Raw genomic sequence first — 57,671 nt, forward strand, 5'->3', positions numbered from 1 at the left:
CCAATATATGCAAGTTACTGATGATAGAAGCTGCGGCTATTTTTCCAATGCCAGTCATGCTTTGTAGTATTTCATTTTTAACTTTATATTCAGGACAACTCTCAATCAGCTTTGCTATTTTTTCTTCTATTTTAATAATTTGGTTTTTGAACAAAGTGAGAGTAGGTTTAATCGTCATGGCTAATGCTTTAGGCATAATTTGTAAGCGATTCTTTTCCATGGTTTGCATAGTTAATAATTGATTTCTACGCGTTACTAAATCGCTCATAGCTTGCATTTTTTCTGGTTTTAGCTGTGATAATTTAGGCTTAATTGCTTTGCTATAATGCGCAATCAGTTGAGCGTCTAATTTATCTGTTTTTGCACGTTGTCCTTTCTGAGTATCTAATTAAATTAATAACTGGAATACAAAAAGTTAAGCTATGCAAACAGTTTTCTCTCAACACTGACTAAAGTTATTCTATATCATTTAAACTTTAATTTGTGCGAACAAACATTTGACTGAAAAAAGTCGAAGAGTATATTTTAACCTACTTATTAAATCATTTTTTAACGAAGTACATACTATGAGCAATTCTAAAGTTTATTTAAACGGATTAGGATTAGGTTCCTTATCAGCTGCAGTTTACTTAGTGCAGAAAGTTGGTTTCGCCCCAGAAAACATTCATATTTTTGAAAAAAACACTGAAACTGATTTAGTCGGTGGGTCAATGGATGCATCTTTTAAAATGATTGATGGCAAGCCTGTTTACATAATGCGAGGCAGCCGTATGTACGAAGATAAAGTATATTGCTGCACTAAAGAATTTTGGTCATTAATACCTTATGACGAACTTGGATCTTGCCTAGACGACTATGAAGCTAATGCTAAAGAATGCAATATGGACACTGTGGTTAGGCTATTACATGCAAACGGAGAGAAAGATACTGGGCACGATCTTGGATTAGGTGCTACTGAAGCTCTTCAAATGGCTCGATTAATAGAAATACCAGAATCTAAGATCCCAGCAGATGCTAAAATTACTGATTATTTTAGTGACGATTTTTTCAAGAGTAATTATTGGTATATGTGGCGTGCTCTTTTTGCTTTTCAGCCATGGCACTCTGCGATAGAGATGAAGCGTTACATGAAACTATTTTATCACCGTATGTCTGATATGGAAAAAATGACCTCTTTAGAACGTACACGTTACACAAACTACCACTCGTTCATTCTACCGGCTATTAAACTCATAACAAAAAAAGGCGTTCAAATACATTATAATACTTGTATTACGGATGTTGATTTTAAAGATAGTGATGATAAACGCTGGGTAGAACGCTTACATTTAAAAAATGCAGAAGATAAAATCTTAGATTCAATAGAAGTTAGACCACAAGACAAAGCATTCTTGACAATCGGCTCAATTGTTTCTAATCATTCTTATGGCTCCCACGATGAGCCAGTATCTACAAAACCTGCAGAAAAACCAGGCGAAGCTTATCAATTATGGCAAAACATAGTATCAAAACAAGCAGACTTAGGTAGACCAGAGCGTTATTTACGTGACGTTTCACTTTCTAGAATGATGCACTTTACCGTTACGTTTAGAGGAAATCTTTTTGAAAGAAAATTCCAATGGTTAGTTGAGCGACCAATGGGAGTACAAAGCCCATTACCTTTAACACAATCTCCATGGATAATGCATTTACACACCTATCGCCAGCCTTTTTTCCCGGGTCAAGCTGCAGATACTTGTGTAATTTGGGTTTCAGCATTAGGTGAAGATAATATTGGTCAATTTGTAAAAAAACCTATGTATAAATGTACTGGGAAAGAAATTTTAGAAGAGCTTTTAGGACATTTATGGGGTGATCTAACCGAAGACGAAAAAACAGAACTTCTTGAAACATCTTACTGTGTACCTTGTAGATTACCTTACGGAATTTCTCAATTTTTACCTAGAACCGAAGGTGACCGACCTTCTGTTGTACCTAAAGGCTCGCAAAACTTTGCGCTGTTAGGACAATTTGTTGAAATACCAGATGGGATAGTTTTCACGACCGAATATAGTGTTCGTGGGGCTATATTAGCCATTAACAAATTAATAGACCCATCAATAAAGCCACCTGAAATGTACTTTGGTCAACACCATCTATGGGATAACTTAAAAAATGCAAAAGCAATTTTAAGTTAATCTATTACGAATGCTCGTTTGTAACGAGTGCCATCAGTACCAATTAACAGTGACACCACCCTAAATTTTGCACTTTTTGAAGTTAGAGGCTCGCCTTTATTTAGTGCAAAAAATAAGCAGGGTATCTTATGGCAATCGCAAGAAAGCGTTAAGTAAATCAATTAACAGTCAATTAACAGTGACACCCATCCTAACTATTACGAAAAAAGCCAACAAAACCGCTACTGCACTTTGCAGGCCAGTCTCACAAGAGGGTTATTGTGAAAGCTTAAACCGAAAACGGCGAGCGAATATCAGTAACTGCGAAAAGCTGCTCGCATAAAATTTTAACACTTCAGTAAAAAGTTAAAACTGCATCATGCCGTTATTTTCGTGCTCATAATTCAGATCTAATGGGGTTAATGACTAATTTTATGGATGAAAATAACCTAGCGATAAAAGATAAGTTCTTAACCTAAAAAGTAAATCTAATAATACAGCTTTGCTTGTTAAATTAGATTAGCTATCAGGTTTAGTCGTGCTAACCAGAGTATGTGTAATGCATTGCTGGTAACAGCTGCTATATTTTAAGCTGGCTAGAAATAATTTAGCTTACATTTAGCATACTTTTAATTTACTAGACGGAGAGACTTCGATGCGTGTAAGGAAAAATGTCAGTGAAATAACTGACGATACACTACTTTGGTATTCAAGAGCAGTAGAAGCAATGAAGAAAAAAGATATTACTGACCCAACAAGTTGGTGGTATCAAGGTGCTATTCATGGTTATGGATTAGATAAAAGTGCTAACTTAGCTCCAAGCGAAAGTTGGAGTGAGCTTAGCATTTGGCAGCAAGCCCAAGGCTTCCCACCATCTAATTCGCTTGTTCACAGCCAATTTTGGCAACAATGTCAGCATGGTACATGGTATTTTTTACCTTGGCATAGAATGTATCTGCAATTTTTTGAAGCGATTGTGGCAAAAACGGTTACAGAGTTAGGTGGACCTGAAAATTGGACTTTACCTTACTGGAACTACTGTGATGCAAATAACCCTGCGCTCAATGATGATCAGCAACTGCAAGCGTTAAATTTACCTACCGAATTTGGCACAAAACAGCCAACCTTTGACTTTACCGGATTATGGATGGAAGAAAGAGCGCAGTATACGCTCAGCTCTAAACAGGATGCGAGTTGTGAAGTGGCTCTTGGACTGGAGCACTTCACAACTGCGCAACCTTCACAAAGTTTTGGAGGTGTTAAAACTGGGTTTAGTCACGATTCAGGCACTTTTGGTAAATTAGAGAATAACCCGCACAACTTAATCCATGTTGATATTGGTGGAGCGATGGGTGACCCAAATACAGCTGCTTTAGATCCTATTTTTTGGTTACATCACGCAAACATTGACCGCTTATGGCAGAGCTGGATTGACCGAGGTCGAGAGAACACTAGCGATTCTAGTTGGCTTGATCAAGCATTTGATTTTCATAATGCTAAAGCGAATCCTGTAAGTGTTAAAGTTAAGGATGTATTATCTACAGAGGCGCTTGGGTACACCTATAGCGAGAATTATCCTGATATGAAGTCGCGTGATGGTAATAAGGTATCTGCATTTATTTCATTGGAAGGAAGCGAAATGTTTGACACTATTGCTGCAACAACAAAGTCTTTCTCGTTGAATTCGAAATCGACGTCTGCAAAACTCGAGTTCCTACCAGAAAAGCAACAGGTTGCTAAAGTATCTGCATTGGCCACTTCAACTACTCAAAGGTCGAGCCAAGTTATTATCGCTCTTGATAACATTACAGGTTCGGGTGTAGTTGGGCCTGTTAACGTGTTTGTGAAAATGTCAGCAAGTCCCGAGCGTGTTTTCGTAGGTAAAATAGGGTTGTTTGGTTTAACACAGGCTTCTACAGCAAGTGTACGTCATGCGGGAACTGGTCTTAATGTCGAGCTTGATGCTACCGAAGCGCTTGAACAACTTCGTAAGCAATCGGGTTGGAAAATTGAAGACTTACGTATTGAAATTGAGCCGAATAGGGAGCTTGGTGAGGCCAACGTAATAGTAGGTCGAGTAAGTATTAAGGCTGAGGTTTGATAATTCGCTATGCTTACCTCATCTAGAAGAAGGGTTAGCTACTTAAAAGCAGCTAACCCACATTGGTTTGTACTTGTATTTGCTGCTTTGCTTTGGGTTTATTATGTATGGCAGCAATTGAGTATAGGGAATGCACCTCATCATCACCAGCACCATGGTATGCATGCAAATACAAAGTTTTCTTTGTTGAAACTGGCATTCGATTGGATGGTTATGGTTTATGCAATGATGCTTCCAATGACTAGCGGTACAATCCGCTCGATAGTAAATCGAATACCATTGACAAGACAATCAAGAAGTTTAGCTTTGTTCATTTTTGGCTACTCTCTTATTTGGTTTATATTTGGTTTAGTGCTGTTGTATTTAACAGCGTTGTTGGCTGATTCATCTTTGACAATGATGTTTGAAGGTTTGCCTGTTGCTGCGATTGCATACGCACTTGCTGGTTTGTTGTGCAATGCAAAGTTTAGGGTTCGATTGCTCACAGCTTGCGGTAGTATTTGGGCTCCTAGGATAACTGGTCTAAAAGCCGATATAGATATTCTGAAAATAGGTTTTGATGAGGGTGTAAAATGTGTTCAAACCTGTGCGCATATTATGATTGCAATGCATATTGCGGGGCATAGCCTGTTGCAAATGGCAATTTTAACTATAGCGCTATTTTACGAAAAGCATCTTTATAGAAATAAAAAGAACTTGTTGAGAAATACCTGTATGTTACTTTCCGTTTGGGAGCTAATCATGTTTTATTAGCAGCAAAATTCACTGTTGATAGGAGGATTATCAAAAAGGTAATCTTTATGCTTTCTTGAATTCAAATTAATTAGCCTTTTTTACAAATTTAGCAGTTACCATCATTTCACCAATGCCATCTACTTTGCAATCTAGCTCGTGATCTTTTTTATCAAGTACACGTCTAACGACCGCTTTGGTGCCAATTTTAATTACTTGCGAGCTGCCTTTAATTTTTAAATCTTTGGCTACTGTCACTTTGTCGCCATCATTTAGCACAGTGCCGTTGGCATCTTTAACTAAAATAGCGTCTTCGTCGCTTGTATTATTTGGGTTCCACTCATGAGCGCACTCGGGGCAAACAAGCAGTTGTTGGTCTTCGTAAACGTATTCACATTGGAATTTTGGGCAAGCAGGTAGCGACATTTTTAAACTCTTATAAAGTACTGTTTTGCGTATTTTAATCTGCATTAAGTGGAAAATATAGTTAATCAATATTTTTCATCTTCACGCTAAAAATATCTCGTTTGTGCGTTTTAAAAAAAGGGCATATAAAGCACATGTCGCTTAAGCAATTTAAGCGCTAACTCGTACAGTAGGTACCTGTTAAAGCACCCATCGTATTAAGTGATTCGCGCAATGCCCACTTAGTACGATGGGTGTTTCTATTTATAATGCTTAGTAATGTTACTTAAGCATGCTTTTTATATTTTGACTTAACTAGGAAAAGTCGTGTTTAAAACCTTAATTGTGGTTGATAACAACGAGCAAACGCTTGCTCAATCGTTCGAAAATGTAATTACCTTTAATACTTATTTACGTGATTACCCAAAACAAAATGAACCCAAAACACGCATTATTAATCTGTGCGACTCAAGCCAATACTTGAGCAAAGGTTACTATTGCTCGTTACTTGCTGAGGCGCGCAAGCACCAAGTTTTGCCAAGTGTAAAAACAATAAACGCACTTCGTAGTGGCCAAGCCCCTATGTTAAGTGTGGGCCAAATAGATGGCACACTTTACTTTGGTAATGCACTAAACGATTTACAATCAAAAGCGGCAAAGTCGGTATTTAAACAATACCCAGCGCCTATTTTATTTGTTGATGAGCAAGGCTTACTACAGCAAGGATCGTTATCGTCTTTAAATGAGCAGCAGTACAGCGACTTTGTTGCCAAGCTAGATAACTTTACTAAAACGCAGTGGCGTATTGGTGCGGTGCAACGTCGTTTTAGATGGGACATGGCAATACTTGTTGATCATAACGAAAAAGTACCGCCGAGCGATAAAGACGCCATTGCACGTTTTATTAAAGCCGCCGCTAAACACGGGATTAATGCACAAGCATTAAGCTTTGACGAAATTGATAATATTGCTCAGTTTGATGCGTTATTTATTCGCCAAACTACAGCGATTGACCACCCAACGTATCGCCTTGCGAGCAAAGCGCAAAGCCTTGGTTTAGTGGTTATTGACGATGCTGAGTCTATTTTACGTTGTTGTAATAAAGTGTATTTACACGATGCATTTAATTATCAAAAAGTGCCAAGTTTAAAAACAGTTGTAGTGGCTGATCAATCAAATGAAACGCTTACTCAATTAGAAGAAGCCTTTACGTATCCGCTTGTTTTAAAAATGCCTGAAGGGTCTTTCTCAAAAGGTGTTTATAAAGTTTCAAACCGTGATGAGCTTGAAGCTAAGCTTACAGAGTTGTTTGAATTTAGCGCATTAGTGCTCGCGCAAGAGTATATGTATACCGAATACGATTGGCGAGTGGGTGTGTTAAACGGTCGTGCTATTTATGCATGTCGTTATTTAATGGCGCGTAACCATTGGCAAATTTATAACCACGACGCTAAACGGTTTTTCTCTGGTGGCTTTGAAACATTGCCAACTTTTGAGTTACCAAAAGCCGTGTTAGATGCCGCATTAAAAGCATGTAAAACAGTGGGTAGGGGTTTATATGGCGTTGATGTTAAAGAGCATCAAGGCAAAGCATACGTGCTTGAAGTAAACGACAACCCAAGTATTGATCACAAAGTAGAAGACGGCTATTTAGGCGACGAGCTATACATGATCATTATGGATGAGTTTAAGCAACGTTTAGAAGCACGAGGCCGTGGGTAATAACATGAGCAACCTTGTTATTCGAAAGGCGCTTGGTAGCGATTTAAACGCATTGATTGACGTTGAAAACGCCTGCTTTAATAACGACAAATTGAGCCCGCGCAGTTTAAAGCGTTGGCTAAGTGCTAAGCACGGTATTTTACTTGTTGCAGAAAATGACGAGCAACTATGTGGTTATGGGCTTGTGTGGTGCCATAAAGGTACGCGTTTAGCGCGTTTATATTCGCTTGCTGTTTTGCCAACAATGCAAGGTAGAGGTATTGCAAAAGCACTGCTTACTAACCTTGAAAAAGAAACGTGTGAGCGGGCTCGTATTTATCTTCGCTTAGAAGTGGCTGTAAATAACGACAGTGCGATAGGGCTTTATAAAAGCTTAGGCTACAGAGTGTTTGGTCAATACAGCGATTATTACGACGACCACAGTGACGCACTACGAATGCAAAAAAACATTCGACAAACGAGTGAGACAAACGTAGCACGTTTAACGCCGTGGTATCAGCAAACTACCGAGTTTACGTGCGGACCTGCTGCGCTATTAATGGCAATGGGTGCACTTGAGCCAACTACAGAGCTTACTCAATCACATGAGTTAGCACTTTGGCGTGAAGGTACCACTATTTTTATGACATCGGGTCATGGTGGTTGCCATCCGTTTGGTTTGGCACTTGCCGCTAACAAGCGGGGTTTTAAAAGCGAGGTAATGGTTAATACCACAGAGCCTTTGTTTTTAGATGGAGTACGTAACGAAAACAAAAAAGTGGTACTTGCCACCGTGCATCAGCAATTTGTAGATGGTATAGCGCAAGCAAATATACCGCTTACGCATAAAGATGTAGAGCTTGAACATATTGAGCAGTGGTTAAGTAAAGGCTTTAGTGTGCTGTTATTAATTAGTACATACAGCTTTGATGGTAAAAAATCGCCACATTGGGTGTGTGTTACGCACCTTGATGAGCATTGCGTGTATGTTCACGATCCGTTTTGTGAGCCCGGTAACGATAAACAACTCGCAATAGATTGCCAATATGTGCCTATTGCACGAAGTGATTTTAGTAAAATGTCAGCATTTGGTAGCCAGCGTTTACGAACGGCGGTGGCTATCGCTAATAAAAGATAGGTTAACAGTGACTTTTTTAGATTTAATTGATGTAGCCCCGTATTCGTGGGCAGCTATTGGTACGGCCGCTTTTTGCGGTGCTATTATTGGTATAGAGCGCCAATTGCGCGGCAAGCCTGTTGGTATTCGTACCTCAGCGTTAATAACGCTGGGTACGTATTTGTTTTTATCCACTGCGTTTAATTTACAAGGGGATGTAATTGATCATTCTCGTGTAGTGGGGCAAATAATTACAGGTATTGGCTTTTTAGGTGCAGGCGTTATGCTCGCAAAAGATGGTGCAGTGGTTGGAGTTACATCAGCTGCAACCATTTGGGTGCTAGCATCAATAGGCGTTATGATAGCCACTGAAAACCTTGGCGCTGCTATTAAACTCTCAGTGCTGGTGGTCGGTATTTTATATGGTGTAGACGTACTCGAAGCTAAATTTAAAAGCTTAAGTAAAGGCGTACACACTAAAGTAAAAAACTATCAAAAGCGCTATTATCGAAAAGAGTTTAACGACACAGAACGCCACTAAAAGTGGCGTTTTTATTAGAGCGTAATTGTTTGATATTGAATAGCATCTTCAAGCGGAGCTGGGCGCCCAATAAAATAGCCTTGTACGTTATCAACGCCTAGCTTTCTCAGGGTGCTTAATTCTTCTTGATTTTCTATCCCCTCTGCAACTATTGAGCAATTAATTGCTTTGGCAAATCCGCATAGTGCTTTAGCTAATAAAAACTTTCTACGATCCGTATTTATATTTTGAGTAAGGCTTATGTCTAACTTAATGATATCTGCCTCTAATTCTAAAATATGCTGAAAAGATGAAAATCCAGCACCTACGTCATCAATAGCGAGTTTTACACCCCTGTTTCTTAATGGTTGAAGTGCGGTTCGCATCGCTTGGTAGTCTACAATAGGTGAATGTTCAGTTACTTCTAAAATTATTCTATTACAATTAATGCTTTGTAATACTTTCTCTATTGAGCCCGATAAAATATGCTGAGGTGAAGTGTTGATAGTGATATAAGTTTTTTCATCAAATTTGTCCAAGCAATGTAATGTATTTTGTATAGCAAGTATTTCTAATGCTTCTCCTAAACCTAGTTTTGCAGCATCTTTAAACCAAATGTCAGGTGTTTTATAAGGTTCAATAAAAAAGCGTGACAGAGACTCATAACCCGAAAGTTGATTGGTTGATAAATTAAATATGGGCTGAAAATAAATCGTAATATCGTTTGTTTTTATAATATTTTCGATAAGCGATTTTGACTCATTATTTAAAATGTTAGATTGCACATTTTTTTCGATTAACTCCGTAGCTATTTCAGAAATTAACCTAAGGAATGACAAATCTTTGTCGTTCAAGGTATTATCTAATATGGTTTTATAACAGCAAAAAGTCCCATAAACTTTACCTGTAGATAACACAATAGGTACACCTATATAAGAGCCAATATTTAGCTTTTCTGTAACTGGCATTTTACGGGTTATAGGGTGTTCAAGAGTATTAGGGATTATTTTTTCTAGCTCGTTATCGGATATTTTTTTACAATAAGTTTCGCAAATTGGGTCTGAATTACCCACTGATACGCAGGTATTTGTTGTTTGGTTATCTACCACTTTAAAAACACGATCAGTATTGGTGAATTCTGAAATAAACGCGACTTCCATACTCAAATGTTTTCGTACGAGTGAAAGTAACTTTAATAACTTTGATTCAATAGAAGCATCGCTTTGCGGATCAAAAAGATGCTTACTAAGTTTATCTTTCATGCAGTTACCTTGGTATGGGGTAAATTATGTTATTGATAAGAGTATAATTAATGTATAAAAAAATGCCACATTTAGAAAATGTCATTAGTTAACCAAATAACTTTCGTCTTACTACTTTTCTGTAACCACTGGGCGTTTGGCTTAATACCTTTTTAAACACACGCGTTAAATGTCCTTGGTCGTTATATCCCACTTCTAAAGCTACTTCTTGAATTGATAGATTTGATGATGCTAGTAACTCCTTCGCACCTTCTACGCGTAATTGTTGCCAATACTCAATAGGGCTTTGATTGGTTGCAGCTCTAAAGCGACGAGTAAAAGTACGGTAGCTCAAGCTAAATTGGGCAGCGACTTCTTGCAGGTTTAACTCGGTGGCTAAATTTGTTTTTAGCCAAAACTGAATTTGCGCAATTAGCTCGTCGGGGTGGCGGTCAACTGCGCCCTCGCGGTAGCGTTGATCTTCGTAGGGTTTTCGTATTTCGTGCGAAAAGTTTCGCTCTACATGTTGAGCAGCGGCTTTTCCATAGTACTGACTAATAATATGTACGATCACATCGGCAAGGGCATTAAGGCTTGCTACGGTATACATGCGTTCTGACTGAGTTATAAAAAAGTCGGGTTTTAAACGCACTAACGGGTAGTCGTGGCTAAATTGATTGGCGTAGTGCCAATGGGTGGTAGCAGGGCGCCCATCAAGTAAGCCAGCCTCAGCTAATAAGCAGTTGCCAGTGCCTACACCAATTATATGGCTGCCTGCGCTAAAGCTCTCGCTTAGCCAGTCAACTACGTCTTGATTTGTACGCACCACTGGGCGCGGATTGCGCCAAATACCAGGCACTATAATTAAATCACTATAGGGCGCACTAGTTGTTATGCAATCAGGGTTTATAGCAAGGCCAGCGCGAGTAGCTATAGATTCTGCATTTTTAGCCACTAAATTTATAGCAAGCGGTCTAAAACTTTGCTTATCAATATGGCCTTTAGCGAAGGCCTCGCCGGCTCTTAGCATCTCAATAGGCAGCGTTAAACTAGTCACTAATAAATGCGGATAAACCGCTATAGCAATGTTTAATGGTGGATTAGTGTTTTTTTCAGTCATATAAATGCTCCGACCAGTACCTTTTGGCCTTTTGTGCTGAATATTTGGCTATTAAAGCACAATGCCTAGTGCATAATCCATTTAAACTGGTTGTTCTTCTTATAACACGTTTTTTAAAGGTAAATTATGACTGCATTACCCGTTATAGTAGGCATGGGTGGCATTAACGCCGCTGGCCGTACTTCTTTTCATCAAGGTTATCGCCGTATCGTGTTAGATAGTTTAAACGCCCAAGATCGCAGTGAAACATTTTTAGGCCTCGCCACACTGATGAATCTAGTAAGCGTTGTAAACGGCCAATTACAAGATACACAAGGTAATAATGTTGAGCAAAGCGACATAGAAGCACGCTTTGGTGAGCAAATTATTGCTGGTACACTTATTCGTAAAATTGAAAAAGAACACTTTGACGCAGATGCCACGCCGTGGCAGCAAAAAATGACGCTAAACGCATCAAGCGATAACGCAATTGTGTTTGAAACGCGTGCTCGCGACTTACCAACGCCGGTTCCGACGAGTTGGCAGGTTGAAGAGCTTGAAGGCAAAAAAGTTAAAGTTACTATTGCTGCCGAAATAGATGTAAAACACAACTCAACGCGTGATAACCCAATTAAATCTGCAGGGCAATTTCCAACTGGGTTTGATCCGTCTGTTATGTATAACAGCCGTTATCAGCCACGAGGCCTGCAAGCGACAATTTTTGCAGCTACCGATGCGATTAAATCAACAGGGCTTGATTGGCAACATATTATGAATAGCGTAGAGCCAGATAAAATTGGTACCTATTCAGCATCGGTCATTGGCCAAATGGACGACAAAGGCCTTGGCGGTTTAGTAAAAGCGCGCCAACAAGGCGACCGTGTTAGCACTAAGCAGTTAGCACTGGGTTTAAATACCATGTCGACTGATTTTATTAACGCGTATGTTACTGGCAATGTAGGGACTACATTTTCTACTTCGGGCGCCTGTGCTACGTTTTTATATAACTTACGTGCAGCGGTTAACGATATACAAGCTGGGCGTACGCGTGTTGCAGTTGTAGCGAGTGTTGAGTGTGCTATTACACCAGAAGTGATTGAAGGCTTTGGTAACATGAGCGCACTTGCCAATGTTGAAGGTTTGCGCCGTTTAGATAACTTATCACATGATGAAGAACCTGATTACCGTAAAAGCAGCCGTCCGTTTGGGGATAACTGTGGCTTTACATTAGGTGAAGGTGCACAAGTTGCGATTTTGATGGATGATGCCTTAGCTCTTGAATTAGGCGCTGACATTATGGGCTCTGTACCTGATGTATTTGTTAATGCAGATGGCATAAAAAAATCAATTACATCACCTGGTCCTGGTAACTATATTACCATGGCTAAATCGGCTGCTTTGGCAACGAGCCTTTTAGGTAAAGAAGCTTTGCAAGAACGTAGTTTTATTTTAGCGCATGGCTCAAGTACGCCGTTAAACCGCGTAACAGAATCGCTGATATACCACAAAGTAGCACAAACATTTGCTATTGATAATTGGAAAGTGACAGCGCCAAAAGCATACGTTGGTCATACTATTGCACCAGCAAGTGGTGACCAATTAGCGATAGCTCTAGGTGTATTTAGTCACAATATTATGCCGGGTATTACCACAATTGATAAAGTGGCTGACGATGTTTATACCGACCACCTTGATATTCGTAATAGCCATTACGAATGCGGTGAAATGGATATAGCTTTTATAAATTCAAAAGGCTTTGGCGGTAACAATGCAACCGCTGTCGCGCTTTCGCCAAAAGTGACAATGCAAATGCTCGCTAAGCGCCATGGCAATGACGTTATGACTCGTTACGCGCAGAAAAATGTAGCAATTAAAGCTGCTCAGCAAACGTATAAAACGCAAGCCGATTTAGGCCAGTATGAACTTATCTATCGCTTTGGCGACGGACTCATTGACGACAACGACATTGTTATTGATGAGCAAAGCATTCAGTTGCCAGGCTTTGAAAAAGCAATTACGTTTAGTACAACAAATTCCTACCAAGATATGTTTTAAGCACTCATACTTGTTAGCAAGGCGCTTTTTAAGCGCCTTTTTTAATGTCTATTATTTGATGCTAACTTGTATAAACGCTATATATATTTAGCAATTAAGCTGTGTTTGTTATTTCGCTTCCAGCCAATATAGCGCTTAGCGAGTAGGGTTGTTAGGCCAATAACAACGCATATAAATAAAAGTGTTGCCGTGTAACTCATGCCATAACCTTCAGGCAAGCCAACGAGAGTGTCGCCGTAGGTCATATCACTAAAGTTTAACCCTAAAGCAGGAATAAGTAGCCACGCAATAGCATGTAATAAATACAAGTGAATTAGGTATGAAAACATACTGGTTTTACCTAGCACTTGAAAAAAATTACGTGAAAAGTCAGTTTTAGCATGGCTTAAAAGCTTAAGGGCTATTAGCCCAATGCCAACGGTTAACAGCATAAACTGCAACGAAAGTGGGTATTTTGTTGGATTTAAAAACGACATAACTGTATCAAAAGTACTGCTATGAACAGTAAATATTGAAGTGTCGCCATACAAATTAAAACCACGAAGTAAAGCGTATAAAGCAAGGCAACTAGCACCTATTAATGCTGCATAGTTCATTATTTTTGCACTGTACTGTTGGCCTTTATAATAAACACCAGCACAATAGGCCAATGCCATTAAGCCAACAATAGGGGCAACTGGGTAGGTTGTTCTAATTTTAAAATCAAAAGGGAGATCAAGTACATTTTTTTGATGTGCAATGGACCAAACAGTGTGTGCAAGTGTATTAGGCTCAAAGCTTATATCATCAAACACATTATGTCCGAATACTAACAATAAGCCTGCTACAAAAACGGCATAGATGCCTAGTAAACGCAAAAGACCTAATATTACAAACCCCCAGCCGATTGCCCAAATAACTTGTGCGTATAGCATTGGGTATAATGGGTTAAAGCTCCAAGACCAAGAAACGATAGTAAACTCAAATAAAATTAGCACTAAGCCGCGAACAATCAAGCTCTGTGAAAATGCTTTAGTGGATGCGTATTTGTGCTCCGTAATAGCAGCCGATAGGCCCGCTAAAAATACAAAAAGTGGCGCGCAAAAATGGGATACAAAACGCGTAAAAAAAGTGAGTGCATCGGTACCGGGAATGGTCATCGGGTCGGTTACCGAGTAGTTTAGGCAATAGTACATGCCATGGTCTATAACCATGAATATAATGATAATACCCCGAAGTAAATCAATATGATGTAATCGGGGGGTTAAAGCTGAGTCCGACATTTAGATTCAAAACACGTTATAAAATTTGCGTGTATTATATGTTATATAGTATCAGTGTGCGAGTTTGGTTGCTCACTCCTCGACTGTGTATTAGCTTCATTAAAAGCTATTTAAACTTTTTTACATACCTAAGCGTTATAAAGTTAATAATGGCAAGTAAAATTGCTATTTCGTAGCGGCTGTACGCTACGGCAATACCTATTAAGCCCATATTCCATATGCTTGCTGCAGTGGCTGTGCCGGATGTTGATTGGTTATTTTTTAAAATGGCGCCACCGCCGATAAATCCAATACCGGTAATGATCCCTTGCAACATTTTTGATTGTGCTTCTGCACCATCTAAAACCGACATAGCAATGAGTGCATACCCACACGATGCTACCGCAACAAGCGGAAAGGTACGAAGGCCTGCGCCATCATGGCTACGTTCTCTGTCGTAAGCCATAGGTAGTGCAAGTAGGTAAGCAATACCTAAATGTATTAAATTATCGACGATTTCATTCCACTGTAAATCAATTTCCATTATTGTTCTCTGTTGATAAACTTTGTAAACAAATAGCAATCATTAGGCCAGTTATAAATTAATTTAAATTCAGTATCTTAAGGCTTTTTAAATACAAAAAAGTTAACTAATAGAGAAACATTTACACAGCTATTTAACGCTTTTACACAACAATTTGATTGATCAAGTTTGATCTGCGTACTAAAGGGTCGTATTCTTTTCGGCAAACTTAAATACTGTTATGTGAACCTTTTGCCTCTAAATAACACGCCAACCAGACTCGAGAAAACAGCCTTAGTACTTTGCTTAAGTTTGTCCGTTATTGCTTTTTTATTTCCACAATTATTAACTACACGCCTACAACCTATTATTAGCGAGTTATTAGGTTATTTAGGGTCGCCATTTTTTATATTAGTTAACCTGTTACTTTTTGCCGTTTTAGCTATTGCGATAAGCCCCTTAGGACAGCGTAAAATTGGAGGCGCACAAGCAAAGGTTGAGTTTGGCCTGTTTGGGTGGCTATCTATGTTATTTGCAGCAGGTATGGGTTCTGGATTAATATTTTGGGGCGTTGCAGAGCCTGCTTTACATACGGTTAGTTCGCCATTAAAACAAAGCTTATATCCAAATACTCAAACAAGTGGTTTAGCGCTTACCTTAGTTAACTGGGGCGCACATGCGTGGGCACTTTATGCCGTATTTGGTTTGGTGCTAGGTGGGCTTACTAGCAATAGCGGTAAAGCAGGTGACATAAGTGCACCAGTAATGAGTGCTGTAAAAGGTTTAATAAATAGAGGCTGGCAACTAAAGCTAAGGTTTAGCATTAAGTTAATAGCCATATTGGCGATATTTTTTGGTGTCGTGGGCACAATTGCTAATTCAACTTTATTACTGCGTAAAGGGCTCGAGCTTGAGCTAGGGGTTGAGTCTGCTTTATTTTCGGGGTTTATTATTATTTTTTTAATTGCGCTGCTTTATACCATTTCTGCAAAGTTGGGGCTTAAAAAAGGAATTCAAACGCTTAGTAAATTTAATGTGTTTTTAGCATTTGCACTTATAGTATGGCTATTAATTTTTGTGCCTATACAGCCAATTATAGATATAGCTTTGGGAGGTACATGGAATTACATTCAACTTATAACCACAGGCACATGGCAGTTTGAAAGCATACTGAAAAAGCCTGAATGGGCAAGCGGCTGGACTTACAATTACTATTTTTGGTGGTTAGCGTGGGGCCCGTTTGTTGGTGTGTTTTTGGCTAAAATAAGCCAAGGGCGTCCAGTTTGGCAATATATTGTTGGTGTTGTATTTGTACCAACCTTAGTGACCATTATTTGGTTTAGTGTGTTTTCGGGCTCTGCGATTGCGTGGGATCAAACGCATAATGCAGGTATTTTAGCGGCTATTAAAGCCGATTATACACAAGGGCTATTTGTATTTTTTGAGCAGCTAGGATGGCAAGGTGGTTTATTAATTTGGTCAAGCTTATTACTGTTACTTATTTTTGTAGCAACTTCAGCGGATTCTGCCGTTTTAGTAATTCGTGAACTGAGTGGTGCAAATGAAGCTCAAACATGGAGCTTATATGCTTGGTCGTTTGCGTTAGGTTTATGCGCGTTTGTTTTGTTAGTACAAAATAACGAACCGTTAAACAGAAGCGTTGCGATAATTGGCGCTTTGCCATTTTTAGTTATTTTTATTTTTCAGCTGGTGGGTTTTACAAAAGAGTTTATAAATGAGCTTAAGTAATCATGCCTACATATTTTTACAATGCTATTTTTAAAGTTGTATATAATTTAGGTAATGTTTTTGAACAGGATGAATCATGAAAACGCTAACTTTATTTTTATGTGTTATTTGCCTAAGTGGCTGTACAGTTGCCGGCGCTATTATTGACGGCCAAGCACAGTCAAATGCACGTGATAATAAATATAATAATAGTCCTGCTCGTTCAGAGCCTTATAAAAACCCACTAGAGCCAGTACCTACAGATAAAAACGGATTTAACTTTACTGATATGGGATTAAAGATAGATTCGGCTCTTGTTAGCCTAGTGAAGGGAGAAAGCACTACAACGCAAGTGTGTAGGCAGGTCACTAAAAGTCTAAAAGAGTGTGTAGAGGTAGAAAAATCATCTCTACACACTAATCAGTCTAAGCAGTTAAAAACTGATGATGAAATAATAAGTGTTGGTCAATAAAGCTGCTTATAAAAAAGTAACTATGATCGTAACCTTCTTGCATCTCCAGTGTTAGCGGGTAGCTCTTTTCGTTAGCAACAGCCACTAAGTTTTGTGGTTTGAGTTGATCCTCTAAGAACCCATCAGCATCGCCTTGAGTAGTCAGCATCGGTAAGTAATCAGTTTGTTTGGCTTTTTTCATCAGCTCGCACGTGTCGTACTGTGCCCAAAGCGATTTATCACTGCCCAAATACCCCGAAAATGCTTTTTCGCCCCACGGACAGTTTATTGGGTTAACGATAGGGCTAAACGCAGATGCACTAACGTATGCTTTAGGATTTTTAAGCGCGACCATTAGAGCGCCGTGCCCGCCCATAGAGTGACCACTAATTGCTTTTGTGCTTGTGACGGGAAAGTGTTGTTCAATAAGTGCTGGTAACTCACTAACAACATAATCGTACATATTAAAATGGGTGTTGTAAGGAGCTTGCGTTGCATTCACGTAAAAGCCAGCACCTTGTGCAAAATCGTAAGCGTCTTCATTGGGTACATCTTCGCCGCGCGGGCTGGTATCAGGCGCTACAATTGCAATACCCAGCTCTGCTGCTTTTTTAAACGCGCCTGCTTTTTGCATAAAGTTTTCGTCAGTACAGGTTAAACCTGATAACCAATAAAGCACCGGTACTTTGTTTGCCTCACTTGCACCAGGCGGTAAAAATACGGCAAAGCGCATAGTGCAATGTGTACTTTGCGAGCTGTGAGTATATTGCTTATGCCAACCGCCAGACACTTTTACACTTGAGATATTTTCTAACATACTTAATCCTTAAAAGCCGTAAACTTAAAAGTATTACGGCTTATTATTAAACGTATTTAGCAGTTATACCAACCTGCATAAATCTTTGATCAATTTAACGAATTAAATTGCACTATAACGTCGTTAAAAATTTTTTATTTAGAACAACTAGATACAAAAACTTTTGCCTAGTTCTAGCGTAATTTTCTTAACGTTAAATAGACCCCATATATAAGCAGATTGGTATTATTAGTAATGAATTACTGTACGAATACTTTTACCTTCGCGCATTAAATCAAACGCTTCGTTAATATCTTCAAGGCCCATTGTATGGGTAATGAAGTCGTTAAGAGCAAATTCGCCAGCCATATAACGTTCTACTATTTAAGGTAGTTGCGAGCGACCTTTAACGCCACCAAATGCACTACCACGCCATACACGCCCAGTTAACAGTTGGAACGGACGGGTTGATATTTCTTGGCCTGCACCGGCTACACCAATAATTACCGACTCACCCCAACCTTTATGACAACACTCAAGCGCAGAGCGCATTACATCAACATTACCAATACATTCAAACGAGTAGTCAACGCCACCGTCAGTCATTTCAATAATCACTTCTTGAACAGGCTTGTCGAAATCTTTTGGACTAATTAAATCAGTTGTACCAAGTTTTGTCGCTAAATCGAATTGCTTTAAATATAGCCAAGTATCAGATTTTTAAATTATTTCTTACATTTTACGGCATACCCAAAGGCACTTTTTTCGTGCTACTATTGCTCAATACTTTTAGGATAAGTGTTAAAAATAATATGTTTCAACCGGTTAGCTTATTTATAGGGCTTAGATATAGTCGCTCCTCTAAAGGAAATGCGTTTATATCGTTTATATCGTTTTTTTCTATTGCCGGTATCGCTATTGGTTTAATGGCTTTATTTACGGTCAGCAGTGTAATGAATGGCTTTGAAAATAGCTTAAAAACGAACATGCTAGGGCTTATTCCTCACGTCGAAATAAAAGCGGAAGCACATACCGCTACACAAATGAATGCCCTAAAAACCGACCTCGAACACTCTCCTTATGTTGACCATGTAAGCTTATACCGCCACGGCGAAGCTATTTTACAAACTAATAAAGACTTACATGGCGTTTTACTGCAAGGCCTTTATGACGATAACGGGTCTTTATATAAAATAACCGACAAAATAGTGCAAGGCGATTGGAAAACCGTACTTAACAAAAACTACAGTATTGCAATAAGCCGTTATTTGAGCCGTAAATTAGGCGTTAGCGTGGGTGATAAGCTGCGAGTAATTATGCCTAATGCTTCAACATATACACCACTTGGGCGAGTTCCTAGCCAGCGTTTATTTAAAGTTGCCGCAATATACGAAACCGGCTCTGAAATAGATATGGCACTTGCGTTTACCAGCGGCGCTTCGCTGCAACGCTTGCTTAAGCTTGATAAAAACACCGCCCCTAATTTAAGTATCTCGTTGCACGAACCGTTCGAGCTAGATGAATTTATTGAAGCCAGCCAGCTTATTTTAAACGATCATAATTATAGTGATTGGCGCAGTACCCAAGGGGCTTTATTTGCAGCCGTTGCTATGGAAAAGCGCATTATGTCGATGTTGCTTGCGCTTATTGTATTGGTGGCTGTGTTTAATATTGTATCGGCTTTAACCATGATGGTGAGTGAAAAACAAGGCGAGGTAGCCATATTGCAAACGTTAGGTTTAACGCCTTCCCAAGTACAAAAAGTATTTATGGTGCAAGGCTTATATAACGGTGTAATAGGTACTGCAATAGGTGCGTTTTTAGGTGTTATATTTAGTTTGTATATAAATGAGTTACTTGCATTAGTGGGTTTAAACTTACTTGCAGGTATAGAGCTTCCGGTAAAATTTGATATTTTAAGTTTAGTAATAATAGCGTTTGCCAGTATTGCTATGAGCTTCTTAGCTACCTTATATCCTGCGCGTAAAGCCGCAAAAGTAAAACCAGCAGAGGTATTACGTTATGAATGATTTAGTTATTAGTTGTGAAAATTTAAGTAAAGTTTATCAAGACGGTAACAACCAAGTTGAAGTATTAAAAGGCGTTGATTTAGCGCTGCAGCAAGGTGAAATGCTCGCGATTGTGGGTAGCTCAGGCTCTGGTAAAAGTACGCTTTTACACATACTCGGCACATTAGATACCGCAAGTTCGGGTAGCGCTAAAATCAAAAACCAAGAAGTTACCAAGCTTTCGCGAACAGAGCAAGCCGCATTTAGAAACCAAAATTTAGGGTTTATCTATCAATTTCATCATTTATTAATGGAGTTTAGCGCGGTAGAAAACGTAGCTATGCCATTATTAATTAAAGGTTTAAGTGCAAAAGAGGCCAAAGTACAAGCGCTCGATATGCTCGAAAAAGTAGGCCTTGCACATCGCAGCTCACATAAACCGTCTGCACTTTCTGGTGGAGAACGCCAACGCGTTGCAATTGCCCGTGCACTGGTTACTAAACCTGCGCTTGTGCTTGCTGATGAGCCAACCGGTAATTTAGATAAACAAAATGCGATTAAAATTTACGATTTAATTAACGAGCTAAACCAAAGTTTAAACACGAGTTTTGTAGTAGTTACACACGACTTAGAACTTGCCGATAAGCTGGGTAAAATAGCGTATTTAGATGATGGAAAACTAGCCATTAAAGAGTCGCAGCATGTTGCTTAGTGCATTTTTAAGTAAACGCTTTAGAGCTTACTCAGGCCATAAAGACGAAAAAAACGGCTTTGTTAGTTTTATCGCTAAAGCGTCAACCATTGGTATTTTATTAGGGGTTGCGGTTTTAATTGTGGCGCTGTCGGTAATTAATGGCTTTGAGCAGCAGTTAGTACACCGTTTACTAAGCGTGGTACCGCAGGTTGAATATGTAGCACCAAGTAGGCCCATTGCAAATTGGTCGCAAAAAGTTGAGGGCTTACAAACACAACCGCATGTAACAGGGGCTGCGCCATTTATTGCTGTCAATGGTATGGCGCAATATAAAAGCCAGTTAAAAGCGGTTGAAATTCGTGGTGTAGAGCCATCGCTTGAGAGTAATGTATCGGCAGTAAACCAGTTTACCAGCGGTAAATTAGTGAGCCAGTTAGGCCTTGATGACGTTATTTTAGGCAAGCAAATAGTAAAACAGTTAGATGCCAAAGTCGGCGATAATATTACGTTGCTAATTCCCCAAATAAGCCAAAAAGGTCAGTCATTATTAGCGCCTAAACGCGTAACACTTAACCTTGCGGGCGTCATAGAAATGGGCGGCCCCATTGATAGTACCGCTGCGTTTATTCATCTTAATAAGGCACAGCAAGCATTAGGTTACGACGAAACCCAAGTAACAGGGCTACGATTAAGTGTTGATGATGTATTTTCGGCGCATCAAATAGCGCTAAAAGTGGGCCAAACTATTGATGACTATGTGTATATTTCTAGCTGGTTTAGAACGCAAGGCAGCTTGTATCAAGATATTCAAATGGTACGTACTATTGTTTATATTGTGGTGTTTTTAATTATAGCGGTAGCCAGTTTTAATATTGTGTCGTCTTTGGTGATGGAAGTGCGCGAAAAACAAGGCAATATTGCTATTTTAAAAACCATGGGGGCAAAAGACAGTACTATTTTAGCCACCTTTGTAATGCAGGGCTTAATGCAAGCATTTGTAGGAGTCGCGCTCGGGACATTAATTGGAGTGGTATTGGCGCTTAACATAAGCGAGCTATTTACCTGGATAAGCCAATTATTTGGAGCTAACCCGCTTGAAGGTGTTTATTTTATAGAGTTTTTGCCAAGTAAATTAGCACTTGAAGACATTGGTATTACAGTGATTGTTACGTTTGTGCTTGCGATACTTGCCACTATTTATCCTGCATGGCAAGCAACGCGCGTAGATCCTGCCAAGGTGCTAGGTAACTAGGTATAAGAAGCTCAAATAAAAATTAATAGGGTGGTATTAGTAAACCTGTTAAACTAGGTGCTTATTTAAAATTAAGCAATAACTGCTTGGTTGCTATACCTCACTTTGGGATTTACTTTGACTAATAACGATATTTTACGCCGCATTCGCTACACTTTTAACTTAACTGATACTGCTATGGTCAATGTTTTTGCATCAGCAGAGCATACTGTTACCAAAGAGCAAGTAATTGCATGGTTAACTAAAGAAGGTGAAGAGGCTTTTACCCCAATAAGTGATACTGAGTTTGCTAGCTTTTTAAATGGGTTTATTAATACCCAACGTGGCAAACGCGAAGGTGAGCAACCAGAGCCTGAGAAAAAGCTAAATAACAATATTATCTTCATGAAGCTGCGTATTGCTTTAAACATGAAAGCAGAAGATGTTATAGCAACACTGGCACTTGTTGATTTTGACTTAAGCAAACATGAGTTAAGTGCATTTTCTCGTAAAGTAGACAACAAACATTACCGTGTTTGTAACGATCAAATACTACGCTTGTTTTTAACTGGTGTTCAAAAGCAGCACCGTCCAGAAGAATCTGCTGAGTAACTGGTTTTAGCTAATCAGCTTTTAGTTAATGGGTTTTATATGCGCGCAATGCAGTATAAAGCCTATTAATTGTTATATTTTTAAACAAACCTACACCTAACCTAATACTTCTAAAATTCCCGTTTAAAAATATTACAATTTAGCCTTGCACAAATCTTCACGTGCAGCTGTGAATTTAAATTCATCTTTAATCAATAAAAATCAAACTTCCAATCAAGAATAATTCAAGTACTGAACGTTAAATATCTTAACTTTCCATGCTAAGGTAGCAGTTAATTATATTAAATTAAGACCTTAAAGCATGAATCATAAACTTGATCACGTTTACTTTAACATTTGATAAATACTTTTATTATTAACACGGAAGAATAATTATGAATTATATCCATAGCACAATTGCACAATTAAAAAATAGTAGCCCTGCACAATATGAGTTTTATCAAGCTGTTGAAGAAGTACTTGAGTCACTCGAACCTATCTTAGAAAACTCAGAAAAATACAAAAAAAATGCCATTATTCAACGCTTAGTTGAGCCCGAACGCCAAATTATGTTTAGAGTTCCCTGGGTTGATGACGAAGGCAATATTCAGGTAAATAAAGGCTACAGAATTGAGTTTAACTCTGCACTTGGCCCCTATAAAGGTGGTTTACGTTTTCACCCCAGTGTAAACGCTAGCATAATTAAGTTTTTAGGATTTGAGCAAATATTTAAAAATGCTTTAACGGGTTTATCAATTGGTGGCGGTAAAGGGGGGGCAAACTTTGATCCTAAAGGGCGATCGGACGCTGAAATAATGCGTTTTTGCCAATCATTTATGAGCGAGCTCTATCGCCATATTGGCCCTACAACCGATGTACCCGCTGGAGATATAGGTGTAGGAGCAAGAGAAATAGGTTACATGTTTGGTCAATATAAACGTTTAACTGGTCGCTATGAAGGCGTATTAACAGGCAAAAGCCTGTTATGGGGCGGATCGCTAGTACGCAAAGAAGCAACGGGTTACGGCGCTGTTTATTTTGCTGACTACATGCTACAAGCACGCGGCGATAGCCTACAAGGTAAGCGCTGTTTAGTCTCGGGCGCAGGTAATGTTGCTATTTATGCTATGGAAAAACTTTATCAAATGGGGGCAACACCAGTAAGTTGCAGCGACTCTCGTGGCACTGTGTATCATGAGTCGGGTATAGATTTAGACCTTATTAAGTGTTTAAAAGAGCAATCGCGTGATTGTTTAAGTGCATACAAACAAACTCACCCCGATGCTATTTATATTGCTGTAAATGACTACCCTAAAGATGGGCATGCTGTTTGGCGATTTAACGCAGATGCTGCTTTTCCATGCGCCACACAAAATGAATTAACAGAGGGCGATGCAAACGCATTATTAACCGGCGGCTGCTTATTAGTAAGTGAAGGCGCAAATATGCCTTCTACAAAAGAGGCTATTGAGAGCTTTATTGCTGCAAAAATTGCGTATGGACCAGGTAAAGCCGCCAATGCTGGCGGCGTTGCAACAAGCCAATTAGAAATGGCACAAAATGCAAGTATGCAAAGTTGGACCTTTGAAGAAGTTGATGAAAAGCTAAAACAAATTATGAAAAATATATTTGTTACCGCTAATGATACCGCTACAGAATTTGGTGAGCCTGGAAACCTTTTATTAGGTGCTAATATTGCAGGCTTTAGACGTGTCGCCGATGCAATGATTGAGCAAGGCGTAGTGTGAACTACCCATCGACGCCGCTTCGCGTCGATCAATGGGTTTTCTCGGAAAGATTCGATAAAAAACACGATTAAATGCCAAATCTAGCCATAAGTTTATACCTAATTGTGGCTAGATTTAGTTATAAATGTGATTAGTTAATTATAACTCTATAAAGCTGAGCTATAACAGCGTAGGATCAACTTACTTTCGAATGAAAAATAGGTTTGCACCTTAGTGCATTAACACAAAAATTTATGCAAACAACTGCAAAAGCATCACTTCCAAACGCCTTACTTATTTCTATTAGCACACCGCAGTTTAAAGGTGACGAAGCTACAGAGTCGCTTGCAGAACTTGCGCGCTTGGTGACTACTTTAGGGTTTAAAGTAGTAGGTACTCAATCGCAAAAGCAAAGTTCTACCCAAAAGGTTAATGTACTTGGCTCAGGCAAACTAGCAGAAATAGCGCACCTTACTGGTAATAAAGGGTCTGCTGCAGAAGAGCAAGAGGATGAAAATGTTCTTGATGACGATCCATTATCCGACATGCCGTCAGAAATCCCATCAGACGATTTAGATTTTGCTTGTGCCGATGTTGTAGTTTTTGACTGCGATTTAACGCCTTCTCAACTACGTAATGTTGAGAACCAGTTAGGTGTAGAGGTATTTGACCGTACCGGCATAATTATTGAAATATTTAGCCGTCATGCGCGTACTAAAACTGCAAAATTACAAGTTGAAATTGCTCGTCTTAATTATGTAGCGCCTCGACTTCGTGAAACATCAACCGGTGATAAAGAACGCCAAATGGGTAAAGGTGCGGGTGAAACCACACTTGAGCTAAATCGCCGTAAAGTACGTGACCAGCTAGCAGAATTAAAACGCGAACTTGTTAGTGTTCAAGATGTAATGATGGACAGACGAACGCAGCGCTCTGAGCTATTTTCAGTGGCTTTAATTGGTTATACCAATGCGGGTAAGTCATCAATGATGCGTGCTATTACAGGCAGTGATGTAGAGGGCGAAAATAAGCTTTTTGCTACGCTAGATACTACAGTTCGTGCGTTATATCCCATTACACAGCCTCGTATACTCGTATCAGATACTGTTGGTTTTATTAAAAAGTTACCTCACGATTTGGTTGCTTCGTTTCACTCAACGCTCGCTGAAGCACATGATGCGTCGCTACTTTTGTATGTTGTTGATGCGTCAGACCCTTCTTTTCGTTCACAGCTTGAAGTAGTACATAAAGTACTGGCAGAGGTCGGTGTTGAAGGCAGCAAAAAATTATTAGTGCTGAATAAATCAGACCAATTAAGTACTGAGCAACAGCAATCGCTGATGGAAGAGTTTCCTGATGCGATGATGACCTCTACTCGTAACCCTGACGACATTAGTAAACTGCACAAATATATTGTTGATATTGCTCAAGAGGACATGATTGAAGAAGACGTTATTATTCCGTACACCGCGAAAGGTATAGTAGGCGAAATTCGATCAAGTATGAGTGTGGTTAAAGAAGAGTATGAATATAGCCATATTAAATTAACAGTACGCTCAAGTGCGATTGATTTAGAGCGTTTAAAAAAGAGAATGTTAGATTTATAATAAATCCAGCATACAAAAAGCACAGCCAATTGGCTGTGCTTTTTAATCGTTACTTGAGATAGATTTATGATTTAGAGTTCAGGTTTTTGTAGAGGAAAAATTAAGAGAAGGCTTTGTCGCTTAGCTCTTCTTGCATTTGCTCTCGCATTTTAAATTTTTGCAGTTTACCTGTTACTGTCATTGGGTAGTTTTCTACAAAGCGGATATGTCGTGGCATTTTAAAGTAGGCTAGTTTGTCTTTTAAAAACTCACGAATTGCTTGCTCATCAAGCACTGCATCTTCTTTTGGTTGGATCCAAGCGCACACTTCCTCGCCATACTTTTCATCTGTTATACCAAATATGGCAGCATCTTGAATGCCCGGGTAGGTGTAAAGTACTTCTTCTATTTCGCGAGGGTAAATGTTTTCGCCGCCGCGAATAATCATATCTTTAATACGGCCCACTATGGTGACAAACCCTTCAGTATCCATTACACCTAAATCACCAGAGTGTAGCCAACCGCTGTCATCTATTGTGGCTTTTGTTTTAGTTTCGTCATTCCAATAGCAGCGCATTATACCTGCACCTTTACTACACACCTCTCCAGGTTGACCAATTTGTTGAATGTTACCCAATTCGTCAATAATTTTAACCTCGGTATGCGCAAGCGCACGGCCAACAGTCGTTACTTGGCGCTCTATTGATGAGTCTGTTTCGGTAATGTTGTTTATGGGGCTGCACTCAGTTTGCCCGTAAGCAATGAGCACTTGATGCATGTTCATTTGTGTTTGTACTTTTCGCATTACTTGCTCAGGGCACGTTGAACCGGCCATTACACCTGTGCGCAAAGTACTTAGGTCGTAATCGTTAAAATTACTTAGTTCAAGCTCACTAATAAACATAGTGGGTACACCATGCAGCGCTGTACAGCCTTCTTGTTGCACTACATCAAGTGTAGTTTTTGCATCGAACGAATCACCTGGGTAAATGGCTGCAGCACCTTTACTAACACATAATAAGCTACCTAGTACCATAGCAAAGCAATGATACAGCGGGATCGGAATGCATAATTTGTCATCGCTTGTAAAATGCATAGACTCAGCAACAAATAACGCATTATTTAAAATGTTTTTATGTGTAAGCGTTGCGCCTTTTGGATTGCCTGTTGTACCCGATGTAAATTGGATATTGATATCTTGCTCTGCATTTAAGTTTGCACCAATTACTTTTAATTCAAGCTCATGTGCCGATGTTGGCAAGTTAATAACATCATTAAACGCATGCATACCAGGAGATTCTTCATCACCGATACGAATTATATTTTTAAGAGTGGGCAATGCCTTTAAATTAAGCTTATTTTTATCGCAACTAGCAAGTTCTGGAGCCAAACTATTAAGCATTTCTAAATAATCACTGCCTTTGAAATTTGATGCTGTAATTAAGGTTGAACATTCAACACTATTTAAAGCGTATTGTAATTCGTTAGGGCGATATGCAGGGTTAATACACACCATTATTGCGCCAATTTTGGCTGTTGCAAACTGGGTTAAGCACCATTCAATATTATTGGGAGACCAAATACCAACGCGCTCTCCTGGTTTTACACCAAGGGCCAGTAAGCCCATAGCAAGTTGATTAACTTCTTTTTGAAACTCTTTATATGTTAAACGAATATCTTGATGATGAACTACAACGGCTAAAGCCTTTGGGTTTTTGTCGACAATAAAGTCAAAGTACTCGCCAATGGTTGAATTTGTTAAAGGTGTGCTTTGTATACCTTTAAAATAGCTTTGCGATAACGGTAAATGATTTATTTGTTCTAATTCTTTTACCGCAATAGTGTGTGTGTGCATTGCTTTCTCCATGAAAAGTGTGTGAGTTATGTAAACTACAAAGTTAAAATAAACACATATTGTCGACAAAGAGAAGGGTGGTTAGACTAATGTATTATACCAACCTGCATAAATATTTGATCAATTTAACGAATTAAATTGCACTATAACGTCGTTAAAAATTTTTTATTTAGAACAACTAGATACAAAAATTTTAGCCTAGTTCTAGCGTGATTTTCTTAACGTTAAATAGACCCCGTATATAAGCAGGTTGGTATGAGTACCTTTATAAAATCTAATCATGTTTTTTAGATACAAAAAAACGCGTCTTACAGAGTAAGTACGCGTTTTTAAACGAGCAATGAGTTTACATTTCGTCGCTGCGGTATGTTTTTTTCATTATATAAACGTAGGCATTTACGAATGCATTTTCTTGGTACTTTTTAAGACCCGTTTCTTCAAAATCAATAGGAATAGGATTACGCTTAACCTGTTCTTTAATTTCGGTTGTGGTAAATAAACGTACATCTAAATTGTCGATTAATTGAATTGCAGTTTCCATTTTGAATCCTTTTGCGCTGCCAGCAAATTTACCTTTTGGCTGACGCTCACGAATTGCAACAGAATCAATTTGGTAGTCTTGCATTAGTTTTGCAAAATCAAATTGAAATTTACGCATTACTTCAGTGTCGTTACCGTTACCTAAGGTAAAGCGTGTTTGGCGCACATCGCGAATATCAAATACGTCATTATCTTTACTTAAAATACAAAGTAGTACATCACTACCGGTAATTTCTACACCACATGTTCTCATGTCTATTCTCTAAAATAACTTAATTACGCAGTATTATACGCAACGTACATTAAAATGCGAGTACAGGTATAGTTGTAGGCGCGTAATTAGCGCGTTGATGCTTTTATATTTTAATTAAATGATTTTTTTTGCACTAAAAGCTACATTTTGTGCTCAAAACGGGTGGATTTCACCCCTTTAAACTTGTAATTAAATGCACAGCACGCGACAATATATGCTTGTAGTTGAATAGACTCGTCATCTACATTAATTAGTCAATGCTTATTCGTAAAAGCGTTGTCGAGCCATTCTCATTTAATTTAATAAAAATACACGTGATACATTGTAGGTGTCACCACTGTAGTAAGGATTTATAATGCCAGTTATTACTCTTCCAGACGGAAGTCAACGTAGTTTTGAAAACCCTGTAAGCACGCTTGATGTTGCAAACGATATTGGTCCTGGTTTAGCTAAAGCGACCATTGCCGGTCGTGTTAATGGCGACCGTGTTGATGCATGTGATAAAATTTGTGAAGATTCTCGCCTTGAGATCATCACCGCAAAAGACGATGACGGCCTTGAAATTATTCGTCACTCTTGTGCTCACTTAATTGGTCATGCAGTTAAGCAACTTTTCCCAGACGCAAAAATGGCAATTGGTCCTACTATTGATAACGGTTTTTACTACGATATCGATATGGAACATTCATTATCACAAGATGATCTTGAAGCAATTGAAAAGCGTATGTTGCAACTAGCTAAAACAAACTACGACGTAGTGAAAAAAACAGTAAGCTGGCAAGAAGCACGCGATACATTTGAAGCGCGTGGCGAAACATACAAAATAGAAATTTTGGACGAAAACATTGCTAAAGATGACCGTCCAGGGTTATATCATCACGAAGAATATGTAGACATGTGTCGTGGACCTCACGTTCCTAACATGAAATTTTGCCAAAACTTCAAAATAATGAAAGTGGCAGGTGCATATTGGCGTGGTGATTCAGACAACAAAATGCTACAACGTATTTACGGCACAGCGTGGGGCGATAAAAAGCAACTTAAAGCGTATTTAAAACGCCTTGAAGAAGCTGAAAAACGCGATCACCGTCGTATTGGTAAAGCGCTTGATTTATGGCATTGGCAAGAGGAAGCGCCAGGCATGGTATTTTGGCACAACGATGGTTGGAGCATTTACCGCGAGCTTGAAGAATTTGTACGTGAAAAATTACGTGAATATGAATACGAAGAAGTAAAAGGTCCAATGATGATGGACCGTTCACTTTGGGAAAAATCAGGTCACTGGGAAAAGTATTCAGAAGCAATGTTTACCACTGAATCTGAAAAGCGTGAATACGCAATCAAACCAATGAACTGCCCAGGTCACGTGCAGATCTTTAACCAGGGTTTAAAATCGTACCGTGATTTACCACTTCGTATGGCTGAATTTGGTTGTTGTCACCGTAATGAGCCATCAGGTGCACTACACGGTTTAATGCGTGTACGTGGCTTTACCCAAGATGATGCTCACATTTTCTGTACCGAAGAGCAGATAATGGACGAAGTTTCAGCGTGTATTAAGATGGTTTATGATACATATGAAACATTCGGATTTGAGAAGATTGTAGTTAAGCTATCTACTCGCCCAGAACAACGCATTGGTGAAGACCATATGTGGGATAAAGCAGAGCTTGCTTTAGCCGAAGCACTTAAGCTAAATGATATTGAATTTGATTATCTTCCGGGCGAAGGCGCATTTTACGGTCCGAAAATTGAATTTACTTTGTACGATTGTTTAGACAGAGCGTGGCAGTGTGGTACAGTGCAATTAGACTTTGCATTACCGGGTCGTTTAGGCGCTACTTATGTAGCAGAAAATAACGAACGTCGTACACCTGTAATGATACATCGTGCCATTTTAGGTTCTATTGAACGCTTTATTGGTATTTTAACAGAAGAGTACGCTGGTTTATTCCCGACGTGGCTTGCGCCAAAGCAAGCGGTAATAATGAATATTACCGATAAACAGGCTCCTTATGTTAAAGAAGTTGTACAAAAATTAAATAAACTTGGAATTAGAGCCGCTGCTGACTTGAGAAATGAGAAGATTGGCTTTAAAATCCGTGAGCATACACTTAAGCGTATTCCATACCTGCTTGTTGTTGGCGATAAAGAAGTTGAACAACAAGAAGTAGCAGTGCGTACTCGCACAGGTGAAGACCTAGGCAAATTTAATGTCGATGATTTTGTAGCTAAAATTAGCGAAGAAATTAAAAATCGACAGTAAAAATCGAGCGTGTAAGGCATTAACAAACAGCCAATTACACGCTTATATTATTGATATTCTTGGAGGAACGTACTATTAGAGGCGGCAAGAAAGGGCAACAAACAGCTCAAAAAAATCGTATTAACGAAGAAATTACAGCGCAAGAAGTTCGTTTAATTGACATTGAAGGCGAACAAGCTGGAATTCAGTCATTACAAGACGCGCAAACTATGGCCGATGCAGCGGGTGTTGATCTTGTTGAGATCAGTCCAAACGCTGAGCCGCCTGTTTGTAGAATCATGGATTACGGTAAGTTCATCTTTGAAAAAAGCAAAGAACTAAAAGAGCAGAAGAAGAAGCAAAAGCAGATCCAGATAAAAGAAATCAAATTCCGTCCTGGTACGGATGAAGGTGATTATCAGGTTAAGCTTCGCAACTTACGTAAGTTCTTAGAAGCTGGCGATAAAGCTAAGATTACTATCCGCTTCCGTGGTCGTGAAATGGCTCACCAAGAAATTGGTATAGAATTATTAAACCGTATCAAAACCGATTTAGAAGATCTTGCAGTAGTTGAGTCTTTCCCAAATCGTGTTGAAGGCCGCCAAATGGTTATGATGATGGCGCCTGTTGCTAAAAAATAATTTTTAAGCGATAATACGCACCGAAATTAGCTTAGGTCTGCAAGTAATATGCGAATATTCACCTGAGTTAACCGGTCTTAAAGTAAGATTGCGGCATTTATGCTGGGTCTTCACCGGAACATGGCAGTAAGTTAGGCCTAAAAGTGGAGCTATAGAAATATATCTCACGCCTGCTTACTAATTTAAAAGCAATACAATTTGGAGTTATTGCAATGGCTTATAAGCTAAAAAGTCACAGTGGCGCTGCTAAGCGTTTCAAAAAGACTGCTTCTGGCGGTTTCAAGCGTAAACAAGCGCATCTTCGTCATATTCTGACTAAGAAAACTTCTAAGCGTAAGTTACACCTACGTCCTAAGATGATGGTTCATAAAAATGACCATGGTCTAGTTTCACGTATGTTACCGTTCGCTTAATAGGGGTTTTTAGAAATGGCAAGAGTTAAACGCGGCGTTGTCGCACGTGCACGTCACAAAAAAGTTTTAAAACAAGCAAAAGGTTACTACGGAGCACGTTCACGTGTTTACCGCGTAGCTTTCCAGGCTGTTACTAAAGCGGGTCAATACGCTTACCGTGACCGTCGTGCGAAGAAACGTACTTTCCGTCAATTATGGATTGCACGTATCAATGCTGCTTCACGTCAAAATGGTCTGTCTTACAGCCGTTTTATCAATGGTCTTAAAAAGACATCTGTAGAAATCGATCGTAAGATCCTTGCAGATATCGCTGTTTACGACCAAGTTGCATTCGCAGCGCTTGTAGAAAAAGCAAAAGAAGGCCTAGCCGCTTAAGCTTTTTCATATAAGTATTAAAAAGGAGCCCATGGCTCCTTTTTTTGTGCCTGTAATTTAATAATTTAGCGGAGTTGTTTTATGTGTTTTTTAAATTGGGTTTATAATACCAATTCCAATAAATAGCTGATCTATTTACTTGCTAAAACAACCCATTTCTTTGTTGTAAATATCGCAAAGGGAACAACCATTTACATCAATTTACGCCTAGAACTGAATTATTTTTTCGGCGTAAAATTTAGATCACATACTTAATGGAATTGGTATAAATAGTAATATAATGAATTACTATAATTAATAATGTTATATAGCCTTAAAAGACAGGTGTGAATGAGTGATACCAATCTGCTTATATACGGGGTCTATTTAACGTTAAGAAGATTACGCTATAACTAGGCAAAAATTTTTGTATCTAGTTGTTCTCGGCAATTGCTCCCTGCATTGCTCTACCTCCTGCATCCATGCAGTCGTAAATAAAAAATTTTTAACGACGTTATAGTGAAATTTAATTCGTTAAATTGATCAAAGATTTATGCAGATTGGTATGAGATGTAATTGGCTGCATTTTTTTGTTGAATCACCGCAGTTTCCTCATTATAAAAAATTTAGTTGATATAATTTATATAATTGAGGCGTTTGTTAGAGAATTTTATGTTTGCAAGTTTACTAGTTTTATCTGCAAGTGTGGCGTATGACGCGCACTTACCTCCACTCATTGAGTGGCAGGGGAAAAGCGTAGAGCTTTTACAAAAAGAAGGGCCGTTAACTACTGATTTTGAGCTGTCAGCAGGTGAAGCGTCGCCCGATTATGCAAATACAATGGCATTTGTAGATAGGTTAGTTGCTGCAAACCCTACTCAGTTTCAATCTCAAATTATTGGCTATAGTAATAGCAAGCGTGCAATAAAAATGCTAATTGCCAGTGAGCAAGGCTTTTTTGAAGCAAGACAAATGGCTAATAGTACAAAGCCGACTATTTTTATTCAGGCAGGAATACATTCTGGTGAAATAGACGGTAAAGATGCCATGTTTATGTTGCTTAGAGATATAGCGACGGGTAAGCGCCGTGACATTTTAAAAAAGGTAAACATATTATTTATTCCTATTTTAAATGTAGATGGACACGAACGCAGTAGTGCATTTAATCGCATCAATCAACGAGGCCCTGCTAAAATGGGCTTTAGAACAAATGCAAACAACCTTAATTTAAATCGCGATTTTACTAAACTTGATACGCCAGAAGTCAGAAGTGTTTTAAAGGTTATTAACGACTACAACCCAAATTTATACATTGATGTACACGTTACCGATGGGGCAGATTACCAATACGATGTGACTTATGGCTACAATCCGGTATTTTCAAGCGAATCGCCTGCGGTATCTGACGCTTTAAACCAGTTTTTTAAACCTATGATTGACGATACGCTGGCTGAACAAGGCCACACGCCAGGGCCACTTGTTTTTGTTATGGACAAGCGAGATTTTAAAAAAGGATTAGCGGGGTGGGTTGCTACGCCGCGCTTTTCAAATGGTTGGGGCGATTTAAAATCATTACCGACTATTTTAGTAGAAAACCATTCATTAAAACCTTACAAGCAACGTGTATTAGGAACTTACGTGTTTTTAGATGGTGCTATTACTGCGCTATCTAAGCACAGTCATGAATTAGCTAATGCAGTAAAAAAAGAACAGGAATTTGTTCCTAAACAGTTAATAGTAAAGCGTGGCTATGCCAAGCAAGCTGATACGATTGCGCAGTTTAAAGGTATTGAGTATTCATCAAGCATGAATGCACTTTCGGGCCAAAATGAAGTTAAGTATTTAGGTAAAGCACACACCTATACCGACTTACCTATTTATTGGCAAAAAGATGTACAACATACAGTTGAAGTACCTAAAGCTTTTTTTATTCCGCCTGTATATGGCAATATTGTTGAAAAGTTAAAGCTACACGGTGTATCTATTAATAAACTTGAAGGGGCGAATACACAGCCTTTAAAAGTAGCTAAAGTAAAAGACTATACGTTTGATAAAGCACCTTTTGAAGGGCGTTTTAGAGTGTCAGCCACTTTTGATTATGTGCCTGCTATTAATGTCGATTTAGATGGCTGGTATCAAGTCAATACCCAACAAAAAGCAGGTGAGCTTGCTGTGCATTTGTTGCACCCTGAAGCACCTGATTCATTTTTTGCTTGGGGGGAATTTAATACAATTTTTCAGCGTACTGAGTACATGGAAAATTATGCGCTAATTCCATTCGCACGCCAAATGTTAAAAGACAATCCAAAGCTAGCGCTTAAGTTTGACGAAAAGCTTAAAGATAAATCATTCGCGAATGACGCTGATGCACGATTAAATTGGTTATATGAGCAAAGCCCATTTTATGATCAAGCGTACTTAAAGTATCCGATACTTATGTCATTCGAAGAAGAAGTGGTTATCCCGGATCAAAAAAGTAAAGAAATCTAATATGCAAATAATAACTATACCCGTCACTGCATTTGCACAGAATAGCCGTATCATTGCGTGTAGCGAAACTAAACAAGCGGTAGTTGTGGATCCTGGTGGCGATGCAGAAAAAATAATCGCGGCCCTAAATGAGCATAAATTAAAACTAAATGCTATTTGGTTAACACTCGGGCATTTAGATCATGTGGGTGCGGCAGATATTTTGCGTAATCAATTTAACGTACAAATTATTGGTCCACAAAAAGATGAATACTTTTGGTTTGAAAACTTGCCTATACAAGCACAAATTTTCGGGTTTAAACCTATTGAGCCGTTTTATCCGGATATTTGGCTAAACCATAACGACACCGTGAGCGTAGGTAAACTTAGATTTTTAGTGAAACATTGCCCGGGGCATACACCGGGTCATATTGTGTTTTATCAACAAGAGCACGAGTGCGTTATTGTAGGTGATGTTATTTTTAAGGGTTCAGTAGGGCGCACTGATTTTCCTAAGGGGAATAGTGAGCAACTTATTGAATCAATTAAAACGCAAGTTCTTACACTGCCGGATAGCACTAAAATTTTAGCAGGACACGGAAGCGACACGACAGTCGGTTTTGAAAAACAAACAAATCCCTTTGTCAGTGGTAAGTTTGGTTAAATAACTTATTGAAGGTTAGTTAACTGTATAAAAATTAAAAATAAGCAGACTGTGTTTTAAAATGGCTGTATAATTTAACCAGTTTATTTGATAAATAAGAAATAAAATGTCTCTAAATCACGTAGATCGCCAAATATTGGCACTTTTACAACAAGATGCTAGTTTATCAACCGCAGAAATTGCAGATAAAGTAGGCTTGTCTCAATCTCCATGCTGGCGTCGAATTGCCAAGCTAGAGCAAGATGGTTATATAAAAAGCAAAGTGGCTCTTTTAGATGAGAAAAAGCTTGGCTTTGATATGCTGGTATACGCACATGTGCGTTTATCAAACCACGGTAAAAAGAACCTTGCTGAATTTGAAAAACTTATAATGAGTTACGATCAAGTCACAGAGTGTTACACAATGGCCGGAACAATGGACTTTATGCTACGCATAATTTCACAAGGCATTGAAGGATATGAGCACTTTGTACGCGATAACTTGTTAAGCTTAGAATATGTACAGGAAGTACATTCTAACGTAACAATGACATGTGTAAAACGCAGTACTTCTCTTCCTTTATAAAGCACTTCTTTGTAAAGCTAAACCACTTTTAGTTTAGCTTTACGGCACAATGACAATTGTTAACTGAGCGCTATTTTGATAGAATTTAGCGCTTTTTTTATACCCATAACACCATTTGAGGAACTCAATGTTTAACTTACTCAGTAGGGCGCCTAGCTCTGCTAAAAACGATATTTTATCTGGATTAACTGTGGCGCTTGCCTTAGTTCCAGAAGCTGTTGCGTTTGCCTTTGTTGCAAATGTAGAACCTTTAGTTGGTCTATATGCCGCGTTTATCGTTGGTTTAATTACGGCTATATTTGGTGGCCGCCCTGGTATGATTTCAGGTGCAACCGGTGCACTAGCTGTTGTTATGGTAAGTTTAGTACTTGATCATGGTGTTGAGTACCTATTTGCAACAGTGCTGCTCATGGGCATACTGCAAATACTCGCCGGCGTCTTTAAGCTTGGAAAGTTTATTCGCATGGTTCCCCATCCGGTAATGCTAGGTTTTGTAAATGGCTTAGCCATTGTTATATTTTTAGCCCAATTAGGGCAATTTAAAGTCCCTGATGGTATGGGCGGACAAGAATGGATGACGGGTAATCCGCTATACATTATGCTTGGATTAGTGGCTTTAACAATGGCTATTATTCAGTTTTTACCAAAACTAACTACGGCTGTACCTTCCACACTAGTTGCTATTATTACAGTAACAGCTTTAGTAATTGGCTTGGACTTAGAAGCGCATACTGTTGTTGATTTCTTAAAAGGTATGACTGGCGACGAAGCTGCAACAATTGCTGGCGGTTTACCGCAATTCCATATTCCAATGGTGCCGTTCACATTTGAAACGCTGCAAATCATTTTTCCTTATGCACTTATTTTAGCGGCTATTGGTTTAATTGAATCATTATTAACGCTTAGCTTAATTGACGAGATTACAGAAACCCGTGGTCATAGTAATAAAGAGTGTATAGGCCAAGGCGCTGCAAATATTACTTGTGGTATGTTTGGTGCTATGGGTGGTTGTGCAATGATTGGTCAATCAATGATAAACATTAACTCAGGTGGTCGCTCGCGTTTATCGGGTATTAGTGCCGCTTTAATGCTACTGGCGTTTATTATTTTTGCTTCAAGCTTAATTGAGATGATCCCATTAGCTGCGCTAGTAGGTGTTATGTTTATGGTTGTATTAGGTACATTTGAATGGGCTAGCTTTAAAATGATGAAGCGTGTGCCTCTATCTGACGCCTTCGTAATAGTACTTGTATCGGGTGTTACGGTTGTTACTGATTTAGCGATTGCAGTGTGTGTAGGTGTTATTGTATCTGCGCTGGTATTTGCTTGGCAGCATGCTAAACACATATACACAACGAACTACATTGATGAAGACGGCGCTAAAGTATATGAGCTACATGGTCCACTTTTCTTTGGTTCAGTTAAAAACTTTGCAGAGTTGTTTGATGTTAAAAACGACCCTAAAAATGTCATTGTTGAGTTTAAACATAGCCGTGTATCAGATCACAGTGCAATAGAAGCGATAGATACACTCGCTGATAAGTACACTAAAGCGGGTAAGCAACTTCACTTACGTCATTTGAGTAAAGACTGCACGCAGTTACTACACAAAGCACGCGATTTAGTTGAAGTAAATGTAATTGAAGATCCTACTTATAAAGTGGCTTCTGACAAACTTGCATAGTTATTTATTGAGTAAATAGCTTTTAAAAAAGCGAAAGGTTAAAGCCTTTCGCTTTTTTATTACACCTAGCACACAACTTTGCGTTAAGGCTCTTAAAAACCAAGACAGTTTGTAGTGATAAACATTCTTATAAATCGATATAATGAGTAAACATAATTATTATAAAAATTAACTTTTTTACTGTTCTCTGTCGTTAGAATAATAAAAATAACAGACCTGTTTAAAAATAAATTTTATATCATTTGAATTAAACCCCCATGGAGTAAAAGTAAATTTTGAACTGGCAATCTTTGGTTGATAACCGACAACGCTTTTTTTGGCTTTTGCAAATTGCAGGCTGGATTGGTTATGCGTTAGTAAATTATATCGGCTCTAAAGTATTTGAAATGCGTGATATTTACGTATTTGTTATTTTATTAAATGCTTATGCTGGTTGCTTAATGACAGTGCCGCTTAGGTATATCTATCGTAAAATTTGGAATGCTTCGCCCTGGGTATTAATGATTGTAGTATTTGGTGCCTCTTATATAACAGGTACTTTATGGGCTGTTGTTCAAAAATTTAATTTGTGGGAAATATATCGCCATGGCTATAGGCCAGAGGAGTGGTTTTATTACCTGCAACAAGGCTTAGATTCAGTTTATATTATACTGTGTTGGAGCGGATTATATTTTGGTGTTAAGTATTATCAATTGTTACAAGGTGAACGTCAAAAAGCGCTTAAAGCGACAACCATGGCACATGAAGCACAATTAAAAATGTTGAGATACCAGCTTAATCCTCATTTTCTATTTAATACACTTAATGCTATTTCCACATTAATTTTGGTAAAAGAAAACAAAGATGCTAATTTAATGGTGTCGAAGCTTAGTGATTTTTTACGTTATACACTCAATACCGATCCAATTAAAAAAGTACCGTTGGAGCAAGAGCTGCATGCACTTATGTTGTACCTTGAAATTGAACGTGTACGTTTTGACGAACGACTAAAAGTTAACGTTGAAGTAAGCGAGGAAGCTAAACAAGCATTATTGCCAAGCTTAATTTTGCAACCGATTATTGAAAACGCAATTAAGTACGCTATTGCTCATCTAACAGAAGGTGGTGTAATAGATATTAAAGCGCAGGTGTTTGCTAACGAATTATTATTAGAAGTTGGCGATAACGGCCCAGGTACAGACATAAAAGATGGCCAGTTAGTCAATGCACAGGGCGTTGGTGTAGCAAACACAAAAGATAGATTAAAAACGCTCTACGAGAATAATTATTCGTTTGTATTATCACATAATACGCCAAGTGGATTAAAAGTTAATCTGCGAATCCCGTTTGAGAAGGCTGTGAAGAAATGATAAAAATAAAAACACTTATTGTTGATGATGAACCATTAGCACGTAAAGGTTTAGATGTAAGGCTTGCAGAGTTTGCTGATATTGAAGTAATCAAACTATGCAGCTCAGGTGCTGATGCTATTGAAACATGTAAAAACGAAAAAATAGACTTAGTATTTCTAGATATTCAAATGCCAGGCATGAATGGCTTTGAAGTTGCCCGAGCGCTTAGTGAAAGCACAAAAGTGCTTCCTGCCATTGTGTTTGTAACTGCTTTTGATCAATTTGCAGTTAAAGCGTTTGAGATTCATGCTTTAGATTACATTTTAAAACCCGTTGATGATAACAGACTAAAACAGGCGGTAGAAAAAGTGCATACCTACTTAAAAACGCAGCAAGACAACGCCCATAAGAAAAAACTAGCGAGTTTTGTAGCCGGGATCACTGGTAATAATTGCGAAGAAATTCTTAAAAAATTAGCCACTGGCGACACCTTAACAGACAGGCGCTACCCAGAGTCACTCGCTGTAAAAGAGCAGGGGGAAATAGTTAGAGTTCCCGTTGCTACTATTCAATGGGTTGATGCTGCTGGCGACTACATGTGTTTACATTGTGAAGATGGCCAAACACATATTTTACGTAAAACAATGAAAGAGCTAGAACAAGAGCTCGACCCTCAGTTGTTTGTACGCGTACACCGCAGTGCAATAGTAAATACAAAGCAAATTAGTAAGTTGGTTACGCAGGTAAGTGGTGAGTATTTATTAGTACTTGAAAACGGACAAGAGCTTAAAGTAAGCCGTAGCTACCGTGATAAAGTAAAAGCAGCACTAGCAAGTTAAAACCAACGCCTTTACTACAGATACAAAAAATGCGAGCTAAGCTCGCATTTTTTATATTTGTGATTAATTATACCAATTGCGTTAAATAAGTAATCTATTATAGCGCTAAGAAAATAGCGCTATAATAAGGCGAAAATTATGACATGTAGTTGTTCTATATGAATAATTTTCAACGCAGTGAGAGCGCTATTTAATGCGATAGAATAATCATGTTTTTAATAAAATTGGTATTATGCAACGGTTACAATTTTCATTGTGTTAGTTGCGCCCACAGTTTCCATTGAGTCACCGTGAGTAATAATTACCGTATCGCCAGCTTGTAATGAGCCTTGAGCTACAAGTGTATCAAGTGCTGCTTTTACCATGCCGTCTTTTTCAGTTTTTGTAGAATCAAAAAACACCGGGTAAACACCACGATAAAGTGCAGTTTGACCTAATGTACTTGCATGACGAGAAAGCGAGTAGATTGGTAATCCTGAGCTGATACGCGACATTAATTTAGCCGTGCTACCAGATTCAGTGAGTGTGATAATTGCTTTAACCGAATCTAAGTGATTAGCTGCATACATAGCAGAAAGCGCGATAGATTCAGCGTTGTTAGAAAAGCGACTATCTAAACGATGCTTAGAAACGTGTGTTTCTTTTTGCGACTCAGCACCTAAACAAACACGTGCCATAGTTGCCACTGTTTCTTCAGGGTAATCACCGGCAGCTGTTTCAGCTGAAAGCATTACAGCATCAGTACCATCAAGAACAGCATTTGCCACATCCATAACTTCTGCACGTGTAGGCATAGGGTTATCGATCATCGATTCCATCATTTGCGTTGCTGTTACTACAGTACGATTTAATGAACGAGCACGACGAATAATTAGTTTTTGCTTGCCCATAAGTGCAGCATCACCAATTTCAACACCTAAATCACCACGCGCAACCATTACTGCGTCAGACGCTAGAATAATGTCATCAACAGCTTCTTGTGTTTCAACGGCTTCAGCACGTTCAATTTTTGCAAGTAGTTGTGCTTTTGAACCAGCAGCTTCAGCAAGTGAACGTACGTAGCGCATATCGTCGCCACTACGTGGAAATGATACGGCAATGTAATCTACGTCAATTTCAGCGGCAGTTATTAAATCGTCTTTATCTTTTTCAGTAAATGCTGGAGCCGTTAAGCCACCACCTAAACGGTTAATGCCTTTATTGTTAGATAAAACACCGCCAACAGTTACAGTACAATGTACTAAATGCCCAGCAACTTCATCAACACTAAGTTGGATAAGACCATCGTTTAGTAAAAGTAAATCGCCAGTGGTTACATCGTTAGGTAACTCTTTGTAGTCGATACCTACAGAGTTTACGTCGCCTTCGCCTTTTTCCATTTTTGCATCAAGGGTAAATTTTGCACCTACAGCAAGTGTTACTTTACCTTCTTTAAAAGTAGAAACACGGATTTTAGGACCCTGAAGGTCAGCAAGGATAGCAATATGCTTGCCTAATCTTTTTGCGATATCGCGCACTGCTTGTGCACGGTCTTTATGATCTTGGGCAACACCATGTGAGAAGTTTAAACGTACTACATTTGCCCCAGCGATAATAATTTTTTCTAGGTTGTTATCTCTATCGGTAGCAGGTCCAAGGGTAGCGACTATCTTTGTGCGTCTTAGCATCAATTTCTCCTAAGTGCTTGGTGAAAGCATGTTGACGGTTATTTTGTTGACTTAATCTAGCTATATTAGAACAAAATATTTTAGTTATGAGCAAACTTCAAATGTTTGCCACTATTTTATACAAAACTATTGTGTCATCATTATGACACCGGTGTCAGAATGCGTCAATGATCTTAATTTCAATTAGCTTTGCTTTTAGTCAACCCGAGAGCATCGATGTTTGATATAATTACGTAGCTTATTTATCTGTAATAAAAAAGCATGTTGTTACTAGCTCATGGTTAGCATTTTATGACTGCATGAGTATAATGCACGCGGTATTATTTAATTTATACACTGAATTTTCTACCCAAATAGTTGTTACCGAGGAGGACACTAAATGCAAGTTGCATTAGTAGGGTTAGGCGTTATGGGGAAAAATCTTGCCCTAAACTTGATTGAAAAAGGGATAACGCTCGTCGCTTATGACAAAAACCCACATGCGGGTGAAGAGTTACTAAGTTGTGCTAAATCTCAAGGCATGGCTGATAGGCTTCACATTGTTTCTGACTTAAGAGACATGGTTAGACGTTTAGAAGCACCTCGTTCTATTTTGTTACTTGTTCCTGCTGGCGAATTAGTTGATTCTGTTTGTAATGAACTAGTTGAAGCAGGCGTAGAGTGTAACGATATCATTGTTGATTGCGGTAACAGTAATTATAAAGATGGTATAACTCGCAAACTTAAATACCAAAATAAATTTGAATTTGCCACTATGGGCATTTCAGGTGGGGCAGAAGGCGCTCGCCACGGTCCTGCAATGATGGCAAGTGGCTCTGAAGGCGGTTGGGGTCGAATAGAACCTTGGTTCGAAAAAGCTGCAGCAAGCTTTAATGGCGAATCGTGCTTTGCACGTGTTGGTCAATCAGCCAGTGGACACTTTGTAAAAATGGTTCACAACGGTATTGAATATGCACTTATGCAACTTATTGCAGAAGTATATCAATTACTACGTATTGGCACAGGCCGTTCACCTAAAGAAGTTGCTGAGATATTTAATGACTGGTCAGAAGGTCAATTAAACAGCTACTTACTCTCTATTTCTAGTCATATATTGTCACTTGAAAATCATAATAATGTGCCGCTTGCAGACTTAATTGATAATAAAGTAGGTGCTAAAGGCACTGGCCTTTGGACTGCCCAAAATGCATTAGAGCTTGGCATTGCTGTGCCATCACTCGTTGCTGCTGTACAAGCTCGTCATTTAACTAATGCGTGTAATACAACAGCTGCACAAGAAATGTCATATGCGTCTAAATCAACTAACAATGTTGAAATTGATCTAGAAGAGCTAAAAGAGGCCTTCTTACTTTCAAGTTTACTTGCATACCGTCAAGGTTTAGCGCTAATTAAAGGTGCATCTCGTACTCACCAGTGGAAAGTGGATTTATCTAAAACGCTTCAAACATGGCGTGCGGGTTGTATTATTCGTGCTGACTACCTTGATAGTGTTGCACAAGGTGTTGAGTTTATTGATACCCTTGAAAAAGAGTCTAACTCTTTACGAAAAATTACCGGCCAAGCAATAATGACGGGTTTAGCATTTCCAGTATTGGGTGCTACACAAACGTATTTAGCAACATTAACGACACCGAGTAATGGGCATTTAGTACAAGCCCAGCGTGATTACTTTGGTGAGCATGGCGTAAAAACCCACAGTGGTGAAACATGCCATTTAACTGACCTAGTAGATATTGACGCTAAAGTTAGATAATAAACAGTTGTTTAAAACGATAAAGGCACGCTATTTAGCGTGCCTTTTGTATTTTTAGCTTTGCGAGATTTAACGGCTTAACTCACCACGTAAATTGTCTTGCATTAAATGACGAATCGTCTCGACCTCTAGCTTTTGGCTAAATAAATAATGCAATTTAGTTAAACAGGCCTCAAGGGTCATATCATACCCACTAATTACACCAATATTTAACAGCGCATTACCTGTAGCATAACCGCCCATGTTTACATGGCCTTTTAAGCACTGGGTTAAATTAACAATGACGACACCGCGCTTGCTTGCATCTTCAAGTATTGATAAAAAGTTAGGATCTTGCGGTGCATTACCCACACCAAAGCTAAGTAACACAAGCGCCTTAATACTACCATTAACTAAACTTTTAACCACTTCTTGACTAATACCAGGGTATAAATAAAGCACACCAATAGGTTGAGGTGTAATAGGGGTTACTTGAAGCTCGTTTTCAACATAAGGGCTAAGCTGGCCTTTAATAAGCTCAATGCTAATACCTGATAGCGCTAAAGGGTCAAGATTGGGTGAGGCGAATGCATTAAAACCATCAGCATGTGCTTTAGTTGCTCTATTACCTCTAAATAGCTGGTTATTAAAAAATAAGCTTACTTCAGCAATAGGGTAGTTGGCTGCTAAATACATTGCATTCAGAAGGTTTACTTGACCATCTGAGCGTAATTGAGAAAGCGGAATTTGCGAGCCAGTTACAATCACAGGTTTAGTTAAGTTTTCGAACATGAATGACAGGGCTGAGGCTGTATAGGCCATGGTATCGGTACCATGTAGGACTACAAAGCCGTCATAGTCTTGATATTTGCTTTTAATGTCATCAGCAATAAGTTGCCAATGCTCAGGAGACATATCTGATGAATCAATAAGCGGGCAATATTCATGAATATCAAATAAAGGCATTTCATCGCGGTTAAACTCTGCGTTATTAACGACTGTTTCTGTTAAAAAACCTTCAGCTGGAATATAGCCTCGGCTCGATTTTTTCATCCCTATAGTACCGCCAGTATAAGCGATATAAATGCGTTTACGTTTCATAAAAAAAGCCCAGTAAAAAAACTGGGCTTAGTATAACGTTAAGTAACTTTAAATACAGCTACTTAGAGTAGTAGATGCACTTTTATTGTGCAACATTACATACTAAACAACGAGCATATACACCTTGTGGATCGTTGTAATCTTTAAGGTTTTCTACTTCAGTGCTTAATTGGTTAATAACGCTTTGCAAGTTAGCTTGCGTTGCTAACACTGATGTTTTTTGTGTTTGTAAACCAAGCATCGATTTAATAGACGCGTTACCAAAAATGTCTTGAATCATTTTTTCTTGCGGGCTTAAATCTTGTTTAATAGTTTTAATTTCATAATGATTTAGTTTAGCAAGTGCAGCAGCGGCTTCAATCGCATCTTGTTTGTCGCCTAGCTTATCAACTAAACCAAGTTCTTGCGCTTGAGATGCTATCCAAACACGACCTTGGGCAATTTTATCAACTTGCTCAGGTGTCATATTACGCGCATCAGCGACAACATTTAAAAAGCGACCGTATGCTTCTTCAACACTCATTTGAATTACTTCACCCATTTTTTCGTTAAGCGGGCGAGTGATAGAAAAACCAGCCATTTCGGTTGTTGCAACGCCATCTGAATAAACACCAATTTTAGATAAAGTCTTTTCAAATGTCATAAACGTACCAAACACACCAATTGAACCTGTAATCGTACTCGGTGCTGCCCAAATTTCGTTTGCAGCAGAAGCAATCCAATAACCACCCGATGCAGCCACAGAGCTCATAGATGCAATAACGGGCTTACCAGCAGCTTTAAGTGCTAATACTTCTGCACGAATAACTTCAGAGGCAAACATACTACCGCCACCTGAATCTATACGTAGTACAACCGCTTTAACTTTGTCATCAAGGCGTGCTTTACGAAGAAGGGCTGCAGTAGAATCGCCACCAATTTCACCGGCTTTACGCTCACCATCAACAATCGTACCTTTAGCAACAACAACGGCTACTTTTTCAGTAATAGGATTATCAAATTCAATAGGAGGTTTAACCAAGCTTAAGTATTCACGAAATGAAACTTGCTTAAATGTTTTGCCATCTTCTTGTGCGCCAACTAAATCAATTAACTGTTTGCGAACTTGTTGATTTGTTTTTAAAGAATCAACCCACTGGTGATCAAGTGCATATTTACCTGCATCGCCATCGGCAGCTTTCATTTTCTCAAGATATACGTCCATTGTTTCGTCAAAGTTTGACTCATCAAACGGGCGAACAGCGGCAACATCTTGTTTGTATTCACTCCAAAGTGCGCCTAACCAAACGCGATTAGCTTCTTTAGCTGCATCAGACATGTCGTTACGAATAAAAGGTTCTACCGCTGACTTAAATGTACCAACACGGAAAATATGCTGCGTTACTTCAAGCTTTTCAAGAGCATCTTTAAAGTAAAGTGGGTACATGCCATAACCTTCAATACCTACGCTACCGTATGGGTGCATAGCTATTTCATCAGCATGTGATGCAATATAATATTGTGCTTGAGTAAAGTAATAACCTGATGCAATTACTTTTTTACCTGCTTGTTTGAATGAATCAATAGCATTAGTAATTTGCTTGAGCTTATTTAAATGCGCTTTAGGCATTTCTTGTAAATCAAGCAGAATCACCGTAATGCGATCGTCTTTAGTCGCTTCGTTTATTACTTCAACAATATCGTCGAGTAAAATTTCGCTTGGCGCTTCAGAACCAGAAGTAGCATCGCTAATTGCAGCTTCGACTGGATCTATATAAGTTTTTTCCTCAACAATAGGGCCATTAAGGTTTAGCCTAAGCACAGAGCCATTTTCTACAATTATTTTATCGTCGTCACTTGAAAGCGAAACGAAAAAAACGATGACCAGTAATAAAAACAGAATGTTGAGTATTAAACGGCGTGAAAAGTTGATTCCAGCCCAAATACCTTTAAATACCTTTGCTATCAAAATAGCTCCTTAATTTGGTACAGTTAATACATTAGTTCCATCTTAGCCTAGAATAAAAATAAATTTAACTGCTAAATCGTAACGAAGTGTTTATGAGATAGTATTAGCACATGTTTTTACAGCTATTTTTAATTAAATGAAGGCAAATATTGCTTATTGCTTGCCATTAAAGCAGAATTAGCTAATGTATACAGGTTAGACCAGTTAACGGGGCACAGGATGTTAGAACAACAATTACAATTAAAACACACACAATTACGTAACCGCTTAGTCATGGGCTCAATGCATACGGGCCTTGAAGAAGGCTGGCATAACCGCAAGCGCTTGCGTGCTTTTTATGAAGCGCGTGCTAAAGGTGGCACTGCTATGTTAATTACGGGCGGATACAGCCCAAATTTACGTGGCAAGTTAACACCTATTTCATCTTCATTTAATAGCTATTACGATGTATTTAAACATCGCGCGTACACAGATGCGGTGCATAAGCACGGCGGGAAAATTTGTTTGCAACTATTACATGCAGGTCGCTATGCATACCATCCATTTAACCAAGCACCAAGTGCAATAAAAGCACCTATTAATCCTTATAAACCTAAAGCGATGTCACTTAGCTCTATTAAAAAAACAATTAAAGACTTTGCGCATTCTGCCTATATGGCAGAAAAAGCCGGCTACGATGGCGTAGAAGTGATGGGTTCTGAAGGTTATTTGATTAATGAGTTTATGGCGCCACATACGAATAAACGTGAAGATGAGTTTGGTGGCAGCCTAGAAAACAGAATGCGACTTGCGCTTGAAATAGTAAAAGCGGTAAGGGCAAAAGTATCTGAACAATTTTTAATTATCTTTAGATTATCGATCATTGATTTAATTCCTAATGGCTCAACACCCGATGAAGTAACTATTCAAGCAACTGAACTTGAAAAAGCGGGCGTTGATATTTTTAACACTGGCATTGGTTGGCACGAAGCACGTGTACCGACTATTGCGAGTATGGTGCCGCCAGGTGCATTTAAAGAAGCATCTAAACGTTTAAAAGACGTGGTGAGCGTGCCAGTTATTGCTGTTAACCGAATTAATACGCCAGACATTGCTAATGATATTTTAAATGCAGGCGAGGCCGACTTAATTTCAATGGCTCGCCCATTACTTGCCGATCCTGAGTTCTTTAATAAATACGCGAATGATCAGTCTAAGCAAATTAATATCTGTATTGGCTGTAACCAAGGTTGTTTAGACCATGTATTTAAAAATAAACGTGCTACGTGTTTAGTTAATCCACAAGCTGCATTTGAGCTAGATTACCCGTTAGAACAAGCTACCAAAGCTAAAAATGTATTAGTAGTTGGTGCGGGTCCTGCGGGTTTATCGGCAAGTTGCTACTTGGCTCAAAAAGGGTATAAGGTCACGTTAATCGATCAAAAGTCACAAATGGGTGGTCAGTTTAATTTAGCCATGCAAATACCGGGTAAAGAAGACTTTAACCATACCCTTACTTACTTCACTAATGAACTTGAGCGATTAAAAGTAACAGTAGAGCTTGGTAAAGCTTATGACGATTCAATGCTTAAAAACTATGACGATATCGTATTTGCAACAGGCGTACGCCCCCGTGAAGCATCAATTAAATGTAGCGATGATAAGCGTGTGTTTGCTTATGATGAAGTTATACGCGGCGAAGTAGAGCTGGGTAAATCGATTGCTATTTTAGGGGCCGGCGGTATTGGTTTTGATATGGTTGCGTTTTTAAGTGAGCATAAATCACAAACAATTAGCGACTTTAAATCGCAATGGGGCATTGAGTGTGAACCTCAACCGCATAAAGACGAACGTCAATTATATATGTTAAAACGCAGTGCGGGACGTTTTGGTAGTGAGCTTGGTAAAACAACCGGTTGGATACATCGTCAAGTTGCTAAGCAGCATGGCGTTAAACAAATTGCTGATTGCCAATACCAAAGCTTTGATAAAAATGGGCTAACTATTAATGTTGCTGGCGAAACTCAAGTGCTGCCAGTAGACACTGTTATTGCCTGTATTGGTCAGGTTTCTAACAACGAAGTGCTAGAAAATCATACAGATAATGCAAAGGTACATGTTATAGGCGGAGCTAAACTAGCTGCTGCTATTGATGCTAAACGCGCTATTTTTGAAGCTCTTCAGGTTGCTAGAAGTATTTAACCTTTGTAAATAAATTGAAATAGTTTATCAATTCATGCGGTCTTTGCTGTTTATAGTCTATAACTTAATAAACATTGAACACAGGATACGCATGAATAAACTAATCAATATTTATAATATAGCATTGAGTAAGTTATCATTTTTAGATGGTTTACCCGCTTTACTATTTCGCCTGATTTTAGCCCCAGTAATGATTATAGCGGGTTATAATAAACTCTCTATAAGCGGTGAAACAGAAGGCTTTTTTGATAACTTTCTAGCATCGCCTGATGTAGTTCAGTGGTTTGGTAATAGTGAATGGGGTTTAGGATTACCGTTTCCAGACTTACTGGCCTTTTTAGCTGGTTGGAGTGAATTTTTAGGAGGTTGGTTTTTATTACTTGGCCTTTTAACTCGCTTGGTCAGTATCCCACTTATGTTCACAATGGTTGTCGCTGCAACCTCAGTGCATTGGCATAATGGTTGGTTTGCAATAGCACCAACTAATCCAGAAACAAGTGCTGCGCAAGTACTCGACTGGTTATCAATTCCCGGTGCTAAAGAAAGCCTCGAAAATTCATTAGAAGTACAAGACCGTATAGGAAAAATCCGTGGCTTAGTTGAAGAGCATGGCTTTCCTGATTATCTCTACGAAAAAGGCAAACCATCTATTTTAAATAATGGTATAGAGTTTTCTGCAATATACTTTGCGATGCTCCTTAGCTTATTTTTTATGGGAGGAGGTCGCTTTGTTAGCATCGACTTCTGGTTAAAGCGAAATATTTTAAATCACTAGCGCTAAACCTACTTTAAGAAAGGCCGCATAGATTAATTTTATGCGGCCGTTTTGCATTTTAATTTCTCGGTATTTATGTTTTAAGCTTTTAAATGTTACTCTAGCGTTTTGAATTTTGAGGAATCGTTATGAACGCTATCGAGCTTTTACTTACCCGACAATCAGACTCTAAACTAACTTCGCCGGGCCCTACGCCTGAGCAGCTCGACATAATTAAGCAAGCAGCATTACGCGTTCCCGATCATGGTTGTATTGCCCCGTGGCAGTTTATAATTGCCCAAGGTGAGGCGCGTAATAAATTGGGTGATATTTATCATCAAAGTGCAGTAGCTGAGCAACAAGCAGAAAAAGTAATTAACCGTGCTAAAGAGCTTCCCCTTCGTGCACCTATGATTGTCATAGCGATTGCTAAATATCAAGAACACCCAAAAGTTCCTCGTATTGAACAAGTACAAAGTGCAGGATGCAGTGTGCTTGCAATGCAACAAGCTGCATTTGCCCAAGGGTTAGGCGGCATTTGGCGCACAGGCTACTTTGCACAAAGTCCAGCAGTTAAAAAAGCGCTTAACTTACATGAGCAAGATGAAATAGTAGGATATTTATATATAGGTACACCGGAAGTGGACTGTAAGAAGTCGCCTCGCCACAAGCCTGAGCATTATTTTAGTAATTTGTGAAATAGTATGAACTTTATACAACCTGCATAGTCATAATTCATTAAGGTTACGAATAGTAGCATAAAAGAGTTAGTGATTTGGCTGTGAGAAGCGCTTGGAAGCACAATAGTTAATAATTCTTCTTCAGTTTGTTTTTTAATCGGTTGTTTTTTGATACATTATGGAAAGTCTTAATAAAAATAACGATAAAGAAGACGAAAACAATGGGAAATTTATTTTTACAAGAAAAAGAGAATTGGCTAGCGTGGTCGATTTGGGGAATCATTGGTGCTTTTGTAACACTGTATGTTGCAATGAATACAAATGCATCGCACTTTATAGCAGGCTCTGCGATCGGTATGCTGGTGTTGCTCACTGTTTGGATGCAACAGACCAAGCGTTTTGATTTTGGCCGTGCATTTAAAATATGCTGCTATGTTTTACTACTTAGCATACTACCTGCTTTTATGTTTGTGGTTGTGCCAAGCGATGATTTAAATCGATTTGATTTAATTTTTCAAAGCGTAACATTCACAGCATTGAGTTTATTAGCATGTTTAATTTGTTCTTGGATTGCGCGCAGACCAAAACAATATTATTAAACGAATAAATTTGTAACTTTTTTAGCGTAACAAAAGAGCAAAGTGATTTGTTTTTAATCGATTAACTAATATTTACGATTAATTTATATTTAGCGCTTTACAAGTAACACGTTTAACCATATTATTCGCGCCGTGCGGAGAGATGGCAGAGTGGTCGAATGCACCGGTCTTGAAAACCGGCATGGGTTTATAGCCCATCTAGGGTTCAAATCCCTATCTCTCCACCATTATTTAAAAAAACCGCCTTATGGGCGGTTTTTTGCTTTGTGGAGTTTAGTAAGTGACAAAAGCAACAAACCTTTCAACCTCGCAGCAATTAATAAAGCATCTTTTATTATGGACTGTGTTTGGTTACTGCTACCAAAGTGCCATTACTTTATTAGTCAAAATGGCGAGTGACGCACAACCAGAAAATTCCTTCATTACCGCTTTAGTTTATTGTGTGGGCTTTAATATTTTAGCTGCTCATCTCATTACCAAATACGACAAAGATTGGCCGGTAATTGGTTCTATTTTTATTGGTTGTATAGGACTCCTTGGCATACCCTATTTACTGTTTGGTGAGTCAGGATTACTAGCGATTCCTTTACTTGCTGGAATTTTATTCAGTTTACCGCTTTGTAGCTACATTGTTGGCCTAATTAAGGTGAAACTCAGCAAAAACTAGCCCCAAACACGGTTTATTTTGTGATAGCATATATGTGTCTTTTAACTAACAAAACGTGAAAAACACATTATGTCAGATAATTTTACTACAGATGCTGAAAAAGCAAGTTACGGTATTGGCTTACAAATGGGTGAGCAACTTAAGTCTAATCCTTTTGAAGGCTTAAACCTAAATTCAGTATTTGAAGGCATGAAAGATGCGTACGCTGGTAGCGCTTTTCAAGTTGAGCTCCCTGAGATCCAAGCTGCATTCGAAAAAATTAACGAAGAGATTCAAGCTCGTCGTGAAGAAGAGTCAAAAGTACTTTCTGCTGAAGGTATTGCATTCTTAGAAGAAAACGCAAAACGTCCTGAAATCACAGTAACTGAGTCTGGTCTTCAATATGAAGTACTAGCAACTGGCGAAGGCGAAAAGCCGACTGCTGAGTCTACAGTACGTGTTGATTACCACGGTACATTAGTAAACGGTACTGTTTTTGATAGCTCATACGAGCGCGGTCAACCTGCTGAATTCCCAGTTGGTGGCGTAATCAAAGGTTGGACTGAAGCATTACAAATGATGCCTGTAGGTACTAAATGGCGTATTTACGTTCCTCATGAGCTTGCTTATGGTGAACGTGGCGCAGGTGCTGCAATTGCACCTTTCTCAACGCTTGTATTTGACGTTGAGTTACACGAAATCCTTTCTTAATTTAACTATTAATTAAGAATTTGAAAAGCCGTGTTCAATTTGAACGCGGCTTTTTTGTGTCTGCAATTTAAGAGCTTTATCTATTCTAAAAATAAAAAACCGCATTAATAAAATACGGTTTTTAAATATATAAACTAAAGAGCTTGTTATACCAACCTGCATAAATCTTTGATCAATTTAACGAATTAAATTGCACTATAACGTCGTTAAAAATTTTTTATTTAGAGCAACTAGATACAAAAATTTTTGCCTAGTTCTAGCGTAATTTTCTTAACGTTAAATAGACCCCATATATAAGCAGATTGGTATTAGCTATTAAAAGTAGCCACGGATACCAAATCGAAAGTTTCTACCAGGTAACGGTGCTTTATCTTTAATAAACGAGCTATGTACAAAACCTAACTCGTCGGTAATGTTATCTACATTTATATAAAGTTGCGCATCTACTGCACCTAAACCTAGTTGGTAATTAGCTTGTGCGTCAAATAACGTATAACCATCGGTTTGTGTTTCAAACGCTGTTACATCGTTTTGATCAAAGTAATGAGTACCTGTAAGGGTTAGTTGTAAATCACCTAAATCATACTGTAGCTCCGAGCCTAATTTATTGGCTGGGATACGTGGTAGGTTGCCTTCATCATCTTTAAGTTTTGCACGAGTTGAGTCACCAAATACTTTAACCATAGCGCTTGATGTAATTTGATAGTGAGCATCAAATTCAATACCATATAGTTCTGCATCTTTGCTGGTAAACTGATAAACCGCAACAGCATCGTCATGTGCACCAATTGCTGACTCTAAACCGTCTTCTTCATCGTAAACTAAACCTGTATTTTCTTGGAAATAAAAGTTCTTAATATCGTTATAGAAAAAGTTAACCGTGTAACCAAAGTCGCCGCTAAAGCGTCTAAAGCTTAAATCTAGGTTTGTTGAAGTTTCTTGCTTGATATTCTCTGGCTCAAAATGTGCTTCATTACCCTCAATGTTATAACCAAGGCCAAGTTCATAAGTACCTGTTGCAATGTGTAAACCGTTAGATAAAAGCTCTGCAGAAAGCGGAGCACGCTCTGAATGAGAAATACTTGTCGCAATACTATGACCCGGTTTGTACTGCCATATAGCTCCCGCTGATACGCTTAAATTAGTAAAGCTTTTACTGTAACCAAGCGTTTCTTCGTCGTGTTCTTCCTCAGCTTCGTCATGGTCGTGATCATGACCATGCTCAGCTTCTGAAATTTGACTTTCTATTTTGTAATCTTCAATACGCGCACCAAGTTCAACAGTTACATCACCAAATTCACGCTCTTCTAATAAATAAAGTGCATTAGTTGTCGTTACACTTGCTGGTGTAAATGCTTCTTCACCAATTGCATCATAATCAGAGTCGCTATAGTGATAGCCAACCATACCATGCCAATCAGCAAATTTATGTTCTACATTTAAGCGTGCTTCGGTGGTTTTATTGGTAAAAGTTGTGCCAATAGCACCGTCTTCAATTTCGCTATGCGAGTAATCGGTATAGCCAACACGTAGGTTGATGGTTTCAATCCAATTGTTATGCAGTGCATAGCTTATCAAGCCCTGCCAACGGTCTTGCTCTAAATGTGCATAAACGGCTTCTTCTGCTTCTTCATCTTCATGCTCTTCGTGTTCTTCTTCAGTTTCGCCTTCATGCTCGTGGTGATGCTCATGTCCCGGAATTCCGTAATCGGTATCAATGCTACCGTAAGAAAAACCAACCGTTAGGTGCTCTCCAACATAACTAGTACCAAAGTTAAGCGTTTCGCTATCAATAAAGGTGTTCTCTACTGAATCTTCTTTTTCAACATCGCCATCATCATCGGTGATAGTAAAATTTGGTGTTTGGTAGTCATCACCGCTGCGTTTTGTACCATCAAAATGAAAGTTAAAGCCTTCATTACCAGTTTCAAGTTTTGCAGCAACTGTGTTTGCGTTAGATACAGTGTCGTGGCTGTATTCAGCCGCGCCTGTTAAATCGTCAATATTGCTAGTAGGAATGCGGTTATCAACCACATTTACCACACCACCAATAGCGCCAGAGCCATAAAGTAGGGTGCTTGGACCGCGCAGGACTTCAATTTGCTCTGCAGCTAAACTATCGCTTGAAGTTGCATGATCAGGGCCAATGCGCGATGCATCGCTGGCATCTAAACCGTTTTGCGTAATTTTAACGCGAGGGCCATCTAAACCACGAATAATTGGGCTTGATGATACAGGGCCAAAGTAACTAGCATTTACGCCTGGTAAACCTTTGAGTGTTTCACCAAGTGTTGGTTTAGATTTATTTCTTAGTTCATCACCTGAAAGCACACTTACGGGAGAAATCATTTCTAGGCTGTTTTTATGAAGTGCAGAAGCGTAAACAACCACAGTTTCAACCGATGTTGGCTCAAGTGATACAGCTAGGTTTTTTGAGGCCTCAGTAACAGCAATTCGAGAGTCGATATAATTGTCTTTACTGATGTGTAATTGACTTGCTGAGTCTACTTCAATTGCAAATTCACCAAGCTCATTACTTTTAACGCCTTGAGTTTTTCCATGTATATGAATAGTTGCATTTTTAATTGGTTGATTTTTGTCATCCATTACTTTGCCAGTAACAGTTGCAGCCAAAGCTGATTGAGAACATAAAACAGAAAAAATAGCGGAGGAGATTAATGTTAACTTTGTCATGGATATATTGGTTCGTGGTTATTATGTTGTGATATAATATAACACCGCAAAATTGACGAATCAACAATGTTATACTATAACTTTGTATTTTGCGATGAATAACCTAAAAATGATGATTAAGCCATATAATACAAATCTAGATTTATAGGTTTCTGAATCTAAAATGCCAGTTTATCAAATAACGCTCGACGGTAACGATGTATTTAAGAGCGGCTATCTATCATTATCACGTCAAGTTTATGCTGTGCTCTTGTCTGGTTTATTATATCGACGGGCTCTATCATTTCACACTCATCTCTAATCATTTCAGGGATGAGGCTAGGGTAGTGGCGACAGTCCTCAGGTCGGTCGAGGTAGATACTGCAGGTATACATATTTTTAGCGAGAGGGTCTTTTTTAGGGGCAATTTCTAAAAATGGGCAAGCATCTAGCCTTAGTCCTGTTTCAGGATCGAACCAAATCTCATTGTTTTTAACGTATTCATAAATTTCGGGATTAAAAAGCTCCCATAAATCTATTTCTTCTTTTGATGCGCTTAAATCGCCGCCGCCGTATTTAATACAGCATTTACCACACTGGTTACATTCTTTCATAATTTAGTTGGCTGTTAACGAGTTTAAGTTAGCTTCTAGTGTAGCACCAAATTTATTATTAACGCTCTACTGAATTTACCCATCCTTTAATTTTTGTGTGTGTAAACAATAGTTAGATACAATAACTTAAGTTAAAACCCCTTGTTACATTTTATATAGTACAGGCTTTATTTAATGGTTTACTCTAAAGGTAGCGAAAAATGTTACAAACCCCGCTTGAGCAACTGTGTGATTGTTAAATGTTGCTGAGCGCAGATACCTAAGCAGGGCGTTATTATGAAAGAGGCTGTCACTAAGTTAAAAACAGAATTTAATGCAAAGTTATTGTATTGGAACAATCTTAAAAGTAGCAAAGCTAAAGCGGCAATCATCCTATTATTTTCAGTTGTCATTGCACTTAAAGTGTTTACGACCATTTTTACGTTGGATTGGGTTGCAAGTTTATTCAGCGTGTAAGTTTACCAAGAGTAATTGCGATAAAGTTTAATCACAGAGTGTTTAACGCCTACGCGATGTTCATTATTAATGTATTATTACGCTATACACCAAATTAAATAAATCAGTTGTTTAAATACGTTTTATAATGACTGTAATGATACATTTTAGCTAAATTGAGTGAGTAAATGAGTTTAGCTGCATTAAAGGATAACCAGTGATGATGAATACAAAAGTATATAAAGCGGTACATGATCTAGCAGAAGATTTAATGGCGGCAGCTAATAAAAATAACCGTGAAAAGTTTGAATCGTTATTTGCAGAGCTAAAAGCTATTTGTATCGAAAATGAAAACACATCAAAAGATCACCCTGTACAATGGGAAACCCTAGCTGATTTTACCGAAGAGCTAGAGGAGGCAATCACTACTTATGAAAAAGCACTAGAGAAGTCGGTTGCGATTAATAACAAAGATCATATGTCGTCGGTTTCTTTTTCAATGGCTACGTTACAACTAGAGCTTGGTCAAAAAGACGAGGCTATTAAAAATCTTCAAAACGCTAAAGTTAGCGCTAATAAAATTGAAGACAAAGAGCTTAAAGCTGAAATACACGACCTACTAGAGTCACTTATTGAAGAAGAAGGTTAAATACATAAAAGTATAACTTATCCATATTAAATGTGATTTTTGTGGGTTTTTCTTGAACTTAATAAAGCGCTGATGGTTTATGCCCTCAGCGCTTTTTTATGTTCGCTATAAATACTAAGCCAAAAGAATAGGCTTACTATTGAGCTAGCTTACTCATAAAATCGACAATGTATTTTGCAATTTCTACTGGTTTTTCTTCAACACTAAAGTGCCCTGAATCGAGTAAATGCAGTTCAGCGTTTGGTACATCTTTTAAATACGCTTTAGCGCCTGCGGCTATAAATGCTGGATCGTTTTTACCCCATACAATTAACGTAGGTGGCTGATACTTTCTTAAATATGCTTGCCATTTGGGGTAGTCGAGAAGGTTGTTGTAGTAATCTTGTAGTAGCTGTACTTGAATTAATCGATCAGTTTTAGTTTGTAAAAAATGAAGGTCGTGAGTCCAGCTATCTGGGTTCATTATTTGAGTATTATTTTGCACATCGCGTAAGTATTGTTTATTAATAATGGCTTGCTCTGAAGTAAATGAATACAGCTTAGCTTGTTGTGCTTTGGATTTATCTTGATTAGCTGTTTTAAAAAATGTTTGCCTAGCAGGAGTTAAACCTTCTAAATATGCATTACCATTTTGTACGATTAATGCATCGAGTTTATTTGGGTTATTTAACAGCATTCTAAAGCCTACTGGTGCGCCAAAGTCTTGTATATAAAGGCTATAACTATTTATATCAAGTGTATCAAGTAACCCATCTACATATTTAGCAAGTAGATCAAATGTATATTTTTGTTTATCAGAAGTTGGCTTATCGCTATATCCCGAGCCTAAATAATCGGGTGCTATTACATGATAGCGGCCAGACAAAAGAGGAATTAGCTCACGGTAACTATGTGACGACGATGGATAACCATGCAATAAAACAATTGTTTGTTCATGTTGCTTGCCAGCTTCTCGATAAAATATTTTTTTACCATTTACGTTTGCATATTTGTAAGTGGTTTTTGAGGGCCATACAGCATCAGCAGCATATACCTGAGCGGTAAGCGTAGACATAGAAACTAATAAAAACACAATAAATGAGACGATGTGAGCAGGTTTTACTTTAAGGCTTTTTTGTATATCTAGGTGCATTAGTAAACTCGTTATTTTTGGTAATGACGCTCTATTAATTTACCAGACCTGTTATTTACACATTTATATTCAGATAATAACGTTGTAGTTTCACAGCAAAGAAGTGTACAGCAGGAGTAAGTGCAGCTTTGGGCCTTACAAGATACTGATGAGCCAATAGTGGGCTAGGGCGTTAGCTCTTTATTGGCCGCTTTTTTGTATTTGAAATAGCTTATTAAATAAACGGCTATTGGAATCGTTGGGCTTAAAAATATGTGAGGATGAAAATAGATACCACGTTCGTCATATAGAAACACATATAACACGACCGCAAACGTTGAAGGTAAGGGGAAGATGATTGCACCGTGCCCAACAGCAGCAAATAGTGTCCACGAGAAAACACTAGGCCAAAGCACTGCTCTGATGTAAGCACCTTTATTAGTCGCTTTAGCCTTTTTAGCGTAATTACGTGAAACAAAATAAGATATTACCGTTGGAAACAAAGTTAAAATAATACTTAGCAGTATAAGCATAGTGATTCAATTCCTTTTGATATTATTTGCATAACCCAGTTTTTCACAATGTGTTAATTGGTTTGAGTTAATACCGTTTT

The 57,671-nt window shown here is 38.6% G+C and carries 50 protein-coding genes, 1 tRNA gene and 2 pseudogenes (1 of these 53 running past the window's edge); 35 read left to right on the forward strand and 18 right to left on the reverse strand.

The window, feature by feature from the left end; genetic code table 11:
* A pseudogene (locus PX700_RS13260) lies at nt 1-373 on the reverse strand (IS110 family transposase); the annotation flags it as partial.
* 193 nt (nt 374-566) lie between these two features.
* Between PX700_RS13260 and PX700_RS13265 the strand changes: the two are divergent.
* The 3 genes from PX700_RS13265 (at nt 567) to PX700_RS13275 (ending at nt 5,010) form a co-directional block, all read left to right on the forward strand.
* Nucleotides 567-2,177, forward strand: coding sequence for an oleate hydratase (locus PX700_RS13265; RefSeq protein WP_479520955.1), 1,611 nt, complete (start codon nt 567-569; stop codon nt 2,175-2,177).
* Between the two features lie 634 nt (nt 2,178-2,811).
* Nucleotides 2,812-4,257: a tyrosinase family protein gene (locus PX700_RS13270; protein ID WP_479520957.1), complete on the forward strand. Its 1,446-nt coding sequence runs from the start codon at nt 2,812-2,814 to the stop codon at nt 4,255-4,257.
* A 9-nt stretch (nt 4,258-4,266) separates the two neighbouring features.
* Nucleotides 4,267-5,010 (forward strand): DUF2182 domain-containing protein, encoded by a 744-nt coding sequence (locus PX700_RS13275; RefSeq protein WP_479520958.1) that lies wholly within the window; start codon nt 4,267-4,269, stop codon nt 5,008-5,010.
* A 66-nt stretch (nt 5,011-5,076) separates the two neighbouring features.
* On the opposite strand, the gene PX700_RS13280 is transcribed toward PX700_RS13275, so the two are convergent.
* Nucleotides 5,077-5,415 (reverse strand): zinc ribbon domain-containing protein YjdM, encoded by a 339-nt coding sequence (locus tag PX700_RS13280; RefSeq protein ID WP_479520959.1) that lies wholly within the window; start codon nt 5,413-5,415, stop codon nt 5,077-5,079.
* Between the two features lie 306 nt (nt 5,416-5,721).
* Here PX700_RS13280 and PX700_RS13285 point away from each other — a divergent pair, with 306 nt between their 5' ends.
* The 3 genes from PX700_RS13285 to PX700_RS13295 are packed head-to-tail and all read left to right on the forward strand — an operon-like array spanning nt 5,722 to nt 8,753.
* Complete coding sequence (locus PX700_RS13285; RefSeq protein WP_479520960.1) at nt 5,722-7,116, forward strand: RimK family protein; 1,395 nt, start codon at nt 5,722-5,724, stop codon at nt 7,114-7,116.
* A gap of 4 nt (nt 7,117-7,120) precedes the next feature.
* Nucleotides 7,121-8,233 (forward strand): peptidase C39 family protein, encoded by a 1,113-nt coding sequence (locus tag PX700_RS13290; protein WP_479520961.1) that lies wholly within the window; start codon nt 7,121-7,123, stop codon nt 8,231-8,233.
* A gap of 7 nt (nt 8,234-8,240) precedes the next feature.
* Nucleotides 8,241-8,753 carry an MgtC/SapB family protein gene (locus PX700_RS13295; protein ID WP_007582656.1) on the forward strand — a complete coding sequence of 171 codons (513 nt, stop codon included), beginning with the start codon at nt 8,241-8,243 and terminating at the stop codon, nt 8,751-8,753.
* Between the two features lie 14 nt (nt 8,754-8,767).
* On the opposite strand, the gene PX700_RS13300 is transcribed toward PX700_RS13295, so the two are convergent.
* Together PX700_RS13300 and PX700_RS13305 are read right to left on the reverse strand one after the other, a co-directional pair.
* Nucleotides 8,768-9,994, reverse strand: coding sequence for a sensor domain-containing phosphodiesterase (locus PX700_RS13300; RefSeq protein ID WP_479520962.1), 1,227 nt, complete (start codon nt 9,992-9,994; stop codon nt 8,768-8,770).
* A gap of 88 nt (nt 9,995-10,082) precedes the next feature.
* The gene (locus PX700_RS13305) at nt 10,083-11,093 is read right to left on the reverse strand and encodes a GlxA family transcriptional regulator (RefSeq protein ID WP_479520963.1); all 1,011 of its coding nucleotides are present in this window, start codon (nt 11,091-11,093) and stop codon (nt 10,083-10,085) included.
* A 126-nt stretch (nt 11,094-11,219) separates the two neighbouring features.
* Between PX700_RS13305 and PX700_RS13310 the strand changes: the two genes are divergently transcribed.
* Entirely contained in the window at nt 11,220-13,127 is a 1,908-nt protein-coding gene (locus PX700_RS13310) for a beta-ketoacyl synthase (protein ID WP_479520964.1), read from the forward strand.
* A gap of 77 nt (nt 13,128-13,204) precedes the next feature.
* Here PX700_RS13310 and PX700_RS13315 read toward each other — a convergent pair whose 3' ends face one another.
* Both PX700_RS13315 and PX700_RS13320 read right to left on the reverse strand, forming a co-directional pair.
* The gene (locus tag PX700_RS13315; RefSeq protein WP_415635961.1) at nt 13,205-14,389 is read right to left on the reverse strand and encodes an acetyltransferase domain-containing protein; all 1,185 of its coding nucleotides are present in this window, start codon (nt 14,387-14,389) and stop codon (nt 13,205-13,207) included.
* Between the two features lie 106 nt (nt 14,390-14,495).
* Nucleotides 14,496-14,912 carry an MgtC/SapB family protein gene (locus tag PX700_RS13320; RefSeq protein ID WP_415635962.1) on the reverse strand — a complete coding sequence of 139 codons (417 nt, stop codon included), beginning with the start codon at nt 14,910-14,912 and terminating at the stop codon, nt 14,496-14,498.
* A 231-nt stretch (nt 14,913-15,143) separates the two neighbouring features.
* Between PX700_RS13320 and PX700_RS13325 the strand changes: the two genes are divergently transcribed.
* Nucleotides 15,144-16,640 (forward strand): BCCT family transporter, encoded by a 1,497-nt coding sequence (locus PX700_RS13325; RefSeq protein ID WP_479520965.1) that lies wholly within the window; start codon nt 15,144-15,146, stop codon nt 16,638-16,640.
* A 76-nt stretch (nt 16,641-16,716) separates the two neighbouring features.
* Nucleotides 16,717-17,091 (forward strand): hypothetical protein, encoded by a 375-nt coding sequence (locus PX700_RS13330; RefSeq protein ID WP_415635964.1) that lies wholly within the window; start codon nt 16,717-16,719, stop codon nt 17,089-17,091.
* Here the strand turns inward: PX700_RS13330 and fghA are convergent.
* Together fghA and PX700_RS13340 are read right to left on the reverse strand one after the other, a co-directional pair.
* Nucleotides 17,045-17,887: an S-formylglutathione hydrolase gene (gene fghA / locus PX700_RS13335; protein ID WP_415635965.1), complete on the reverse strand. Its 843-nt coding sequence runs from the start codon at nt 17,885-17,887 to the stop codon at nt 17,045-17,047. The two genes, PX700_RS13330 and fghA, sit on opposite strands and share 47 nt — an antisense overlap.
* 228 nt (nt 17,888-18,115) lie before the next feature.
* Nucleotides 18,116-18,559, reverse strand: a pseudogene (locus PX700_RS13340) (zinc-binding dehydrogenase); the annotation flags it as partial.
* 119 nt (nt 18,560-18,678) lie between these two features.
* Here PX700_RS13340 and PX700_RS13345 point away from each other — a divergent pair.
* From PX700_RS13345 to hflX, 6 genes are all read left to right on the forward strand, one after another.
* Nucleotides 18,679-19,896, forward strand: coding sequence for a lipoprotein-releasing ABC transporter permease subunit (locus PX700_RS13345; protein WP_479520966.1), 1,218 nt, complete (start codon nt 18,679-18,681; stop codon nt 19,894-19,896).
* The gene (lolD, locus tag PX700_RS13350; protein ID WP_479520967.1) at nt 19,889-20,587 is read left to right on the forward strand and encodes a lipoprotein-releasing ABC transporter ATP-binding protein LolD; all 699 of its coding nucleotides are present in this window, start codon (nt 19,889-19,891) and stop codon (nt 20,585-20,587) included. The genes PX700_RS13345 and lolD overlap by 8 nt, the downstream gene beginning before the upstream one ends.
* Nucleotides 20,577-21,821, forward strand: a complete 1,245-nt coding sequence (locus tag PX700_RS13355; RefSeq protein WP_479520968.1) for a lipoprotein-releasing ABC transporter permease subunit — start codon at nt 20,577-20,579, stop codon at nt 21,819-21,821. The genes lolD and PX700_RS13355 overlap by 11 nt, the downstream gene beginning before the upstream one ends.
* A 117-nt stretch (nt 21,822-21,938) precedes the next feature.
* Nucleotides 21,939-22,412, forward strand: a complete 474-nt coding sequence (locus PX700_RS13360) for a YehS family protein (protein ID WP_002960721.1) — start codon at nt 21,939-21,941, stop codon at nt 22,410-22,412.
* A 374-nt stretch (nt 22,413-22,786) separates the two neighbouring features.
* Entirely contained in the window at nt 22,787-24,139 is a 1,353-nt protein-coding gene (gene gdhA / locus PX700_RS13365) for an NADP-specific glutamate dehydrogenase (RefSeq protein ID WP_479520969.1), read from the forward strand.
* Between the two features lie 233 nt (nt 24,140-24,372).
* Entirely contained in the window at nt 24,373-25,725 is a 1,353-nt protein-coding gene (hflX, locus tag PX700_RS13370; protein ID WP_166419060.1) for a GTPase HflX, read from the forward strand.
* 100 nt (nt 25,726-25,825) lie between these two features.
* Here the strand turns inward: hflX and PX700_RS13375 are convergent, their stop codons facing one another.
* A complete protein-coding gene (locus PX700_RS13375) occupies nt 25,826-27,559 on the reverse strand; it encodes an AMP-binding protein (protein ID WP_479520970.1) in 1,734 nt (577 codons plus the stop codon).
* A 346-nt stretch (nt 27,560-27,905) separates the two neighbouring features.
* Complete coding sequence (locus tag PX700_RS13380; protein WP_007582681.1) at nt 27,906-28,352, reverse strand: DUF3010 family protein; 447 nt, start codon at nt 28,350-28,352, stop codon at nt 27,906-27,908.
* A gap of 355 nt (nt 28,353-28,707) precedes the next feature.
* Here PX700_RS13380 and thrS point away from each other — a divergent pair, with 355 nt between their 5' ends.
* The 10 genes from thrS (at nt 28,708) to PX700_RS13430 (ending at nt 39,557) form a co-directional block, all read left to right on the forward strand.
* Complete coding sequence (thrS, locus tag PX700_RS13385; RefSeq protein WP_166419058.1) at nt 28,708-30,618, forward strand: threonine--tRNA ligase; 1,911 nt, start codon at nt 28,708-28,710, stop codon at nt 30,616-30,618.
* A gap of 59 nt (nt 30,619-30,677) precedes the next feature.
* Entirely contained in the window at nt 30,678-31,238 is a 561-nt protein-coding gene (infC, locus tag PX700_RS13390; RefSeq protein WP_479520971.1) for a translation initiation factor IF-3, read from the forward strand.
* Nucleotides 31,239-31,450: 212 nt separating this feature from the next.
* Nucleotides 31,451-31,651: a 50S ribosomal protein L35 gene (gene rpmI, locus PX700_RS13395; protein WP_002960713.1), complete on the forward strand. Its 201-nt coding sequence runs from the start codon at nt 31,451-31,453 to the stop codon at nt 31,649-31,651.
* 15 nt (nt 31,652-31,666) lie between these two features.
* Nucleotides 31,667-32,026, forward strand: a complete 360-nt coding sequence (gene rplT / locus PX700_RS13400; protein WP_002960711.1) for a 50S ribosomal protein L20 — start codon at nt 31,667-31,669, stop codon at nt 32,024-32,026.
* Nucleotides 32,027-32,677: 651 nt separating this feature from the next.
* The gene (locus tag PX700_RS13405; protein ID WP_479520972.1) at nt 32,678-34,495 is read left to right on the forward strand and encodes a M14 family metallopeptidase; all 1,818 of its coding nucleotides are present in this window, start codon (nt 32,678-32,680) and stop codon (nt 34,493-34,495) included.
* Between the two features lies 1 nt (nt 34,496).
* A complete protein-coding gene (locus PX700_RS13410) occupies nt 34,497-35,138 on the forward strand; it encodes an MBL fold metallo-hydrolase (protein WP_479520973.1) in 642 nt (213 codons plus the stop codon).
* A 106-nt stretch (nt 35,139-35,244) separates the two neighbouring features.
* Nucleotides 35,245-35,703, forward strand: coding sequence for an Lrp/AsnC family transcriptional regulator (locus PX700_RS13415; RefSeq protein WP_007375323.1), 459 nt, complete (start codon nt 35,245-35,247; stop codon nt 35,701-35,703).
* A gap of 127 nt (nt 35,704-35,830) precedes the next feature.
* The gene (locus PX700_RS13420; protein ID WP_166419055.1) at nt 35,831-37,387 is read left to right on the forward strand and encodes a SulP family inorganic anion transporter; all 1,557 of its coding nucleotides are present in this window, start codon (nt 35,831-35,833) and stop codon (nt 37,385-37,387) included.
* Between the two features lie 275 nt (nt 37,388-37,662).
* The gene (locus PX700_RS13425; RefSeq protein ID WP_197178745.1) at nt 37,663-38,736 is read left to right on the forward strand and encodes a sensor histidine kinase; all 1,074 of its coding nucleotides are present in this window, start codon (nt 37,663-37,665) and stop codon (nt 38,734-38,736) included.
* Nucleotides 38,733-39,557 (forward strand): LytR/AlgR family response regulator transcription factor, encoded by an 825-nt coding sequence (locus PX700_RS13430; RefSeq protein ID WP_197178743.1) that lies wholly within the window; start codon nt 38,733-38,735, stop codon nt 39,555-39,557. The genes PX700_RS13425 and PX700_RS13430 overlap by 4 nt, the downstream gene beginning before the upstream one ends.
* A gap of 230 nt (nt 39,558-39,787) precedes the next feature.
* On the opposite strand, the gene pyk is transcribed toward PX700_RS13430, so the two are convergent.
* The gene (gene pyk / locus PX700_RS13435) at nt 39,788-41,224 is read right to left on the reverse strand and encodes a pyruvate kinase (protein WP_415635975.1); all 1,437 of its coding nucleotides are present in this window, start codon (nt 41,222-41,224) and stop codon (nt 39,788-39,790) included.
* A 379-nt stretch (nt 41,225-41,603) separates the two neighbouring features.
* Here pyk and gndA point away from each other — a divergent pair, with 379 nt between their 5' ends.
* A complete protein-coding gene (gene gndA / locus PX700_RS13440; protein WP_479520974.1) occupies nt 41,604-42,977 on the forward strand; it encodes an NADP-dependent phosphogluconate dehydrogenase in 1,374 nt (457 codons plus the stop codon).
* A gap of 69 nt (nt 42,978-43,046) precedes the next feature.
* On the opposite strand, the gene ansA is transcribed toward gndA, so the two are convergent.
* Entirely contained in the window at nt 43,047-44,057 is a 1,011-nt protein-coding gene (gene ansA / locus PX700_RS13445; RefSeq protein WP_197178740.1) for an asparaginase, read from the reverse strand.
* Nucleotides 44,058-44,139: 82 nt separating this feature from the next.
* On the reverse strand, nt 44,140-46,005 hold the full coding sequence (gene sppA / locus PX700_RS13450; protein ID WP_479520975.1) for a signal peptide peptidase SppA: 1,866 nt from the start codon (nt 46,003-46,005) through the stop codon (nt 44,140-44,142).
* Nucleotides 46,006-46,224: 219 nt separating this feature from the next.
* Here sppA and PX700_RS13455 point away from each other — a divergent pair, with 219 nt between their 5' ends.
* The 7 genes from PX700_RS13455 to PX700_RS13485 all read left to right on the forward strand — a co-directional run bounded on the left by PX700_RS13455 (nt 46,225) and on the right by PX700_RS13485 (nt 51,576).
* Nucleotides 46,225-48,186 carry an oxidoreductase gene (locus PX700_RS13455; protein WP_479520976.1) on the forward strand — a complete coding sequence of 654 codons (1,962 nt, stop codon included), beginning with the start codon at nt 46,225-46,227 and terminating at the stop codon, nt 48,184-48,186.
* Between the two features lie 91 nt (nt 48,187-48,277).
* Nucleotides 48,278-48,961 carry an HvfX family Cu-binding RiPP maturation protein gene (locus tag PX700_RS13460; protein WP_479520977.1) on the forward strand — a complete coding sequence of 228 codons (684 nt, stop codon included), beginning with the start codon at nt 48,278-48,280 and terminating at the stop codon, nt 48,959-48,961.
* Between the two features lie 128 nt (nt 48,962-49,089).
* Nucleotides 49,090-49,638, forward strand: a complete 549-nt coding sequence (locus PX700_RS13465) for an NAD(P)H nitroreductase (RefSeq protein ID WP_415635980.1) — start codon at nt 49,090-49,092, stop codon at nt 49,636-49,638.
* 203 nt (nt 49,639-49,841) lie between these two features.
* Nucleotides 49,842-50,219, forward strand: a complete 378-nt coding sequence (locus PX700_RS13470; RefSeq protein WP_197139600.1) for a hypothetical protein — start codon at nt 49,842-49,844, stop codon at nt 50,217-50,219.
* Nucleotides 50,220-50,355: 136 nt separating this feature from the next.
* Nucleotides 50,356-50,446, forward strand: a tRNA-Ser gene (locus PX700_RS13475).
* Between the two features lie 53 nt (nt 50,447-50,499).
* On the forward strand, nt 50,500-50,886 hold the full coding sequence (locus PX700_RS13480) for a hypothetical protein (RefSeq protein WP_479520978.1): 387 nt from the start codon (nt 50,500-50,502) through the stop codon (nt 50,884-50,886).
* A 69-nt stretch (nt 50,887-50,955) separates the two neighbouring features.
* Nucleotides 50,956-51,576 (forward strand): FKBP-type peptidyl-prolyl cis-trans isomerase, encoded by a 621-nt coding sequence (locus PX700_RS13485; RefSeq protein ID WP_479520979.1) that lies wholly within the window; start codon nt 50,956-50,958, stop codon nt 51,574-51,576.
* 315 nt (nt 51,577-51,891) lie between these two features.
* On the opposite strand, the gene PX700_RS13490 is transcribed toward PX700_RS13485, so the two are convergent.
* Both PX700_RS13490 and PX700_RS13495 read right to left on the reverse strand, forming a co-directional pair.
* Nucleotides 51,892-54,270 (reverse strand): TonB-dependent receptor, encoded by a 2,379-nt coding sequence (locus tag PX700_RS13490; RefSeq protein ID WP_415635983.1) that lies wholly within the window; start codon nt 54,268-54,270, stop codon nt 51,892-51,894.
* A gap of 203 nt (nt 54,271-54,473) precedes the next feature.
* Entirely contained in the window at nt 54,474-54,863 is a 390-nt protein-coding gene (locus PX700_RS13495; RefSeq protein ID WP_415635984.1) for a YkgJ family cysteine cluster protein, read from the reverse strand.
* Between the two features lie 276 nt (nt 54,864-55,139).
* On the opposite strand from PX700_RS13495, the gene PX700_RS13500 reads away from it, so the two are divergent.
* Nucleotides 55,140-55,319, forward strand: a complete 180-nt coding sequence (locus tag PX700_RS13500; RefSeq protein WP_024590142.1) for a hypothetical protein — start codon at nt 55,140-55,142, stop codon at nt 55,317-55,319.
* A gap of 199 nt (nt 55,320-55,518) precedes the next feature.
* Nucleotides 55,519-55,947 (forward strand): tetratricopeptide repeat protein, encoded by a 429-nt coding sequence (locus PX700_RS13505; RefSeq protein ID WP_197238233.1) that lies wholly within the window; start codon nt 55,519-55,521, stop codon nt 55,945-55,947.
* A gap of 136 nt (nt 55,948-56,083) precedes the next feature.
* On the opposite strand, the gene PX700_RS13510 is transcribed toward PX700_RS13505, so the two are convergent.
* The 3 genes from PX700_RS13510 to PX700_RS13520 form a co-directional block, all read right to left on the reverse strand.
* Nucleotides 56,084-57,079, reverse strand: coding sequence for an alpha/beta fold hydrolase (locus tag PX700_RS13510; RefSeq protein WP_479520980.1), 996 nt, complete (start codon nt 57,077-57,079; stop codon nt 56,084-56,086).
* Between the two features lie 164 nt (nt 57,080-57,243).
* Nucleotides 57,244-57,591: a hypothetical protein gene (locus PX700_RS13515; protein WP_024590144.1), complete on the reverse strand. Its 348-nt coding sequence runs from the start codon at nt 57,589-57,591 to the stop codon at nt 57,244-57,246.
* Between the two features lie 53 nt (nt 57,592-57,644).
* Nucleotides 57,645-57,671: the end of a hypothetical protein gene (locus PX700_RS13520; protein ID WP_479520981.1), read on the reverse strand. Its footprint extends 429 nt past the window's final position; the window shows 27 of its 456 coding nt (coding positions 430-456); the start codon falls outside the window, past its right edge; it ends in the stop codon at nt 57,645-57,647.

This window comes from Pseudoalteromonas sp. TP27 (genome assembly GCF_056470645.1).

Coding starts and splice junctions, on each gene's coding strand:
- PX700_RS13265 (WP_479520955.1), top strand. CDS start 567: ATGAGCAATTCTAAAGTTTATTTAAACGGATTAGGATTAGGTTCCTTA.
- PX700_RS13270 (WP_479520957.1), top strand. CDS start 2,812: ATGCGTGTAAGGAAAAATGTCAGTGAAATAACTGACGATACACTACTT.
- PX700_RS13275 (WP_479520958.1), top strand. CDS start 4,267: ATGCTTACCTCATCTAGAAGAAGGGTTAGCTACTTAAAAGCAGCTAAC.
- PX700_RS13280 (WP_479520959.1), bottom strand. CDS start 5,415: ATGTCGCTACCTGCTTGCCCAAAATTCCAATGTGAATACGTTTACGAA.
- PX700_RS13290 (WP_479520961.1), top strand. CDS start 7,121: ATGAGCAACCTTGTTATTCGAAAGGCGCTTGGTAGCGATTTAAACGCA.
- PX700_RS13300 (WP_479520962.1), bottom strand. CDS start 9,994: ATGAAAGATAAACTTAGTAAGCATCTTTTTGATCCGCAAAGCGATGCT.
- PX700_RS13305 (WP_479520963.1), bottom strand. CDS start 11,093: ATGACTGAAAAAAACACTAATCCACCATTAAACATTGCTATAGCGGTT.
- PX700_RS13310 (WP_479520964.1), top strand. CDS start 11,220: ATGACTGCATTACCCGTTATAGTAGGCATGGGTGGCATTAACGCCGCT.
- PX700_RS13315 (WP_415635961.1), bottom strand. CDS start 14,389: ATGTCGGACTCAGCTTTAACCCCCCGATTACATCATATTGATTTACTT.
- PX700_RS13320 (WP_415635962.1), bottom strand. CDS start 14,912: ATGGAAATTGATTTACAGTGGAATGAAATCGTCGATAATTTAATACAT.
- PX700_RS13330 (WP_415635964.1), top strand. CDS start 16,717: ATGAAAACGCTAACTTTATTTTTATGTGTTATTTGCCTAAGTGGCTGT.
- fghA (WP_415635965.1), bottom strand. CDS start 17,887: ATGTTAGAAAATATCTCAAGTGTAAAAGTGTCTGGCGGTTGGCATAAG.
- PX700_RS13345 (WP_479520966.1), top strand. CDS start 18,679: ATGTTTCAACCGGTTAGCTTATTTATAGGGCTTAGATATAGTCGCTCC.
- lolD (WP_479520967.1), top strand. CDS start 19,889: ATGAATGATTTAGTTATTAGTTGTGAAAATTTAAGTAAAGTTTATCAA.
- PX700_RS13355 (WP_479520968.1), top strand. CDS start 20,577: ATGTTGCTTAGTGCATTTTTAAGTAAACGCTTTAGAGCTTACTCAGGC.
- gdhA (WP_479520969.1), top strand. CDS start 22,787: ATGAATTATATCCATAGCACAATTGCACAATTAAAAAATAGTAGCCCT.
- hflX (WP_166419060.1), top strand. CDS start 24,373: ATGCAAACAACTGCAAAAGCATCACTTCCAAACGCCTTACTTATTTCT.
- PX700_RS13375 (WP_479520970.1), bottom strand. CDS start 27,559: ATGCACACACACACTATTGCGGTAAAAGAATTAGAACAAATAAATCAT.
- PX700_RS13380 (WP_007582681.1), bottom strand. CDS start 28,352: ATGAGAACATGTGGTGTAGAAATTACCGGTAGTGATGTACTACTTTGT.
- thrS (WP_166419058.1), top strand. CDS start 28,708: ATGCCAGTTATTACTCTTCCAGACGGAAGTCAACGTAGTTTTGAAAAC.
- rpmI (WP_002960713.1), top strand. CDS start 31,451: ATGGCTTATAAGCTAAAAAGTCACAGTGGCGCTGCTAAGCGTTTCAAA.
- rplT (WP_002960711.1), top strand. CDS start 31,667: ATGGCAAGAGTTAAACGCGGCGTTGTCGCACGTGCACGTCACAAAAAA.
- PX700_RS13405 (WP_479520972.1), top strand. CDS start 32,678: ATGTTTGCAAGTTTACTAGTTTTATCTGCAAGTGTGGCGTATGACGCG.
- PX700_RS13410 (WP_479520973.1), top strand. CDS start 34,497: ATGCAAATAATAACTATACCCGTCACTGCATTTGCACAGAATAGCCGT.
- PX700_RS13415 (WP_007375323.1), top strand. CDS start 35,245: ATGTCTCTAAATCACGTAGATCGCCAAATATTGGCACTTTTACAACAA.
- PX700_RS13420 (WP_166419055.1), top strand. CDS start 35,831: ATGTTTAACTTACTCAGTAGGGCGCCTAGCTCTGCTAAAAACGATATT.
- PX700_RS13430 (WP_197178743.1), top strand. CDS start 38,733: ATGATAAAAATAAAAACACTTATTGTTGATGATGAACCATTAGCACGT.
- pyk (WP_415635975.1), bottom strand. CDS start 41,224: ATGCTAAGACGCACAAAGATAGTCGCTACCCTTGGACCTGCTACCGAT.
- gndA (WP_479520974.1), top strand. CDS start 41,604: ATGCAAGTTGCATTAGTAGGGTTAGGCGTTATGGGGAAAAATCTTGCC.
- ansA (WP_197178740.1), bottom strand. CDS start 44,057: ATGAAACGTAAACGCATTTATATCGCTTATACTGGCGGTACTATAGGG.
- PX700_RS13455 (WP_479520976.1), top strand. CDS start 46,225: ATGTTAGAACAACAATTACAATTAAAACACACACAATTACGTAACCGC.
- PX700_RS13460 (WP_479520977.1), top strand. CDS start 48,278: ATGAATAAACTAATCAATATTTATAATATAGCATTGAGTAAGTTATCA.
- PX700_RS13465 (WP_415635980.1), top strand. CDS start 49,090: ATGAACGCTATCGAGCTTTTACTTACCCGACAATCAGACTCTAAACTA.
- PX700_RS13470 (WP_197139600.1), top strand. CDS start 49,842: ATGGGAAATTTATTTTTACAAGAAAAAGAGAATTGGCTAGCGTGGTCG.
- PX700_RS13485 (WP_479520979.1), top strand. CDS start 50,956: ATGTCAGATAATTTTACTACAGATGCTGAAAAAGCAAGTTACGGTATT.
- PX700_RS13490 (WP_415635983.1), bottom strand. CDS start 54,270: ATGACAAAGTTAACATTAATCTCCTCCGCTATTTTTTCTGTTTTATGT.
- PX700_RS13495 (WP_415635984.1), bottom strand. CDS start 54,863: ATGAAAGAATGTAACCAGTGTGGTAAATGCTGTATTAAATACGGCGGC.
- PX700_RS13500 (WP_024590142.1), top strand. CDS start 55,140: ATGAAAGAGGCTGTCACTAAGTTAAAAACAGAATTTAATGCAAAGTTA.
- PX700_RS13505 (WP_197238233.1), top strand. CDS start 55,519: ATGATGAATACAAAAGTATATAAAGCGGTACATGATCTAGCAGAAGAT.
- PX700_RS13510 (WP_479520980.1), bottom strand. CDS start 57,079: ATGCACCTAGATATACAAAAAAGCCTTAAAGTAAAACCTGCTCACATC.
- PX700_RS13515 (WP_024590144.1), bottom strand. CDS start 57,591: ATGCTTATACTGCTAAGTATTATTTTAACTTTGTTTCCAACGGTAATA.